Genomic DNA, 57280 nt, shown 5'->3' on the forward strand with positions numbered 1-57280 from the left:
TAAATGAAACGTTTTTCATTCACGTCTTGCTTGTTCAGTTTTCAAGGTTCATTTTCATTCGTTATTGCATCACCTCTTGGCGACTCATTTATAGTATCATCTTTCATTCATGAAAGTCAACACCTTTTCATAACTTTTTTATAGAAAACTATTTTTCATGTTAGATCACTGTAAATAAAGGAGGTTAAAAAGTGCGACGGATATTGCTATTACTAGCTTCTCTATTTTTAATTCTACTATTTTATCAAAAAGAAATTTCTACTGTTTTACCGACATTTAATGCGACAAATGAGCCTGCAATTATTTCAAAAGGACATTATGGGCAAACTTTAATGCTCGAAGTTACTTTTTCTCACGAAGGTTTTGAAACATGGCTTAAAAACCTAAAAGCGCCTTATCCTATCTTGTTACTTGATAAAGCTTGGATTGAACGCTCATCTTCAATGATTGAAATAATTAAAGACAAACGTATACCAACCGCGCTCCTTGGTCACAATAGTACAGATTATACAAATAGCAAAGTTTTAGAAGAAGAAATCACCATTTATAAGAAGTATTTTGACAAAGAGCCACTTTGGTTTATGACAAGGGATTATATATTCCCTGATGATTTGCAACAAATGATATTTAATCAGCGAATCAATATGCTTATACCAACAGCCCTTTGGCACCAAGAACTTCCGCTTGAAGAAGGCATGATTATTTCTGTTCCTCTCCATGCACACTCAACAATCGACTTTGAACAGCTCACTTTATTCATGCAACAAAACCCTATTGTTTCAATAGAAGAAAATTTATTTGGCTACCAAATAAAAACGAAAAAATTTCCCCAATAAAAAAAACGATGGTTACCCATCGTTTTTTAATTTTGCGTAGCTTGTTTACGTGCTTTGCGACGCTCTTCTAATTTTTTACGATCTTCCTCAGACTTAGCATTATACTTAGGTAACATTAACAATTGATATGCATTAACCGCAACTAATGGGAATAATAATAAGGCCACATATGTGTTGATATTATCTTGACGACCCATTAATGCAATAATCCATTCTAATGATGTAATTACAACCATAAAAAAGATAGAAGGAATTAATACATGTCTTTTGCCTGTCATATTCACTTTCTTAACAGCTGTTGCAATTGCACCAAATACTAAAACGAGCAGCAAACCAATATAAAATAGCCAATCTTTTGCCGTTTCTGCACCTGGTGCAAAACGGAAAATAACTAAATCAACCAGTACAACAACTATTAATAGCATTTGTACCCAATTCCATAATGTTAGTGTACGGAAAATATTCACACCGACTTGATGCAATGTTAAATAGGCAAAATAACCTGCTTGTGCAATTACGCTCATTGTAAAACCTAATAAAATCATCCAAGCAAATGCAGCAATAAACTCACCAAATTCTCCATTTACTATGTATGGCTTGAAGAAATCCCAACGTATAATAAGACTTGCAATGGCTGTTACACCACCACCTATTAACAACGACATAAGGAAAAACTTAATCCAATTTCGTATTGTCACGACATAATGTCCCCCATTTTATATTCTCCATTCTCATTTTAACAATGACAACTAAAAAAAGCTAATACGCAAATAAATACGATACATATTATTCGTAAAAATGTGAACAATAAATGAAAGAGCTTTAGGATTGATTACATGGCACAAAGCCATTTTACTCTCACAAACAACCTCTACTGCAGGTCGATTTTGATTTAGATGGTATTGAAATAAATTTTTTCTCAGCACCTACGATAATGGGATTATTATACTGAACTAAAATGAAAGGACGGATAAATAATGTATCGAATCGGAATTATTATTTTTTCTTTACTCCTGCTCACTGGATGTACTGAATCGAAAACAGCGACAATGTCATATGATGAAGTGAAAAAAATTATGGTTGATTCCATTCAAACAGAGGATGGAAAAAAAGCCATTCGCCAAGTGCTAGAAGATCCAAAATTTCGCGAGCTACTCATACTGGATAGTGACGAAGTAAAGCAAGCTACAGAAAAAACTTTATTATCTAAAGAAGCAGAGGATTTTTGGAAAAAGACATTTCAAGACCCGAAATTTAAAGAGGCGTTAGCGAAAAGCATGCAGGAGCAGCAGGAGGCCATTATGAAAGGGTTAATGAAGGACGCATCTTATCAAGAGGATTTACAGTCATTTTTTGGACAAGCTGATATGCAAAAGCAGCTTGAATCGATTTTAAAAAGCGCTCCACTACGCAAGCAAATGGAACAAATTGTAATGGACACAATTGAAAACCCGCTTCTACAAGCAAAATGGCAGCAATTAATTATTCAAAATGGTGGAGGGGGCAGCTCAGAGGAATCTGGGTCTGATTCCGAAAATCAAAAAGACGGTAGCCAAAAAGAAGATGAGGAAAAGAAGTAATAATTTTGAATCGCATTGGATTTAAAAAGAACAATAGCTGTATGGAAAGTAGCACGTCCACCCGCTTTCCATACAGCTTCATTTTTATTTCTTTAATTTCTCTACAATTTGACGAGCAATTTCTAAATAGATCTGCCCTGTCGGATGGCTCTCTGCATAAATAGACGGGGCGAAATCATCCTCTGTCCAGTCAGGCTGTCCTAGTGGAATTTGGCCCAGTAACTCTGTACGTAGCTCATCAGCTAATTTAGGACCGCCGCCGCGACCAAAGACATACTCTCTCTCACCTGATTTTGATTCATACCATGCCATATTTTCAATAACACCTAAAATATCATGATTCGTTTGAAGTGCCATTGCACCTGCTCTTGCTGCTACGAACGCTGCCGTTGGATGCGGTGTCGTAACAACGATTTCTTTTGAAGTTGGTAACATTTGGTGAATGTCTAACGCTACATCTCCTGTACCTGGTGGTAAATCTAATAATAAGTAATCGATATCTCCCCACTCTACATCACGGAAAAATTGATCTAATACTTTACCAAGCATTGGGCCACGCCATACGATTGGTGCATTATTTTCAACGAAGAAGCCCATTGAAATCACCTTTACGCCTCTGCGCTCTACAGGATAAATGCGATTATCCTTCACAACAGGCATTTCACCTATGCCCATCATATCCGGCACACTAAAGCCATAAATATCAGCATCGATTAGCCCAACTTTTTTTCCAAGGCGTGTTAGTGCTACAGCCATATTTACCGATACTGTCGATTTACCTACGCCACCTTTACCTGAGGCAATGGAAATAAATTGTACAGTTGATAATGGCGATAAAATATCTTGCGCCTGTGATTCTGTTGCTTGCCCACGAAATGCTTCTAAAGCCTCTGCAGCTAGCTCCTCGAATCGAATGCCTACAGACTGTGCACCATTTTCCTTTAACACTTCCACAACTTTCATTTGAAGCGTCATTTGTTCTGGTGTATTTGTTTTCGCAATGGCGATTTTCACACTCACATGTCCTTTTTCTTCTTTAATGCTAACATTTATAATACCGTTTGTTTCCGCTAATGTTTTATGTAAAAAAGGATCTTGTAGTTGTCCCAACAGTTCTCTGACTTGTTGTTCGTTCATTTCCTAAAACACTCCTCTATTTTTATATCCACTTAGTAGTATAGCATACCTATCATTGTAATATAGCTATTGGAGTTCCATGAAATAATAGTTCTCAATGCCGCGCGCAATAGCCAAAGCCATCTTTTCTTGATAGCCCTCATCTGCCAATAACGCTCGCTCTTCATCATTGCTTAAAAAACCTGTCTCCACTAACACCGCTGGTACTTGCACTTTTTTTAATAAATAAACTTCCTTAATCGACAATGCTTCACGGTCTGTATTTTGTAGATGTTCTCGAATCGAATCTTGAATGGTTTTGGCTAACAGTTCGCCTCGCGCATCGCCTTCTTTGTGATAAAACACTTGTGCTCCACGCCATTTGCTATTTGGAATGGCATTCGCATGAATCGTAATGAACAAATCAGGGTTATGCTTTTGAACAAGTGATTCGCGTAAAAAAATATCTTGTTTTTTACGTTCACGCAATGTTGGAAATTGCTCATTTGGTGCATGCTCTGCTAATACATCCTCTGTTGTCGTACGAGTCATAATGACTTCAGCACCCAATCGCTTTAACTGGCGAGCCACTTTTTCAGTAATTGCAAGCGTAATATCTTTTTCAATTACATCTCCTTTAGAAGCACCCCCATCAATGCCACCGTGCCCTGCATCCAACACGATTTTCACCCCACCTAATGGCTCAGGCAAGAAAAAGCGTTTATCGGAGGCACTTGTTTCATAAACAACAATCATCATACAACTAAACATAATTACAATTAGCGCTAACCAACGCTTCATATGCACACCACCTTTGACTTACTATACGCAAAAGTGGACGTGCGTATGCAAAAAGCTGTCTGGAAAGTGCTTTTCCAAACAGCCTTTAAGGTTCTCATTACTTCTCTTCTATGTCATTGCTCACCATTTCAAGCAGCTTCCTCGGGATATTAAAATGATTTTTTTCAAGGTGAAGCTCCATCATCTTATCTTCATCATGTGATTTTAACTCTCGCACCTCTTGATGCAGCGCCTCCATCTTTCTATCTAATTCACTAGCAGCTAAAGCAGCTTCTTTTAATTCCACCGTTAGCCTTTCTGGAACAGCATTGTCGTATTTATAGTAAATTTTATGCTCCAAGCTTGCCCAAAAATCCATTGCAATCGTTCGAATTTGAATTTCAACATACACTTTCTCTACTCGATCCGACATAAACACCGGTACTTTCACAATTAAATGCAGGCTTTGATAGCCATTTTTTTTCGGATTTTCGATATAGTCCTTACATTCCACTAGTTCAATATCTTGTTGATTGCACAGCATTTCCTTAATACGATAAATATCTGACCTAAATGAACATGTAATACGAATACCTGCAATATCCCGCATACTCTCTTTAATCGCTGGTAAGGATGGCTCCATATTTTTTCTCACGATTTTTCCTAAAATACTTTCAGGCGACTTTAGACGTGAGGAAGTATGCTCGATTGGATTATAATCGTGAATCATTTGAAATTCTTCTTTTAAAATACCAATTTTCGTGTTCATTTCGTCTAATCCAAATTTATAAATGAGCATAAATTTTTTCAGTTCATCTGCCATTGCTTTTAGTTTGTTTAATTGGATATTTGTATTCATCGTTTCACCTTCTACTCCGTAATCTCATCTATTATTTATTTTACTAGATGCTTGGTGAAATAAGCGAATGAAAAATACCATGCATTGTCATTGCCATCAGCTTAAATGCTGTAGTGCTGCTCATGCATGTGCTTGTAGTTTTTGCTCAATCATGTTATCGCCTCTTTCTGTAAATATATGACGATTTATTTATCATGATTGCCTCCTTTGTTAAACATCATTTCATTGTATTCGTTCGATTGCCCTTTTGGGATGCTTAAACTTTCCCATTCATCCTTTTTTATCTGCTTGCCAATAAAAAGAATTTGTCCTACATGCATCGCATAGTGAGCAACCTGTCTTTCAATTGCTTCAACTGCCATGTGCGCTTCCCCACGAATATATACCGTTGATTGAAGTTGCTCTGCAGAAAGTTTCTCAAGGGCTTGAAATAAAGCACACCACCCTTTTTCCCAAATCGCTAATAGCTCCTCCTTCGTAGTCATTGTATTCATAAACTCTTCCTCTCGATTTCGAGAAGATTTTTCACCATCGCTCGTCAAAAAATCAGTCCATCTCGAAATCATATTTCCACTCATATGTCGAATAATTATGGATATACTGTTGGATGACTCATGAATCGCCCAATGTAGCTCTTCTTCAGATAATCTAGCAATCGTCTTATCCCCTAAATCCTTTAAACCTTTAAATCGCTCATGAATAACTGTTAAATAAACTTTACCAAATTCCAACATTATCACTCCCTCTGATTCTATTCCTTTTCTGGCATTCATCCCGCCACTTATGGAAGTTGGGGGCTTCTGTATCTGTCACTCCGTTGCTGCCGCTTCGCTTTCGCACAGAAAACATTTGCTTCCGATACAAAAAGAATTTGCCACTGACGTTACACTTTCGCGACAGGAGAAGATTTGCTGAATCAAGTTAAATCTATATTCAGAATAAAACAAAAAGATTGTTTTGAATAGCTAGATAAAAAGATAGAGAACCTTTTACCAGAGGAAATATGTCCGTTTTAGCTGACAAATGGATTCATAAAAATAGGCTACCGAGTCTTCCCCGATAGCCACTTCCTACTCTTTAAGCGCTTCAACAATTTTTCGCTTCCATTGCAAAAATTCTTCACTCAAATATAATTGCTCGTCACGTGGTCGCTTAAAGGGCACTTTAATTGATGCTTTTACAGTCGCTGGATTTGTAGATAGTAGAATGACATGGTCCGATAAGAAAAGAGCTTCTTCAATATCGTGCGTGATAAATAAAATGGATTTATCATACGCCTCCCATGTCTTCAGTAACCATTGCTGCATTTCCTTTTTCGTAAAAGAATCGAGCGCAGAAAATGGTTCATCTAAACAGATGAGTGACTGCGGACTAAGTAACGCTCGAACAAATGCTACTCGTTGCTTCATTCCACCAGATAATTGATTCGGGTAAGCATGAATCATCTCTCCTAAATTAGCTTTTTGCAATAATTCAATTGCCTTTGTTTCATCCGCTTTTCCTGCTAATTCACTGCCGAGCATCGCATTTTGTAAAACCGTTCTCCAAGGAAAAAGTGAAGGATTTTGGGGCATATAGCTCAGATGACCATTTTCATTCGTAATATCCCAATCATTTAATCGTATTTTTCCTTGCTCCGGCTTTAAAATTCCGCCGATGAGATGGAACAATGTGCTTTTCCCACTACCTGAAGGTCCTAGTATAGAAACAAACTCCCCATTCTCGATTGTAAAAGAAATATTAGAAAGAATCTTCTTCTTTCCAAACGAATGATGAAGCTGCTCGATCTGTAAAGTCATTGTATCCCCTCATTTCGTTGCCAGCGTGTAAACCATTTTTCAAGCGCTAAAAATAGAGCGAAAAAGATTAAGCTTAAAATAATTGTAATGACAATCGCAACGAAAACGCGCGGTGTTCGATAGGAAGACGCTGCTAATGTCATAAATACGCCGATGCCTTTTTGTGCACCTAGCCACTCCGCTACAACAGCTGTCATCACGCTATATGTTGCTGCAATTTTTATGCCAGAGAAAATACTCGGAATCGCATTAGGTAATTGCAACTTAAAAAAAGTTTGTTTTCTCGTTGCACCCATCATTTGCATATAATGCATATACTCACGATTTGTTTGGCTAAATCCATCAAGCGTCGCAATCGCTATTGGGAAAAAGGCTGTCGTTGCAATAATTAAGTATTTTGGGAAATCCCCTAAGCCAAACCAAATCATTAAAAGCGGTGCTAATACAATGGTCGGGATATTTTGAGAAATAACGAGAAACGGCATAACGATTTCCCGCGCAGTCGAAAAAATATGTAGCATTGTCGCAACGATAATACCTAGCACGATAGCTGAGGTGAAACCAACTAATACAAGCTTTATCGTCGCCAGTATATGTGGTAAAAAGGCTGGGAAAACAACAAACATTTCCTTTGCAATAATAGAAGGCGCAGGTAGTACCCATATTTCAATTTGAAATAACTTCGTTGCCATTTCCCACAGAACCATTGCGAGAAGAAGAACAAGCGCAGGCTTCCATATATTTTTTATTTTCATAACTACTTCCTCACTTCATTGCATTTGCGATAAATTCATTTGTAAATGCTTGTTGAATTTCTACTTCATCAATAATCTGATGCTTAATCATGAAGTTCGCAAAGTTCTCCCAACGACTTGCTTCTTGAACACCCCAAGCGGTTGCTCCTTCTTTATAACGAGGTGATAGCCATTCTTGACTGCGCTTCACAAGCTCAGGACTCAAGTCAGGCTCTGCTGCAATTAAAATAGCGGCTGCTTCTTGTGGATTGTTAATCGCAAATTCATAGCCTTTAAATACAGCATTAACGAATGCTTGTACCGTTTCAGGGTTTTTGTCAATCATTTCATCGTTCGTAATAATAAGCGGTGAGTAGGTGTTTAGCTCTGGTGCAAAATCAGTCGTTTTAATAAAATTCATATCCGTACCACGAATTTCACCTTCAATGCCTGTCCATGCATAAAAAATACTGACAAAATCAATATCTCGACCCATTGCCACAAAATAATCTGTATTGCCAACCTGCACCATATCTATTTTTGAGGCATCTCCTCCCTCTTTGTTCATAATTGCTTGTAGAGAGGCTTTTTCTAATTCTGAACCATGCGCACCATATATGCGCCCTTCAAAGTCCTTCGGTGTTTCAATCCCTTTTGCTTTTGGTGTGTAGTAGCCACCAGTGTGTGTCTGGATAATTGCAGCGATTGAAACAATTGGGATACCTTCTGAACGCGCTTGTGTTACTTGATTTTGAAAGCTAATGCCAAATTCTCCTTTTCCCGAGCCTACAATTTGCTCAGCGCGCACCTCACCAGGCAACATAATTTCAACATCTAAACCTTCCTCTTCAAAAAAGCCTTTTTCTTTTGCTACATAAATCCCTGTATGATTCGTATTGGGTGTCCAATCTAAGAAGAGCTGAACTTTTTCGTTACCTTCTCCCGTCTGACAGCCAGCTAAAAGAAAGGCTAACGTGAAAACTAACAAATATTTTACGATCGCTTTCATTGAAATGTATCCTCCATTTATAGTTTCACTTTCTCATCATATTGTGATAACCATTTTTCAAATGTGTAGGACATTTCCCAAAACGCTAATTCATATTCCTTCGCGATAATAAACTGCTCTTTCACTTTTTCTTTTTCCTTCTCACTCATATCCTCCACAAGTGAATTTAATAAATCAATTTGCTTTTGTGTCGCCTCTTGGAACCAGTCGCTTGCATATGTAGCAAGCCAATTGCGATAAATTTCGGTTTCTGGATTTGCATGCTCATATGTTTTACCAATGTCAGCATATAACCAATAGCATGGCAACATAGCAGAAATGACATATGCTAAATTTCCGTACATTGTCGAACGATACAAATGTGATGTATAACCGTAAGCCGTTGGTGCTGGCTTGAAATTTTCCATATCCTCCTCAGTAATATTTAAAATTTCTGCATGCTGCTGATGGACACCTAACTCCGCTTGAGCCGTTCTGCTTGCTTTTTCTGCAAGGAAAGAGGTGATCGCAAAATCCTCCGCTTGCGCTGCTGCTAATGCGTGCACCTTTGCATAATGATTTAAATAATAGATATCTTGTAAAATATAGTTTTTAAATATTTCAAGCGGTAGATCCCCTTTCACAATCCCTTGCACGAATGGGTGGTGTAAACTTTTCTCCCAACTCTCTTTTGTTGCTAAACGTAATTCATCAGTAAACTTCATAAAAAAACCCTCCTAATTTGTTCTTTTTCTAAAAGGAACACATAGGAGGGTTTCGTTTTTGAATGAAATAGGCATAAACATGCCAAAATACATTGCCATTAAACGAATTCATTTCCCATCTACTTCCCTCCGCTCGTCCTAACGAGATCAGGTTCTAAGAGTAATTCTCAGCCAACATTTGGCACCCCTAGTAGAAAAAGATTTATATTTTAATTTCAACTAAAATCATAACGTATAAAATTTAATTGTCAAATATTTTTTTCTTTTAAATTATAATTAATCACACAATATCGCACTATCTCAAGGTTTTTTTACAGAAAAAAACCTTTCCCACAAAAGTGAGAAAGGGTCGGAAACGTAAATATAGGATATTAACGTTTTGGGAATTGTTATATGGATAAAAATGTATGAAAGAGAATTGGAATTGATATTAATTGAACCAAAGTAATTCCTCTTTTTTTAAAGTATTATTTAATTAGGTTTGTCCACATTTGTTTTGCTTAATAGCCCTTTTAATGCCAAATACGAGTGCTATGATAACTTCTTTAACGTCCATCGGCTAACAATGCCTAAAATAGTTTTTCCATCCAATCACCTCTCAAGAGAAGTAACCAAGGGGATCAAACAGTCGTTTAGCAATGTCTAAAAATACAAAAGCCACAAAGTTATATAAAATAACCGTGTCTAACTTTTAGGGGTCACTTTATACAATACCCGTTTTTCAACGAAAGGTGTTTTGATTTGTCTCATTTTTTTAGATCAGTGCAATATTTTATCGAGGAATTAGGCTTTTGACCTTCAACAATCACGCCCGATTATAGAAATGGGTTCCATTTTCATATGCTCAGACACATTTTTCTGGCATGTACAACCGCATATAAAGATAACCATCCTCCATATCGTCTGTTATTTCAAAGCCTATATTGCTCCAAAATTTTTGTGCGGTTATATTTTCTTGATTAACTGGTAAGGAAATCCTACTTGCATTGTATTCTTTCCACAAATATTCAACACAAAGCCTAGCCGCTGCTGATCCATAGCCTCTTTTTTGAAAACGGCTATCTATCATAAAATTTATGATTTGGGGGTTATTTTCGCCAATATACATTAAAACATAGCCCACCATCACATTATCGGCATAAATTGCAAATGGGCGTGAATCATCATAAAACACCCATGCTTCGGCTAAAGACCACGCTACAGGGTCTACAAAGTCCACATTGGTATCAGTTGTATGCAAGTTTAAACATTCTTCATAATTGTCCCGATTAATTTTTCTTAACTCCACCAAAGAAATACCTCCTTCCAAACATAGTTAAGAATGTTCAACTTTTGAAAAGTGGAATTAGCAAATAAATCTTAATACAACCTGGAAATCCTAGAACTTAGATTTTGAATCAGTTCTCCTTGACAATAGTCATTCATATAGTCGCATTGCACCACTTTATTATTATAGCTCTATGCCACATAATGGCCCGATTGTTGAAAATCGATTTCGTAAATTATACTTCATAAGTTTATTTTAACACATACCCACCGCGAAAATTCACACTAATCTGAACGCCATATTAGTTCTGAAATATACAATAACGCTAAAATAGCTTGCCATTTAATATGTATAATGGATATGACTTTTCCTCAACAACTACTTTTTAAACTTTCATTTCTTCACCACCTTTAAATACTTTAACTACTATAAATAATACCTATATATTCATTAGTTAAAGTACTGAATTTAAAAAATCCTATACTTAGAGTACTCTAGTTTAGGATACTATATTTAATATGTAACCAATTGGATGGAAAAGGATATGTTTGATTAAGAGAGGGTCGGTGATATCTAAAAGACGCCCGTATCAGTTGTTGAGATGTTAAAGAACAATAAAATCTATAAAATTAAAGGATTGTTCAACAATCGCTCCCTTTTTGGAAGAATCATTAAGCTTTTGGATATGTATCAATCAATTTACCGAAATTAGCTTTATACAACTTTTCAAATATCTCAATCCCTTGATAAAAGTTTTTATCATAGGTTCCATCACCTTCAACTGTCCACGAGGTTGCTAACACCGTGTGACAATATCCCCAGAGCAGAAGCCGCTCTTTATTTAGATTAAGTTCTTTAGTGAAAATCTCTACTCGCTTTTGGATAACTTCAAAAACTTTCTGATCCGGTAGCTTATTTAACATGTATTGTATTAAATCATACTCAATCTCTCCGATTAAGCCCTTAGGATCAATTGCCGTCCAATTCCCTTCCCCAGATGCGAGCACGTTATAATGGTGAAAATCCCCATGAAGAAGAAAATATTGTTCTGTTGTTTGATTTAAGAATGTGAAAATTCTCAATGCCCTTTCTAGTGTTTGTTGGGGGATAGGTCCAACTCCATTTGAATGTTCATCCAAAATTTTTCGAAGCCCTTCTTCCCTTTCCTTGGTAGTAGGAATTCTGGTATGAACTGGCGCGTGAATGGTTAGATTTTTTATCACATTAGCTGCGAGTCGACAAGCCTCCTCATCGTCTGTTACTTCAGCTAAAGTATACCCAGGTGAAAGTTTTTTAAGAATGATGATTCCATTTTCCTTATCTGAGTCGATCAGTTGAACAATTCCTTTATCCCTAAACAGATGTAAGGCCTCTAGCTCATCTAAAAAGCCCTTTCCCGGGATACAGATCTTTACTACTACTTCTGTCGTATCTTCCATTGTAGCAGGTGCAACGTAATTGACGGAAAGAGTATAAGGCTCTTTTAACTTCATGGACCATTTTTGTTCGCAGTAATGAATTAAATTCGGTAAATTTTGTAACCAGGATTCCCCTTGTTCTTTAAAATATAAACGCACTGACTGAACAAATTGTTTTTGTAGCTTCATAATGTACTCCCTTTTTAACATTTCTGCTTATATTTTAGTTCAAAAAACACTTCATTCCATACTACATCAACTATTGAATTTACTTCTCAAATATTAAAGACAGGCGACCTATTCTTTAATTTATAAACCTGTGATAAATCTTACTAATGGTACACCAGTATGTTGTTGCGGTAACTTCTTCAAAAAGCTTTTGTCAGTTTTAAAAAACTTTGTACTAATTGTAAAATTCCAGATGTTTTTTTATCCTGTCTATAATAATCTAATCTATCTTGTAATGTACCTGTATGAAATTCAAACTTATAACCATCTGGATCAGTGAAGTAAATAGATTTTTTATCTCTTTGATACCTAAAAGAATATTGGTTCGCGTGTCTCCGCATTCGCAATGATTAGCTGATACGTACCTGCACCTGTCTCACCTTTATACTCATCCACCGTAATCGCTTTTGGTAAACGTACACCCTCCACCAATTGTTTATTCGCTACCTTTTGAAAACGGCGAATAACCGTTGTGACTGATGTCCCTAGTACTTCTGCCGCTTCTTTAAATGTTTTGGCTTGAATCGCACGTATACTCACCACTTGATTCCATTTTTTTGAGTAGCATTGATATTTATCTACGAAAGAGGCATTTTCAGAGAATCACTTTCCGCAATCACAAACATAAAGACGACGTTTATAAAAAAGAATTGTTAAACGTTCAAACCACTTTAAATGATTGATCTTCTATATACGATAATCGTGAACCTTCGATATTTCTTTTTGACAAACAGGACATGGATGCGTATATTTTGGTAATTGTACATACAATACGATTCGATCGCCTACTTTTTCTATTTTCGTAATCTCTACATCTTTTAATCCAGGGATTTGCACAGTTCACCTTTCTATTACTTCTTTATCGACAATTCAAGTATATAGAAATCGGTGAATCTGTGCTTTTTTTATGCGTGTAATTGTGTGAACACCCCAACAAATATTATAGAGCCCAAAAATAAAAAAAATCCCCTCTCGACAACCGAGAGAGGATTTTGAAAAACGCTGATATAACAACGATATTAACGTTTTGAGAACTGTGGTGAACGACGAGCGCCGCGTAAACCTGGTTTTTTACGCTCTTTTGCACGTGCATCACGAGTTAATAAACCAGCAGATTTTAATGCTGGACGGAAATCTGGATCAACTTGTAATAAAGCGCGTGCGATACCATGACGGATTGCACCAGCTTGACCAGTGAAACCACCACCGTTTACGTTTACGTGAACGTCATAGCTACCTTTTGTTTCAGTTGCTTCAAGTGGTTGGTTGATGATTAAAAGTAAAGTTTCATATGGTAAGTAATCAGAAACATCACGGTTGTTGATTACGATTGTGCCTTCACCCGGTACTAAACGTACACGTGCTACTGAGCTTTTACGGCGACCTGTGCCGATGTATTGAACTTGTGCCAAGGTTATATCCTCCTATTAATGTAGTATATTATCCACGAAGCTCATAGGCTTCTGGTTTTTGTGCTGCGTGTGGGTGTTCTGCTCCAACATAAACATTAAGTTTACCGAACATTTGGCGACCTAAAGAGTTTTTAGGAAGCATCCCTTTAATTGCTAACTCGATCATTTGAGTTGGGTATTTCGCTTTCATTTCGCCTGCTGTGCGTTGTTTTAAACCACCAGTATATTGAGTATGGCGGTAGTAAATTTTACCTTCTAATTTGTTACCTGTTAACTCAATTTTGTCAGCGTTGATGATGATTACGTGATCACCTGTGTCAACGTGTGGTGTGAAAGTTGGTTTATGTTTACCGCGTAAGATAGCAGCTACTTCAGAAGCTAAACGTCCAAGAGTTTGGCCTTCTGCGTCAACTACTAACCATTTACGCTCTACTTCGTGACCTTTAGCCATGAATGTTGTACGCATGTATATGTCCTCCTAATTAATTCGATTACCGTTATTTTTCATTATTAAACACTATAAGTTTCGGGGCTTATTTGTGGTGGTAATGAAAATACCATACATCATCATATAATGAATTACGTCATAAGTCAAGAATTTTTATTGCACACCTGGAGAGGTTGTTAAAGCTTGAAATCAGTAAAAAACTTCCTCCAAATAAAGCCCATGTGCAGGGGCTGTTTTTCCTGCTTTACTGCGGTCCTGTGCCTCGATTGCCTCTGCCACTGTCTGTACTTCACGTCGAGCGACACCGACCTCCCACAGCGTCCCTGCGATGATGCGCACCATATTATATAAAAATCCATTGCCCGCAATCGTCATATGTAGCTCATCCCCTATCCATTCTAAATTTAACGAATGAACAGTGCGCACTTTATCAACCACGCTCGTATTCGCTGCACAAAAGCACGTAAAATTATGCGTGCCTATAATCAATTGTGCTGCTTCACGCATTGCTTCAGCATTCGGCCTTACCCCTCTTGTTTCCACCGTATAGAAGCGTCGGAACGGGCTTTGAATTTTGCTACAATCCCAAATATAGCGATAACGCTTGCCCACCACACTATAGCGCGCATGAAAATCATCTGTGACTTGCTCAACAGACAAAACACGAATATCACTCGGTAGTTGAACATTCAATGCTTTTTGATAGCTATCTGTTGGTATGACTAACGATGTATCAAAATGAATGACTTGTCCGCTCGCATGAACACGCGCATCTGTGCGTCCACTTGCCGTCACATGTACGCGCTCTCCTTTATGCATTTTCCTTAATACCTTTTCTAGCTCCAGCTGCACTGTGCGTTCACCTGGCTGCACTTGATAGCCAGAAAATTGTGTTCCATCATAGCTAATTGTTGCTTTTAGTCTCATACGCCACCTCTAGTTTCGATAAAATACAAGCACTGCTGCCAGTACAACAAGCGATCCTAAACAAATCATATCGCGGTAATCCCATTTTAATTGGCGATAGCGAGTTCTACCTTCCCCACCACGATAACCACGCACTTCCATCGCTGTCGCTAAATCTTCCGCACGCTTAAAGGCACTGACGAAAAGCGGGACTAGCAGTGGCACAACCGCCTTTAAGCGATCCTTGATTGGTCCTGCACTTAAATCAGAGCCACGTGCCATTTGTGCCTTCATAATTTTATCTGTTTCATCCATTAGCGTCGGAATAAAGCGTAGCGAGATAGACATCATCAAAGCTAATTCATGTACAGGTATTTTAATTTTCTTTAATGGATTAAGCAATACTTCAAGCCCATCTGTAATGGAAATAGGCGATGTCGTTAATGTTAAAATGGATGTCATAAATACAAGCACTAAAAAACGAATCGAAATAAAAATACCTTGCCTTAAACCTTGTTCATAAATTTTCAAGAAGCCTAAGTCTAAAACGACCGCTCCTTCTCGCGTAAATAGCGTATGCAGTAAAAACGTAAAAATCATTAAAAAGATAATAGGCTTTAAGCCATTAATTAAAAAATATAGGCGAATGCGCGATATAACTATAATAAACAACGTAAACGCAAGCAGCACCCCATATGTTATTACATTATTCGCTAAGAAGACTATGACGATAAAAACAAAGACAAAAATTAGCTTCGCGCGTGGGTCAAGCTTATGTACGAAGGAATCTCCTGGAATATAGCGCCCAAAAATCATTTTCTCCATCATTTTCGGTCACGCTCCTCGTTCACAACTTGTGCTAATTCAATCGCTAACTCTTCCTCTGTTAAGCATACTTTCGGTAATGTTGTACCGATTAGCTTTTCTACACGGTGCTGGAAGCGGACAATGCGCGGTGGCTCCAAACGATATTTCTTTAATGTCTCCACATCTGCAAAAATCTCTCTTGGCTCCCCTGTTAACACACAGCGCCCTTCATGCATAATCGCAATACGATCAGCGTAACGTGCCGCATCCTCCATGCTGTGCGTAACGAGAATCGTTGTTAACCCTCGCTTCTTGTGTAACTCATAAAACATGTCCATAATTTCCTTTTGTCCACGCGGATCTAAACCCGCTGTTGGCTCATCCAACACAATCACTTCCGGTTGCATCGCCAAAACACCTGCGATAGCTACGCGGCGCATTTGTCCTCCAGATAAGTCAAACGGTGATTTTTCTAACACTTCTTCAGGTAGACCCACAAGCGTAATCAACTCCCGTGCACGACGTTCGGCTTCCTCCTCAGAAACGCCGAAATTCATCGGTCCAAACATAATATCCTTCAATACCGTTTCTTCAAATAGCTGATGCTCTGGAAACTGAAAGACGATACCTACTTTTTGACGCACAGGCTTTAGCTCCTTAGCTTTCTTTCCTGCTTCAATAATGCGATTACCGATATGCACCTCACCTGTAGAAGGCTTTAAAAGCCCATTAAAATGCTGTAAAATAGTTGATTTCCCCGAGCCCGTATGTCCAATAATAGCTTGATACGATTGATGAGGAATCGTTAAATCTACATCGAATAGCGCATATTTTTCAAATGGTGTGTCTTTTCCATAAGCATAGCTTACTTGTTGAAGTTTGATGTCCATAAATCATTCACCAGCTCTTCTTCTGTCATATGTTGTCCTACTAGCTTTACTCCTTGCTGTTGCAGGAGCTTTGTCATTTTCATTGAAAAAGGTAAATCTAGACCAAACTCAATTAATTGCTCACCTAATGCAAAAATCTCACTTGGTGTACCTTCTGCATATTTTTTCCCATCATTCATAAAAATGATACGGTCTGCTAACATTGCTTCTTCTAAATCGTGCGTAATGGAAATCACGGTTAGTCCTATTTTTTCCCGCAATGCTTGCACAGTGCTTAACACTTCGTCGCGCCCTTGTGGATCTAACATCGATGTAGCCTCGTCTAATATTAGTAACTGTGGATATATCGCTAACGCGCCTGCAATGGCAACACGCTGCTTTTGTCCTCCAGATAAATGATGTGGTTCATGATTTAAAAATTGCTCCATCTTTACTTGCTTTAATGCATCTTGCACACGTACGACCATTTCTTCATATGGAACACCGTTATTTTCTAATGAAAATGCAACATCATCTTGCACAGTTGCCCCAACGAACTGATTATCAGGATTTTGAAACACCATCCCAACTTGTGAACGTACATCCCAAAGATTCTCCTCCGTTAAAGGATTACGTAATACGCGTACTTCACCTTCCGCAGGGAATAATAAGCCATTCATCAGCTTCGCAATTGTGGATTTACCTGAACCATTATGACCGACAATCGCAATCCATTCTCCTTGCTGCACATTAAATGAAATATTTTGCACAGCTTTACGTGCTGTTTCATCCTCTGGTGTATAAGAAAATGTGACGTTGTGAAAAGATAGAATTTCTGTCATTGCTCTGCTCCTTCCTCTCTCTGCTCCACTATTAAAATTACACTGTTTTCTAACTGATTTCCACATATATAAAAATAAAGCACGTTAACAAGCAGCAAATGCCTAAACGTACTTTATGTTTATGTATGTAGTTTACACACTTATTTCCTGGGTAATCCTCTATGAATCTAGGGATATTAAGTTGAATCAAAATAAAAAAGCGCGCACCTCATTCAGAGAAATGCGCTTATCACTACATTAAGGAGAATACGGCTGCTCATTTCCGTACTCTGAATGAATGAGGTGCGGAGAGCTAGACGAGACGCCAACATGATGTTTCGCTCATCGTAACGCTCAGCTTAATTATTTGTCGTATAAATCTTCATTATATTGACTCAGCGGATGTTACGGATTTTGAAGAGGAGCTTTTCGAGCGCACTCGAAAAAATCCGAACACAATTACGCTGAGGCGTAATTGATTTAAAGAGAGGGCGTGCCGCTGTTCATAGGTGAACTAGGCACCCCCTCAAAATCAACTGTCGTTAATGGATTAAACTAATTCAATCACAACTACAGGTGCGCCGTCTCCACGACGAGGACCTACTTTAAGAATACGAGTGTAACCACCTTGACGTTCTGCGTAACGTGGTGCAACATCATCGAACAATTTTTGTAGTGCGAATGAAGTTGTTTCGTTGCCTTCTTCGTCAGTTTTCGTTACTAACTCACGACGGATAAATGCAGCCGCTTGACGACGAGCATGTAAATCACCGCGTTTACCTAAAGTAATCATTTTTTCAACAGCTTTACGAACTTCCTTAGCGCGAGCTTCAGTTGTTTCGATGCGCTCGTTGATGATTAAGTCAGTAGCTAAGTCACGTAACATCGCTTTACGTTGAGAACTTGTACGACCAAGTTTTCTGTAACCCATGGATGTTTCCCTCCTTTTAAAAAATATCTATTTCAAATTCGCTTAGTCTTCTTTACGTAATCCTAAACCAAGCTCTTCTAACTTCGCTTTAACCTCTTCTAAAGACTTGCGACCAAGGTTACGCACTTTCATCATGTCATCTTCTGATTTATTCGCTAATTCAAGCACCGTATTGATACCTGCACGCTTTAAACAGTTGTAAGAACGAACAGAAAGATCTAGCTCTTCGATAGTCATCTCTAAAACTTTTTCTTTTTGGTCTTCTTCTTTTTCTACCATGATTTCAGCAGTTTGCGCTTCATTTGTCATGCCTACGAAAATGTTTAAATGCTCTGTTAAAATTTTCGCTCCAAGCGAAATCGCCTCTTTCGGACCGATGCTTCCATCTGTCCATACATCAAGTGATAACTTATCGTAATCAGAGTTTTGCCCAACACGAGTGTTTTCCACTTGGAAATTGACGCGTGAAACTGGAGTGTAAATAGAGTCGATCGGGATCACGCCGATAGGAAGATCCTCACGTTTGTTTTGATCAGCAGGAGTATAGCCACGACCACGTTGCGCATACATACGCATACGTAAATGACCGTTTTTAGCGATTGTTGCAATATATAGCTCTGGATTTAAAATTTCAACGTCACTGTCATGTGTAATGTCAGCAGCCGTAACTGTTCCATCACCCTTTACATCAATCTCAATGACTTTTTCTTCGTCAGAGTAGATTTTTAAAGCTAGCTTTTTCACGTTTAAGATAATTGAAGCAACATCTTCTACAACGCCTTCTACAGTAGAGAATTCGTGTAATACGCCGTCAATTTGAATTGACGTTACAGCAGCTCCTGGTAATGAAGACAGAAGGATACGACGTAAAGAATTTCCCAAAGTGTTTCCATATCCGCGTTCTAGCGGTTCTACAACAAACTTGCCGTACTTGGCATCTTCGCTGATTTCCACTGTCTCAATCTTTGGTTTTTCAATTTCGATCATTCAATTTACCCTCCTTCAAAACATCAATGTATAGGTTCATACCATCATAGTTGTTATTCTTGATTGACTTTACTAATAAGTTGCACAAGACATTTGCACAAAGAAATGATGTACTTAAAGATATATGCTCTTTAAGCTGCACCCACTACACGCGACGACGTTTTGGCGGACGGCAACCGTTATGTGGAACTGGAGTAACGTCTTTGATAGCAGTTACTTCTAAACCAGCAGCTTGAAGTGCACGAATTGCAGCTTCACGACCAGCACCAGGACCTTTAACAGTTACTTCCAACGTTTTCAGACCATGTTCAAGGGATGTTTTTGCAGCCGTTTCTGCAGCCATTTGAGCAGCAAATGGTGTAGATTTACGTGAACCACGGAAACCAAGGGCACCTGCGCTTGACCATGATACAGCATTACCTTGCATATCTGTAATCGTTACGATTGTATTGTTGAATGTAGAACGAATGTGTGCAATACCAGATTCGATATTCTTTTTCACACGACGTTTACGAGTTTGTTGTTTACGAGCCATGTTAAGAAGGAACCTCCTTTACTTAATTATTTTTTCTTATTCGCTACAGTTTTACGAGGACCTTTACGCGTACGTGCGTTGTTCTTCGTATTTTGACCACGAACAGGTAAACCACGACGGTGACGGATACCACGGTTACAACCGATTTCCATCAGACGTTTAATATTAAGTGAAACTTCGCGACGTAAGTCACCTTCCACTTTATATGTGTCTAATTGTTCACGGATTTGGTTTAATTGATCTTCAGTTAAGTCGCGAACGCGGATATTTTCATCAATACCTGCAGCTGCTAATACTTTTTGTGAAGTTGTTTTACCAATACCGAAAATGTAAGTTAATGAAATTACAACGCGTTTGTCGCGAGGAATATCAACACCAGCAATACGTGCCATTTACGTGTGCACCTCCTTATTAATTATCCTTGTTTTTGTTTGTGTTTAGGATTTTCACAGATTACCATTACTTTACCGCGTCGGCGAATTACTTTACACTTTTCGCAGATCGGTTTCACAGATGGTCTCACTTTCATCTAACCTAACCTCCTTAATAGTCCGGAGTGCAAAAGATTATTTAAAACGGTATGTGATACGACCGCGAGTTAAATCATATGGAGATAACTCAATAGTAACCTTATCTCCTGGTAGAATACGGATAAAGTGCATACGAATCTTTCCAGAAACATGTGCAAGCACTACATGCCCATTTTCTAATTCTACCTTAAACATCGCGTTTGGCAAAGTCTCAACAACTGTCCCTTCGACTTCGATTACATCATCTTTCGCCATTAACTCTCGTCTCCCTTCTATATGCAATTTCAGATTATCCAATATCGATAATCATTATAACTGTTTTCTTCCGTTATTTAGAAGCAACTCGTCTCAACATATGCCTGGATTGTATGAGAGATGTTCGAAAGACGCTCGTCTGGTTTCGCTTCACACAATCCATGGAATGAACAGATCCCGGTTTAGAAAGCTGTATTCCTTATGTTAACACGATAGCCGGAATGTCTTGGATGAGAGATTCATACCCGTTACACAGATGCTTCCACGAAACCCGATATACAATAAGTGGATCATCACACGGACCGTGCTCCCCTCTCTCGTATTAAAATGGGTACAATATGCTTTTGCAACTCTCAAAAATTATGTTTCGTTGTTGCCTCCGCATGCCTCCCGCGAAAGCAGAACTTGCGCCTGAGTCGGGTATCAGCTGCGGCCGCTCTGTAACAGAGCATCAAGATCAGCAAATACTTTATTAATATCCTGCTGTCCGTTAATATTCGTTAAAACACCTTTAGCTTGGTAAAAATCAAGTAAAGGCTGCGCTTGGTTCATATTTACTTCCAAACGATTTGTTACCGTTTCTGGATTATCATCCGCACGTGTATAAAGCTCGCCACCATCTTTATCACATTTTCCTTCAACCGTTGGAGGGTTGAAAACTAAGTGATAAGAAGCACCACAAGTTTTACAAATGCGACGTCCACTTAAACGTGCTACTAATTCATCTTTATCAACTTGAATATTAATCGTATGTTCAATTGCACGGCCTAGGCTTTCAAGAATGCCATCTAATGCCTCTGCTTGTGGAACTGTACGAGGAAATCCATCTAATAAAAATCCTTTTTCACAGTCAGCTTGTGATAATCGCTCACGCACGATACCGATTGTTACTTCATCAGGTACTAATGCACCTTGATCCATAAACGATTTAGCTTGTAAACCAAGCTCAGTACCGTCCTTAATTGCCGCACGGAACATATCGCCTGTCGAAATATGAGGGATTGCGTACTTCTCAACAATTTTGTCTGCCTGAGTGCCTTTACCAGCACCTGGCAAGCCCATTAAAACGATATTCATACGAAGTTTCCCCCTATAAAGCTACTGTGTCTAGCTGGTTAAGGAAACGAAATCGTTCCCTAAAACCAACATTATTTCATAAAGCCTTTATAATGACGTTTCACCAATTGTGACTCTAGCTGCTTCATTGTTTCAAGTGCTACACCGACTACGATAATCATACCCGTTCCACCGATTTGAGCAGAAGCTGGTAAATTCATAAATGTAGTGAATAAGATAGGCATAACAGAGATAACACATAGGAAGATAGCGCCAACGAAAGTTAAACGATAAAGAACTTTAGTTAAATAAGTTTGCGTATCATTACCTGGACGGATGCCCGGAATGTATGCACCTTGTTTCTTTAAATTGTCTGCCACATTTTCAGGGTTCACTTGAACGAACGCATAGAAGTATGTGAAGGCAATAATTAAAACGATATAAAGCGTAAGTCCGATTAAGCCAGTCATTTGCTTATAATCGAACATACTTTCAATAAATATTGTTACACTATTTTTACCGAAGAACGTCGCTAGCGTTTGTGGTGTCATAATAAACGCCATAGCGAAGATTACTGGAATAACCCCTGCTGCGTTTACCTTTAACGGTAAGTGCGTTTGTTGACCACCTGTTTGTTGCGCGCGACCAGTTACTCGTTTTGCGTATTGAATAGGGATTTTACGCAACGCTTGGTTAACATAAATTATACCCACAATAACAGCAAGAAGTACTAATACTAACAATGCAAGAATCACAATTCGAATGAACAGTTGATCACCTGCACCTTGAATTTGTTGTGCATATACTTGGTTAACTGCAGTTGGAAATGCTGCTACGATACCAGCAAAGATAATAATGGAAATACCATTACCTACACCGTTTGCTGTAATTTGCTCAGACAACCATAGTAGGAAGGCAGTACCTGCTGTAAGCACAATTGCGATAGTTAAATAAGAACCAATACTCGTATCTGTAATCAATGAACCACCATAAAGCTGGTTAAAGCCAAATGACATAGCAAATGACTGGATAAGCGCAAGTCCTATTGTAAAGTATCTTGTAAATTGTGCTAACTTACGGCGACCAACCTCACCCTGTTTAGCCCATTCAGCAAATTTAGGAACAACGTCCATTTGCAATAATTGCACAATAATTGAAGCAGTAATGTATGGCATAATCCCCATCGCAAAGATAGAGAAGTTTGCCAATGCACCACCACCAAAAGTATTTAAGAAGCCAATAATATTGAACTCATCAGCCGCTTTCAATACATTTGCGTCAACGTTTGGTACGGGAATAAACGTTCCAATACGAAAGACGATTAACATTAATAAAGTAAAGATGATTTTATTTCGTATATCTCGAACGCGCATAAAGTTAGAGATCGTCTGAAACATTAAATCACCTCAGTTGTTCCGCCAGCATTCTCAATTGCTTCTTTTGCAGAAGCAGAGAATTTATGAGCTTTTACTGTAAGCTTTTTCGTTAAAGTTCCATTACCTAAAACTTTAATACCAGCTTTTTCATTACTCACAACACCAGTTTCTACTAATAATGCAGCAGTTACTTCTGCACCATCTTCAAAACGGTTTAATGCATCAAGGTTAACGATAGCGTATTCTTTACGGTTAATATTTGTAAAGCCTCGTTTAGGTAAACGACGGAATAGTGGGTTTTGACCACCCTCAAAGCCTGGGCGAACGCCGCCGCCAGAACGTGCGTTTTGACCTTTATGACCTTTACCTGCAGTTTTACCGTTACCAGAACCGATACCACGACCAACTCGGTTACGTACTTTACGTGATCCTTCTGCTGGTTTCAACTCATGAAGTTTCATTATGAGTGGCACCTCCTTGTTCAATGATATGAAATTAAATTTCTTTTACAGTAACTAAATGAGCTACTTTTGTAAGCATACCGCGAACAGCAGCATTATCAGCATGTTCAACAGTTTGATTAGTTTTACGTAAGCCAAGAGCCTCGATTGTTTTACGCTGTGCTGGTTTTGTACCAATCACAGATTTAGAAAGGGTAATTTGTAATTTAGCCATTATAATTCCCCCCCTTATCCTAATAATTCTTCCACTGATTTACCGCGAAGTTTTGCAACATCCTCAGCTTGCTTTAATTCAGTTAAACCTGCAATAGTTGCACGCACCATGTTGATTGGTGTGTTTGAACCTAGAGATTTTGAAAGAATATCAGTAATACCAGCTAACTCTAATACAGCACGTACTGGACCACCAGCGATAACCCCTGTACCTGGAGCAGCAGGCTTAATTAACACTTTACCTGCACCGAAGCGACCTTGCACTAAGTGTGGAGTAGTTCCACCTACGCGTGGTACTTCGATTAAGTTTTTCTTCGCGTCTTCAACAGCTTTACGGATAGCATCTGGCACCTCTTGTGCTTTACCAGTACCGAATCCTACATGGCCGTTCTTGTCTCCAACAACAACTAATGCTGTGAAGCGGAAGCGACGTCCACCTTTAACAACTTTCGCTACGCGGTTAATTGTAACTACGCGCTCTTCAAGTTGCTCTAATTTGTTTGCGTCAATGCGACTCATGAAGTATGTCCCTCCTTCTTATTAAAATTCTAAGCCGTTTTCACGTGCTGCTTCTGCTAAAGCTTGCACACGTCCATGATATAAGTAACCACCACGGTCAAATACAATAGTAGTAATATTTTTTTCCGCAGCGCGTTTTGCGATTGTTTCACCGATTTTAGCAGCTGCTTCAACGTTAGATCCGCTACCTTCAAAAGCTTTTTCTTGCGTGTTAGCAGATACTAAAGTTACACCAGCTACGTCATCAATTAGTTGTGCGTAAATGTTCTTGTTTGAACGGAATACATTTAAGCGTGGACGCTCAGCTGTACCCGTAATTTTTGAACGTACACGTGCATGACGTTTTTTACGAACTTGATTTTTATCTTGTTTCGTAATCACAGAGGTCACTCCTTTCTAATGCTTAGTTTTAGCATTATTTACCTGTTTTACCTTCTTTACGACGAACGTATTCGCCTTCATAACGAATTCCTTTGCCTTTATATGGCTCTGGAGGACGAACGCCACGGATGTTAGATGCTAATGCACCAACGCGTTCTTTATTAATACCTTTAACAATGATTTTAGTGTTTGAAGGAACTTCAACCTCTAAACCTTGTTCAGGTGTAAACTCTACTGGATGAGAGTAACCTACGTTAAGTACAAGTTTGCTACCTTGCATTTGAGCACGGTAACCTACCCCGATAAGTTCTAGAGTACGAGAGAAACCTTCAGAAACACCCGTTACCATGTTAGCTAATAACGCACGAGTTGTACCGTGGTTTGTACGGTGTTCTTTCGAATCAGATGGGCGAACAACAGTGATGATGTTGCCTTCTTGCTCGATTTTCATATCTTGATTAAATTGGCGAACTAATTCACCTTTTGGACCTTTAACAGTTACTGTGTTGTCAGTATCGACAGTTACAGTTACGTTAGCAGGTACCTCGATAAGCTTTTTACCTACGCGAGACATGTAAGTTGCACCTCCATTCTTTTATTACTAATTACCAAATGTATGCTAAGATTTCGCCGCCAACTTGTTTAGCGCGAGCTTCTTTATCAGTTAATAAACCTTGTGAAGTTGATACTAAAGCGATACCAAGACCGTTTAATACTTTAGGCACTTCGTTTGTTTTAGCGTATACGCGTAGACCAGGTTTAGAAATACGTTTTAAACCAGTGATTACACGCTCGTTCTCTTTACCGTATTTTAAGAAAATACGGATGATTCCTTGCTTGTTATCTTCGACATACTCAACGTCACGTACGAAACCTTCACGCTTTAAAATTTCAGCGATGTCTTTCTTTAAGTTAGAAGCAGGAACTTCTAATTTCTCGTGACGAACCATGTTCGCGTTACGAATACGAGTAAGCATATCTGCAATCGGATCAGTCATTGTCATGAAAATTTACCTCCTTCCCAAATTAGGGGATTACCAGCTGGCTTTTTTAACGCCAGGAATTTGTCCCTTATATGCAAGTTCACGGAAACAAATACGGCAAAGTTTAAATTTACGATATACAGAATGTGGACGGCCACAGCGTTCACAACGTGTATATTCTTGTACTTTGAACTTTTGCTTACGTTGTTGTTTAACGATCATTGATTTTTTAGCCACGTTTTCGCCCTCCTTGTTTTATTACTTTTGGAACGGCATACCGAATTGTGTCAATAACTCGCGAGCTTCTTCATCAGAATTCGCAGTCGTTACGATCACGATGTCCATACCGCGTACTTTCGAAACTTTATCGTAATCGATTTCTGGGAAAATCAATTGTTCTTTCACACCTAATGTGTAGTTACCGCGTCCGTCGAATGCTTTTTTAGAAACACCACGGAAGTCACGTACACGTGGTAATGCGATAGAGATTAATTTGTCCAAGAATTCATACATACGCTCACCGCGTAATGTAACTTTAGCACCGATAGGCATACCTTCACGTAAACGGAAACCGGCAATCGATTTTTTCGCTTTTGTTACAACTGGTTTTTGACCAGTAATAGTTGCTAATTCTTCTACAGCAGCATCTAGTACTTTAGAGTTTTGTACAGCGTCACCAACACCCATGTTAATAACGATTTTGTCTACTTTAGGCACTTGCATAACTGATTTATATTCAAACTTGCTCACTAGAGCAGGCGAAACTTCATTTACAAATTTTTCTTTTAGGCGGCTCATGTTCGTACCTCCTTTCTTGTTTTACTTATTAGTCGATTACTGCACCTGATTTTTTTGCAACACGAACTTTTTTGCCGTTTTCGATTTTGTAACCTATACGAGTCGGCTCGCCAGATTTTGGATCGATTAGCATTACGTTCGATACGTGGATTGCAGCTTCTTGAGATACAATACCACCTTGTGGGTTTAACTGGTTAGGTTTGATATGCTTTTTAACGATATTAACGCCTTCAACAAGAACGCGGTCTTGTTTTGGGAAAGCAGCTAAGATAACGCCTTCTTTGCCTTTATCTTTACCAGTAATAACTTTTACCTTGTCGCCCTTTTTAACATGCATTGTGTGTCGCACCTCCTTGATTGGTACTGTCATGAAAATTAAAGAACTTCTGGAGCAAGAGAAACGATTTTCATGAAGTTGCTATCACGTAATTCACGTGCAACAGGTCCGAAAATACGAGTTCCGCGTGGTGACTTATCATCTCTGATAATAACGCAAGCATTTTCATCAAATTTAATGTAAGTACCATCTTTACGACGAACGCCAGATTTTGTGCGAACGATAACAGCCTTAACAACGTCACCTTTCTTGACAACGCCACCTGGTGTTGCTTTCTTAACTGTACATACGACGATATCGCCGATGTTAGCAGTTTTACGTCCAGAACCACCAAGTACTTTAATAGTTAAAACTTCACGTGCACCTGAGTTGTCAGCAACTTTCATACGACTTTCTTGTTGGATCACTTAGGTTACCTCCCTTCGGAACTTTATATTTTCCGAAATAGTTATTAGATAATAACCGCTTTTTCTACAACTTCCACTAGACGGAAATGTTTAGTAGCTGATAGCGGGCGAGTTTCCATGATACGTACGATATCACCGATTTTCGCAGTGTTTAGCTCATCATGAGCTTTGAACTTTTTAGAATATTTTACACGCTTACCGTAAAGCTTGTGCTTTTTGTGTGTTTCAACTAAAACAGTAACAGTTTTGTCCATTTTATCTGAAACTACACGGCCTGTGTAAACTTTGCGTTGGTTACGCTCAGTCATGCCAGAAAACCTCCTTTATTCGTATTATTGTGCACTGATTTCTCTTTCACGAATCACAGTTTTCATGCGCGCAATCGCTTTACGAACTTCGCGGATGCGAGCTGTGTTTTCTAATTGACCAGTCGCCAATTGGAAGCGAAGGTTGAAAAGCTCTTCTTTCAGTGATTTCACTTTTAATTCGATTTCAGAAGTGGCAAGGTCACGGATTTCATTAGCTTTCATTAGATTCACCACCAGTTTCTTGACGTTTTACGATCTTACATTTAACAGGAAGTTTATGTGATGCTAAGCGAAGTGCTTCACGTGCGATCTCTTCAGATACACCAGCGATTTCGAACATAATTTTTCCTGGTTTTACTACTGCTACCCAACCCTCAGGAGAACCTTTACCAGAACCCATGCGGACTTCTAGAGGCTTTTTCGTATAAGGTTTATGTGGGAAGATTTTAATCCAAACTTTACCGCCACGTTTCATGTAACGAGTCATTGCAATACGGGCAGATTCGATTTGACGGTTTGTAATCCATGATGCTGTAGTAGCTTGTAAGCCCCACTCACCAAATGTTACTTCTTTACCGCCTTTCGCTTCACCACGCATGTTGCCACGGTGTTCACGACGATATTTTACGCGTTTTGGTAATAACATAATTATTTGCCTCCTTCCACAGAGTTCTTTTTAGTAGGAAGGACTTCACCACGGTAGATCCAAACTTTAACGCCTAATTTACCGTATGTTGTATCAGCTTCAGCATGTGCATAATCAATGTCAGCACGTAATGTATGAAGCGGAACAGTTCCTTCGCTATAGTGTTCAGCACGCGCGATATCAGCGCCACCTAAACGACCAGATACTTGTGTTTTGATACCTTTTGCACCAGCGCGAATTGTGCGTTGGATTGCTTGTTTTTGAGCACGACGGAATGATACGCGGTTCTCAAGTTGACGAGCGATATTTTCTGCTACTAAGCGAGCATCAAGATCAGCACGTTTAATTTCTACGATATTAATGTGAACACGCTTGCCAGTAGATTCGCTTAAGTATTTACGTAAGTTTTCAACTTCCGTACCGCCTTTACCGATTACCATACCTGGCTTCGCAGTGTGAATTGTAATGTTTACGCGATTTGCAGCGCGCTCGATTTCCACTTTAGATACAGATGCATCTTTTAATGTAGATTCGATATGTTTACGAACTTTGATATCTTCGTGTAAAAGAGTAGCATAGTCTTTCTCAGCGAACCATTTTGATTCCCAATCACGAATAATACCAACTCGTAGTCCTATTGGATGTACTTTTTGACCCACGGATTAACCCTCCTTCTTCTCTGATACCACAACAGTAATGTGGCTCGTGCGTTTGTTAATTGCGCTTGCACGTCCTTGAGCACGTGGACGGAAACGTTTTAGTGTTGGACCTTCATCAACAAAGATTTCAGATACAACTAAGTTATTTACATCTAACTCATAGTTGTGTTCAGCGTTAGCAACTGCAGATTTTAATACTTTTTCAACGACTGGAGACGCCGCTTTTGGAGTATGACGTAAAATTGCAACTGCTTCACCGATTTGCTTGCCTCGAATTAAGTCTACTACTAGACGTACTTTACGAGGAGCGATACGAACTGTACGAGCGATAGCTTTAGCTTGTGTCATTAGGATTTACCTCCTCTCAAAATTAGCGTCTTGTTTTCTTATCGTCTGCACCGTGACCTTTGTAAGTACGTGTTGGTGCGAACTCGCCTAACTTGTGACCTACCATATCTTCTGTCACATATACAGGAACGTGTTTACGTCCATCATATACAGCGATTGTTAAACCGATGAAGTTCGGGAAGATAGTAGAACGGCGAGACCAAGTTTTAATTACTTGTTTTTTCTCAGAAGCCTCTTGTACTTCCACCTTTTTCATAAGGTGAGTGTCAACAAAAGGTCCTTTTTTCAAGCTGCGACCCATTTAGGAACCTCCCTCCGTGATCCCACCACGGCTCTTCTAACGAACCGTAGTACAATCACTTTATTTTTTGCGTCCACGAATGATAAATTTAGAAGATTTGTTTTTCTTCTTACGTGTTTTATAACCAAGAGCTGGTTTACCCCATGGTGTCATTGGAGATTTACGTCCGATTGGAGAACGTCCTTCACCACCACCGTGTGGGTGATCATTAGGGTTCATTACAGAACCACGTACAGTTGGGCGTTTACCTAACCAACGAGAACGACCTGCTTTACCAATGTGGATAAGTTCATGTTGCTCGTTACCAACTTGACCAACTGTTGCACGGCAAGTAGCTAATACTAAGCGAACTTCACCAGATTGAAGACGGATAATTACGTATTTATCTTCACGTCCAAGTACTTGTGCTGATGTACCAGCAGAACGTACTAATTGTCCACCTTTACCAGGTTTTAACTCGATGTTATGGATTGTTGTACCCATTGGAATGTTTGCTAATGGTAATGCGTTACCTACTTTAATATCTGCGTCTGGACCAGAAACGATCGTTTGACCTACTTCAAGACCTTTCGGAGCTAAGATATAACGTTTTTCACCGTCAGCGTAGTTAATTAATGCGATATTCGCAGAGCGGTTTGGATCATACTCAATTGTAGCAACGCGTCCTGGAATGCCGTCTTTAATACGTTTAAAGTCGATTACGCGGTATTGCTTCTTATGACCACCACCGTGATGACGAACAGTAATTTTACCTTGGTTGTTACGACCAGCTTTGCGCTTTTTCGGAGCTAATAAAGACTTTTCAGGCTTATTAGTAGTGATTTCCGCAAAGTCAGATGACGTCATGTTACGACGGCCATTTGAGGTTGGTTTGTACTTTTTAATCGCCATTTGTGTTCCCTCCTTCTATAATTGCTCAGGTTACCCTGTTTATTAGAATAATTCGATTTCTTTTGAATCAGCAGTTAATTTAATGATTGCCTTACGACGTTTGTTTGTATAACCGCTGTATTTACCAACGCGTTTGAATTTACCTTTGTAGTTCATGATGTTTACTTTATCAACTTCAACACCAAAGATTTCTTCTACCGCGTCTTTAACTTGTGTTTTATTAGCGCGAGTGTCTACTTCAAAAGTATACTTTTTCTCTGCCATTAATTCAGAAGAACGCTCAGTAATGACCGGACGTTTAATGATATCACGTGCTTCCATTATCCAAGCACCTCCTCAACTTTTTCTACTGCAGCTTTTGTGAATACAACTTTATCGTGACCTAAAAGATCAAGAACGTTGATTCCGCTAGCTGTTAAAACAGTTACGCCAGGGATGTTACGAGCAGATAATGCTACGTTTTCATCTAAGTCAGCAGTAACGAATAATGCTTTTGAATTGATTTCTAATGCTTTTAAAATAGCAGCGAAATCTTTTGTTTTTGGTGCATTTAAAGTTAATGCATCAAGTACTAAGAAGTTTTGTTCTACAACTTTAGCTGATAAAGCTGATTTAAGAGCTAAGCGACGAACTTTCTTCGGTAATTTATATGAATAGCTTCGTGGAGTTGGGCCGAATACGACACCACCGCCGCGCCATTGTGGAGAGCGGATCGAACCTTGACGAGCACGACCAGTTCCTTTTTGACGCCATGGCTTACGACCACCACCAGCAACTTCAGAACGGTTTTTTACTTTGTGATTACCTTGACGTAGAGAAGCACGTTGTGCGATTACTGCGTCGAATAATACCGCTTCGTTTGGCTCGATTCCGAAAATCGCATCGTTTAATTCGATTTCACCAACTGAAGCGCCTGTTTGACTAAGTACAGATACCTTTGCCATTCCTGTTTCCTCCTTTCTTTGGGAAATTATTTAGATTTAATAGCAGTCTTCACTGTTACTAATGCTTTTTTAGAACCAGGAACATTACCTTTAACTAATAATAGGTTACGTTCAGCATCCACCTTAACGATTTCAAGGTTTTGGATTGTTACAACGTGACCACCCATTTGACCAGGTAATTTCTTTTGTTTGAATACGCGGTTCGGAGCAACTGGACCCATTGAACCAGGACGACGGTGGTAACGAGAGCCGTGGGCCATAGGACCACGAGATTGTCCGTGGCGTTTAATTACACCTTGGAAACCTTTACCTTTTGAAACACCTGTTACATCAATTACATCGCCTTCTGCGAAAATTTCTACTTTGACTTCTTGACCAACTTCGTATTCTGCTACGTTTGTGTTGCGGAATTCACGAATGAAGCGCTTAGGAGCCGTATTTGCTTTTGCTACGTGACCTTGTTCTGGTTTGTTTGAAAGCTTAACGCGCTTATCTTCGAAACCAACTTGAATTGCTTCGTAGCCGTCAGTTTCAACTGTTTTCTTTTGAAGCACTACGTTTGGTGTAGCTTCGATTACTGTTACTGGGATTAAATCTCCGTTCTCAGCGAAAACTTGAGTCATACCGATTTTTCTACCTAAGATTCCTTTAGCCATTTGTCACACCTCCTGTAAATTTTAAAAGTTCTATTTCGTTTTACCATTAAAGTTTGATTTCAATATCAACGCCAGATGGTAAATCAAGCTTCATTAACGCATCAACAGTTTGTGGTGTTGGGTTAACGATATCGATTAGACGTTTATGCGTACGCATTTCGAATTGCTCACGAGAATCTTTGTACTTGTGAACCGCACGAAGAATTGTATACACAGAACGTTCTGTCGGTAACGGGATTGGACCCGATACGCTTGCACCTGAACGTTTAGCAGTTTCAACAATTTTCTCAGCAGACTGATCAAGAATACGGTGATCATACGCTTTTAAACGAATACGAATTTTTTGTTTTGCCATTACTTTCCCTCCTTCTCGCCTATTTTCTAGACATTCTCCACGAAAATTCTCCTACACACCGCCATGGCAAAGCGGCCGGGTGTGTCGGCAACCTCTCGCTTCATCGCAGTCAAAGACCAACATTCAATATTATATACAATCCTATTGCAATAAGCAAGTAGTTTTATAAAAAAAAATGAATGCCTTTGTCATGCTCTATTTCGTTAATTACATTTCGCTATATTTATAAGCCGTTGTCTAGTATATAAAATATTTCCCGCCATTGCAAGCGATAATTGTAGCTTGTTGTATTGCAGTTGCTGCTTTTATGTAAGACACTTTATAATCAAACACTTTTCGGGCAATAAATACTTCTTTCTGCTAGTCAATTTGCATATTCATTCAAAAAAATAAGTAGTGACCCACAAAGAATCACTACTCTCTTCCTATTTAATTGTTGTTTATAAACTACCCTTGACTACCTTTTTATAATAGTGAACCGACAATAGCATAAATACGAGATACATGAAAATATATAAAGCCATCATGATCAACATCGGTGCCACTAACTCTGCCCCAAAAAAGAACCAGCCTGACTTGACTGCAAAATAGCTATGCAATAGCCCAATTAGTAACGGTACACCAAAGTTAAAGATTTGTTTCCATATGATACCTTTTAAAATATCCTGCTCAGAAAAACCTATCTTCCTCAATGTCGTGTAGCTTGCCTGCTCCTCATCAGCCTCTGCAACTTGTTTAAAGTACAAAATGCTGCCTGTTGTCAGTAAGAACGCTAATCCTAAGAAAGCCGCAATAAATATAGTCATACCGAAAATGCTCATATACTCTTGCCATTCCTGCTGGTATGAATTTTGTTTAACAATAATTTGTTTTCCATCTAACTCGAAAATATCCCGAATATCCGCTCCCGATTGTATATACAGCTCCTCCGCTTGCAATATATCATTTCTATCTTCTAAAAATACAAGCGTTTGAGGTACACGCTGGCGTTCACCATAAAATTCTTTATATTGCTCGTATTTGGCATCCGATACAACAAGCACTGCATAAATCACACCGTTGCTACCGTTTTGCGTAAGCGTGCTTTCTCGGCGTACATCTACAATTTTCAATTTATCTTGTAGACGATTACCTAATGTTTCTAGCATTACGTCAATTTCTCCTTGCTTTTTCACCTCATACACCTTTGTCACACTATCAACCATATTCGTTAAAATGGCCTCATCTTCTGCTAGCTCAATTTTTCCTTGCAATTGTTCATAAGTAGATTGGGAAATCAGCCTTTTACTCGCATTCTCTCCATAAAAAATTTGATTAACATCATCAGGATCCTTTAATAAATTAGCCACATCAAATTTCACATAAATATCTTCGTATGTTACCGCCTGATAATCAATGTGATGCTCATCTAGCAAAGCTAAGAACGCTGGTCCTTTCTCCGTCACAAGCGCATAATCAGCCGGTACTACATTTTTCACTGCCTTCTCTGCTGAATAATAAGAAATATATGCAAGTGTTGAAATAGCTAATGACACCGCTGTTAGTACAGTAATCAAGGTTAAAGACTTCGCATTGCCTTTCATACGATGCATAATTGGTGTCACTGCCAGTACATCCGTTGTTGTTAAATGACCATTTTTAGATAGTCGACGTAAATTAAAGATAAACGCAACAGAATAACGAAAGACTAAAAATGCACCACCAATCGTTGAGGCTAAAATCAGCAACATATTCCTCAATAGCGCATCAACCTTATTATCTGCAAACAACTGTGTTGATTCATAATAACCGTATACAATTAATAGAATACCGAGCACACCCACAGACATTTGCCATACGCTAAAGCGCTTTACACGCTCTTCAGTTTGATGAGAGGCCGTAAATAAAGATAACAATGAAACACGTCGAATCAGCCAATAGAGCTGTGCTAAAATAACAAGCAACAACAAACCAAATAATCCAAGCGTTTGCATAATTGCCTTTGAACTAAAGGTTAAACGCACCAATACATCCTGTTCTAATATTTTCATCAAAATAAGTGTAAAAAATCGTGAGCTTAAAAGACCTGTAACAACGCCAATGAGCACAGCCCCACTAAATAACACGAAATTTTCAAATGCGATTAGACGAAAAATCAGTCCCTTTGTCATACCGATTAACTGATACATGCCTATTTCCTTACTACGCCTCTTCGTAAATAGATGATTGGCATACAACACAAAAAATAAGACAATGAAATATAACAAATAGGAAGCTGCTTTAAAACCAGCTGCTGCCATTGAGCTATTCGACACTTGTTCTAATACCTCATCATTAAATTGGAGCGTCACAAAGGAAAAATAAAGAGTCACACTGAAAATGAGTGAAAAGAAATACAAAAAGTAATGACGCATATTTTTCAGCATAGAGCGTGTAATTAAGCGCCTAATCGTCATAGCCATCACCACCTAAAACGCTTTGTGTGCTTAAAATTTGCTGAAAGAACTCTTGGCGTGTCTTATCGCCTTTATAAAGTTCTGTGTAAAGTGCCCCATCCTTCAAAAATAGCACGCGGGAGCAAAAGCTCGCTGCTACCGCATCATGTGTCACCATCATAATCGTTACATGATGCTCTCTGTTGATTTGCTCCATATTTTTCAACAGTGCTGCCGCTGACTTCGAATCAAGCGCTCCCGTTGGCTCATCTGCAAAAACTATGGACGGATTAGTAATCAATGCACGTGCTGCAGAAGTGCGCTGCTTTTGTCCTCCTGAGATTTCATTCGGATATTTTGCAATAATATCTTCAATACGTAAAATTTTCACAAGCGCTTGAAAGCGTTGTTCAGCCGCTTTATGTGGGATTTTTTTAATTGCTAAAGGAAGCAAAATATTCTCTTTTACCGTCAATGTATCGAGCAAATTATAATCTTGAAAAATAAATCCTAACGCATCACGTCTAAAAGCCGCCAACTGGCGCTCCTTCATTTCCTGCAATATTTGCCCATTAATCTCTACAATCCCTTCGGTTACATGGTCAATAGAGCATAGCACATTTAATAATGTTGTTTTCCCAGAGCCTGAAGGCCCCATAATGCCAACAAACTCACCTTTACTTACTTCTAAATCTATACCTTTTAACACTTCAACTGCTGTAAATCGTTTGCCATATGTTTTACGGACTTTGCGGGCCGTTAAAATATTCATTATTTATTCCTCCTGCTTTCTTATGTATCTTCATTTTACAGCTGCCGCAAGTAGAAATCGTTCGTTTTACGTTACAATAATAAACGGTATGTGACAATGTCGTCACATACCGAATGTTCGCACATATTCATTTTGCACAGGGAATTTAAATACAACGGTTGTACCTTTCCGATAAATCGAATCAACATATAACAGTATACCTAAAGATGTCGCAGCTCGCTTTGCTAAATAAAGCCCCATTCCCGTTGCCACATTTGTTTCTCTGCCTATTGTGCCAGTATAAGATTTTTTAAAAATACGCGGTAAATCCTCTGGACGAATGCCTGGTCCCACATCGGTTATCTTCAACAAAATATGCTCTTGTACATCACGCGTGACATTAACAATAATTTCACTATTATGCGGACTATATTTAATCGCATTTGACAGCACTTGGCGCACAATAAACCCAAGCCATTTTGCATCTGTTAACACAACTTCCTCTATCTCATCTATTTGGAAGCCAATCCCTTTCTCCATACACCATGTTTGAAATTGTCGTATTTCTTTAAAGATAACTGTTCGCAGTTGCACTTGTTCGAGTCGATTATCTTCCGCAATCGTTTGCAATCTCGTTTGGTGTAATTGTTGATCAACCAATAAATGCAGACGTATCCATTCCTGTTCTAGCCGATTGCGCGCTTTGTTATCCTCTAATTGCTCTATCATTAGTTTCATCGCTGTTAACGGTGCTTTAATTTCATGCACCCACGCTAGAAGCTCATCTTGCTCTTCACTTTTCTCAAATTTAATTTTTTGTACAATTTTCACTTGCTGCTGCCTTTGTTCTTCATACAATTCAATGATCTTACGTGTATACAAGTCCCAACGATAGCTTTCAACATCCTGTAGCGACTTTTGATAGAGGATATTTTTCAAGCTAGCTCTTTCCCAAAAATAACGAGCAGTTAAAAATAATAAAAATAGCAAAATAGCCACACTATTTAAATAGCCTATAGACACCGCCGCAAATCCAGTATCAAGCATACAAATTATATTCCACACTAGAAGTAGCCCAATAAAGAAACTAATCCACATCATATGTTGTCGGATAAATAATAGAATCATGTAGACACCGCCATATAGCCTAGCCCTTTTTTCGTCACGATAACATCTATCAACCCCACTTCTTCAAGCTTTTGACGAAGGCGATTGATGTTCACTGTTAGCGTGTTATCATTTACAAAACGTTCATCATCCCATAGCTTGCGCATTAACTCATCGCGCGACACAATTTTATCTACTCGCTCTACTAGTAGCTTCAAAATAAATAGCTCATTTTTCGTAAAGTCGATTTGTTGATTATTATATGTAAGAATCCCTCGCTCATAATCAATCAGCGCCTCTTGCCAGCTAATAATTTGCTGTGCTTGCTGCTGATAATCATATGTACGTCTTAATAAGGCCTGTATTTTTGCTACAAGCACATCCATATGGAAAGGTTTTTGCACAAAATCATCCGCACCAAGCTGCATCGCCATTACCATATCCATCGGGTGATCTCTGGATGATAAAAATAAAATTGGCACATTGGATATTGCCCGAATTTCCCGACACCAATGAAAGCCATCATAGGCAGGTAGCTGAATATCTATAATGACAAGCTGAGGATTTTCCTTTGTGAAATCATCCATCACTTTATGGAAACTCTTTGGTCCTTCTACGGTCAAAGACCATTGTTGCAAGCGTTCCTCTATTAAACGAGATATCGACATATCATCCTCTATTAAAAAAATTTTCACTATTAGTCACCTCTCTTATTGTAAGTTTACAATAAATACAAAAAAAACCTCAAGAGCGTCCCCTTGAGGTTTAAGAAAAGATTAATTATTTTTGGATAGAAGCAACTACACCAGCGCCTACAGTACGGCCACCCTCACGGATAGAGAATTTAGTACCTTCTTCAAGAGCGATTGGAGCGATAAGTTCTACTGTCATTTCGATGTTATCGCCAGGCATAACCATTTCTACGCCTTCTGGTAAGTTACAAATACCTGTTACGTCAGTTGTACGGAAGTAGAACTGAGGACGGTAGTTAGAGAAGAATGGAGTATGACGGCCACCCTCTTCTTTTGATAAAACATAAACTTCAGCTTTGAAGTTTGTGTGTGGAGTAATTGAACCTGGTTTAGCTAATACTTGACCACGTTGGATATCTTCACGAGCTACACCACGAAGTAAAGCACCGATGTTGTCACCAGCTTCAGCGTAGTCTAATAATTTACGGAACATTTCAACGCCTGTTACAGTTGTTGATTTAGCTTCTTCAGCGATACCAACGATCTCAACTACGTCACCAACTTTAACTTGACCACGTTCAACACGGCCAGTTGCTACTGTACCACGACCAGTGATAGAGAATACATCCTCTACTGGCATCATGAATGGTTTGTCAGTTTGACGTTCTGGAGTTGGGATGTAGCTATCTACAGCATCCATTAATTCAACGATTTTTTCTTCCCATTCTGCTTCGCCTTCAAGAGCTTTAAGAGCAGAACCTTTGATTACAGGTAGATCATCACCTGGGAAGTCATATTCAGAAAGTAGGTCACGGATTTCCATTTCTACTAATTCTAATAATTCTTCGTCGTCTACCATATCACATTTGTTCATGAATACTACTAAGTAAGGTACACCTACTTGACGTGATAAAAGGATGTGCTCACGAGTTTGTGGCATTGGGCCATCAGCAGCAGATACTACTAAGATACCGCCGTCCATTTGTGCAGCACCAGTGATCATGTTTTTAACATAGTCAGCGTGTCCTGGGCAGTCAACGTGTGCATAGTGACGTGATTCAGTTTCATACTCAACGTGTGAAGTATTGATTGTAATACCACGCTCTTTTTCTTCTGGAGCGTTATCAATATCAGCGTAAGATTTAGCTTCGCCACCCATTTTTTTAGAAAGAACTGTTGCAATAGCAGCAGTTAAAGTAGTTTTACCATGGTCAACGTGACCAATTGTACCAATGTTAGCATGCGTTTTCGAACGGTCAAATTTTTCTTTAGCCATTAGAGAAAGCCTCCTATAATCTATGTTTTAGTTTTTTATGTTATGAGTGCTGGCTTAAACCGGGCCCAGCTAAGCCAGACAATCATAGCTTACAAATTAGTTATACTTTATGCAAGATGAAATTTCAATTATTCACCTTTATTTTTTTTGATGATTTCTTCTGCAATTGATTTTGGCACTTCTTCATAGTGGTCAAACACCATTGAGAATACACCGCGACCTTGTGTTGCAGAACGTAAAGTTGTTGCATATCCGAACATTTCAGATAGTGGCACCATTGCGCGTACTACTTGAGAGTTACCACGAGCTTCCATACCTTCTACACGTCCACGACGAGCAGTTACGTTACCCATGATATCACCAAGATACTCTTCTGGAATTACAACTTCAACTTTCATCATTGGCTCTAAAATAACTGGGCTACATTTAGAAGCAGCCGCTTTTAAAGCCATCGAAGCAGCGATTTTGAACGCCATTTCGTTTGAGTCAACATCATGGTAAGAACCATCGTATAATTTCGCTTTGATGTCGATTAATGGGTAACCAGCAACAACCCCACGGTCAAGCGAGTCACGAAGACCTGCTTCAACTGCCGGAATGTATTCACGTGGTACTACACCACCAACAACAGCGTTTTCGAATTCGAAGCCTTTACCTTCTTCGTTTGGAGAAAACTCGATCCAAACGTCACCATATTGACCACGACCACCCGATTGACGAGTGAATTTACCTTGAACTTGAGCTGAACCACGGAACGTTTCACGGTAAGATACCATTGGCGCACCAACGTTACATTCAACTTTGAATTCACGTTTCATACGGTCAACTAAAATGTCTAAGTGTAACTCACCCATACCCGAGATAATTGTTTGACCAGTTTCTTGGTCAGTGTGGGCACGGAATGTTGGATCTTCTTCTTGTAATTTTTGTAAAGCTTGACCCATTTTATCTTGGTCAGCTTTTGATTTAGGCTCTACAGATAAAGAGATTACTGGCTCTGGGAATTCCATAGACTCTAAAATAACAAGGTTTTTCTCGTCACATAGAGTGTCACCAGTAGTAGTATCTTTAAGACCTACAGCAGCAGCGATGTCACCAGCGAATACTTTTGAAATTTCTTCACGGCTGTTCGCGTGCATTTGAAGGATACGACCTACACGTTCACGTTTACCTTTTGTAGAGTTTTGCACGTATGAACCAGAATCTAAGATACCAGAGTACACACGGAAGAATGTTAATTTACCAACGAATGGATCCGTCATAACTTTAAATGCTAAAGCTGAGAATGGCTCTTCGTCAGAAGATTTACGTTCTAACTCTTCATCTCCATCAACTGAAGTACCTTTAATTGATGGTACATCAACTGGTGATGGTAAGTAATCAATAACTGCATCTAGCATTTTACGAACACCTTTGTGTTTGAACGCTGTACCACAGATTACTGGATAGAACTCTACCGCGATTGTTGCCTTACGGATAGCTGCTTTTAATTCAGCAACAGTGATTTCTTCACCTTCTAAGTACTTCTCCATAAGATTTTCATCAACACTTGCAATAGCATCGATTAATTTTTCACGGTACTCTTCTGCTTGTGCTTGATATTCTTCAGGAATTGCTTCACCTTCACGAAGTGCTGTACCTTCTTCGTTATCGTAGTAAGTTACAGTCATTTCGATTAAGTCAATAATCGCTTTAAATTCATCTTCCGCACCAATTGGTAATTGGATTGGATGTGCATTTGCTTGTAAACGATCATGTAAAGTACCTACAGAGTATAAGAAGTCCGCACCCATTTTATCCATTTTGTTAATGAATACAATACGTGGTACACCATAAGTAGTTGCTTGACGCCATACTGTTTCAGTTTGTGGCTCAACACCTGATTGAGCATCAAGTACTGTTACTGCGCCGTCAAGTACACGTAAAGAACGTTCTACTTCTACAGTGAAGTCTACGTGACCTGGTGTATCGATAATGTTTACGCGGTTGCCTTTCCATTGAGCTGTTGTCGCAGCAGACGTGATTGTAATACCACGCTCTTGCTCTTGCTCCATCCAGTCCATTTGAGAAGCACCTTCGTGCGTTTCACCGATTTTGTGGATTTTACCAGTGTAATAAAGGATACGCTCAGTTGTCGTTGTTTTACCAGCGTCAATATGAGCCATGATTCCGATATTACGTGTATTCTCTAATGAGAATTCGCGTTTCATAGGAAATTTCTCCTTCCATATTCGGTTGAGGCTATATTAATAGTTAATTAACTAGCGTATAAAATATTACCAACGGTAGTGAGCAAATGCTTTATTTGCTTCTGCCATTTTGTGCATATCTTCACGTTTCTTAACTGAAGCACCAGTGTTGTTTGATGCATCTAAGATTTCGTTTGCTAAACGCTCTTCCATTGTTTTTTCACCACGAAGACGAGCGTAGTTTACTAAATAGCGAAGACCTAAAGTTGTACGACGTTCTGGACGTACTTCTACTGGTACTTGGTAGTTAGAACCACCTACACGACGAGCGCGTACTTCTAAAACTGGCATTACGTTGTTTAATGCAGCTTCGAATACTTCAATCGGATCATTACCAGAGCGTTCTTTTACTAATTCAAACGCACCGTATAAAATCTTTTGAGAAGTACCTCTTTTACCATCAATCATCATTTTATTGATTAAACGAGTTACTAGCTTTGAATTATAAAGCGGATCTGGTAACACGTCACGTTTGGAAACAGGACCTTTACGAGGCATGTGTTTTCCTCCTTTCAAGTAATAAATAATTTATTCTTTTATTATTTCTTTTCTTTAGGGCGTTTTGCACCGTATAAAGAACGTGATTGCATACGACCGTTTACACCAGCAGTATCAAGAGCACCACGTACGATATGGTAACGAACACCCGGTAAGTCTTTTACACGACCGCCACGGATAAGAACAACACTGTGCTCTTGTAAGTTGTGACCTTCACCTGGGATATACGCAGTAACCTCGATTAGGTTGCTTAAACGTACACGAGCGTATTTACGTAACGCTGAGTTAGGTTTTTTAGGCGTCATAGTACCTACACGAGTACAAACACCACGTTTTTGTGGAGATTTAACGTCAGTTAAAGATTTTTTAAATGAGTTATATCCTTTGTTTAACGCTGGTGAGTTTGATTTCGTGCTTTTAGATTTACGAGGCTTACGGACCAATTGGTTAATTGTAGGCATCGATTTTTCCTCCCTTCATTCATTCCTTGTAATACCACACATCCAGGTGGTTCATTTTTAGGGTAAAAACAAAGTCTTTGTGTATACTACACAAAAACTACATCGCAGTAATCGCAATAACCGCAGCTCCAACATGAATGCCGCAAGCTTTTCCAAGTTCTTTTTTTGACTCGACCAAAGTAATTGGTATACCGATTTCTTTCGCGAGAAGAATGGCCGGATCGGTTACCCAACTGTCTGCATCGAGTGCGACAAAAAGCTCTGTAACTTGACCAGCATGCATTGCTTTCACTGCTTGCTTTGTACCTATGATTGTTTGACTAGCCTTTACTTTATTATAAGACATTTGCATATCCTCCAAAGCATAGACAGTTAACTATCAACCTTAAACATATTATCATTCTCTACTTGCACCTGTCAACTATTTATTTTTAAAAGGAGTTCTGCGCCATGCAGATTAGTTAGCCGTTCACGTGCGGCGTGACGTCTTAGGTTAATCACTTCCAAAAAGTAAAAAGCGAGCATAGTTAATATCAATTACGCTGAGGCGTAATTGCGTCCAGATTTTTTGAGCTTGCTCAAAAACTCCCCTTCAAAATCTGTGACATCCGCCGGAGGCTTTAACTTCTTGCAGTCGGTGTTTGAACACCCGCTGAAGCAAGTCTCATGCTGCCATTCATCTCCCCCCTATAGAAGTGGAAGACTTCTGTATCTGCCGCTTCGCTTTCGATACAAAAACATTGCTGAAAGAAGTTAAAAATTCCGGCAGAGAATTGCTCTCTACCGGAATTGACATTACTCAGCTGAAGTTAACTCTTCTTCCGTTTCAGCATCTTGCTCGATACGGATTTGACGATAACGTTGCATACCAGTACCTGCTGGCACAAGTTTACCGATAATTACATTTTCCTTCAGACCAAGAAGTTCGTCACGCTTACCTTTAATCGCTGCATCTGTTAACACACGAGTTGTTTCTTGGAATGATGCCGCAGATAAGAATGATTCTGTTTCCAGTGAAGCCTTTGTAATACCAAGAATAACAGGGCGACATGTCGCTGGATTTTTACCATTTAAAATAATGTCTGCATTCGCTTCAGCAAATTGATGTATGTCTAATAATGAACCTGGTAATAAATCTGTGTCACCAGCTTCAATTACACGTACTTTACGTAGCATTTGGCGAACCATTACTTCAATATGTTTATCTCCAATTTCTACACCTTGCATACGGTATACTTTTTGTACTTCTTTTAATAAATATTCTTGTACTGTAGATACGTCTTTTACTTTCAATAATTGCTTCGGATCAATTGAACCTTCAGTTAATAACTGCCCTGGTTCAATTGTATCGTTCAATTGCACTTTTAAGCGAGCATTGTAAGGCGCTTGATACTTACGTGTTTCCACTTCACCCTGTACAGTAATTTCTTTTAAGCCTTCACGGATTTCTTCGATTTCTGATACTACTCCACCAACTTCAGAAATAACCGCTTGCCCTTTCGGATTACGCGATTCAAAAATTTCTTGAATACGTGGAAGACCCATCGTAATATCGTTTCCGGCTACCCCACCTGTATGGAATGTACGCATCGTTAACTGTGTACCAGGTTCACCGATTGATTGTGCCGCAATAATACCTACTGCCTCACCAACTTCAACCTCTTCACCTGTAGCTAAGTTCATGCCATAACATTTTTTACATACACCATGTTTTGTATTACATGTAAATGCTGAGCGGATTGTCACTTGCTCAATGCCTACTTCATCAATTGTACGTGCTATATCTTGCGTAATTAATCCATCACGCTCTAAAATAACTTCCCCAGTTTCCGGATGGAAGATCGTTTTCTTTGCATAACGACCTACCACACGCTCATCTAACGCTTCGATTAGCTCATTGCCTTCCATTAATGCACCAATTAATAAACCGCGGTCAGTACCACAGTCATCTTCACGTACAATAACATCTTGCGCAACGTCTACTAAACGTCTTGTTAAGTAACCTGAATCGGCTGTTTTCAGAGCTGTATCGGCAAGACCTTTACGCGCACCATGTGTAGAAATGAAGTACTCTAATACCGTTAAACCTTCACGGAATGAAGATTTGATTGGTAATTCGATAATTCGACCAGCCGGGTTGGCCATCAGACCACGCATACCTGCTAACTGTGTAAAGTTCGATGCGTTACCACGAGCTCCAGAGTCAGACATCATAAAGATTGGGTTTGTTTTTTGTAAAGATTTCATTAGCTTGCCTTGGATTTCATCTTTGGCAGCAGTCCATACGCTAATAACGCGGCTATAACGCTCCTCTTCCGTAATTAAACCACGACGGAATTGAATCATTACTTTATCTACTTTTGATTGTGCTTCGTCTAAGATAACACCTTTATCTGGTAATACGACGATATCCGATACCCCTACCGTAATACCTGCACGAGTAGAGTGTTTGAAGCCTAAATCCTTCATACGGTCTAACATTTTTGATGTTTCTGTAATGTGGAATCGTTTAAATACTTCTGCGATAACATTACCTAAAAACTTTTTACGGAATGGTGGTACAACTGGCACAGATGCAAAGTATTTTTGTAAAACAGCTTTACGTTGTGCATCAATCTTCTCAGCTTCTGATAAATCAACATAGCCTTCAGTTGCCTCTACTTCCGCTAATAGTTCTGCATCAATTGTTAATTTTGCAAAGTATTTTTCTGGCGTTTTCTGCTCTAAGTTCGTATCTGTCGGCTCGTTAATATACGGGAATGTTTCCGGTAAAATCTCGTTGAAAATTACTTTACCAACAGTTGTTAATAAGAACATTTGGTTTTGCTCTTCTGTAAATGTTTGGTTATTTACAGAGCTTCCATGGATCGCAATACGTGTGTGTAAATGTACATGACCAGTTTGGTATGCGATTAACACTTCGTCTGGACCGTAGAAAATAGAACCTTCACCACGAGCATTTTCACGCTCAAGCGTTAAGTAATAGTTACCTAATACCATATCTTGAGATGGTGTAACTACTGGTTTACCATCTTTCGGATTTAGGATATTTTGTGCTGCTAACATTAATAGACGAGCTTCTGCCTGTGCTTCTGCTGAAAGTGGAACGTGTACGGCCATTTGGTCACCATCAAAGTCAGCGTTATAAGCTGTACATACTAATGGATGTAGACGAATTGCACGACCTTCTACTAATGTTGGCTCAAACGCTTGAATACCAAGTCGGTGAAGCGTCGGTGCACGGTTTAGAAGTACAGGATGCTCACGAATCACATCTTCTAATACGTCCCAAACCTCATTGTGTAAACGTTCAATTTTACGTTTTGCACTCTTAATATTATGAGCTAGACCACGCTCTACTAATTCCTTCATAACAAAAGGCTTAAATAGCTCAATAGCCATTTCTTTTGGAAGACCACATTGGTACATTTTTAAATTTGGACCTACTACGATAACCGAACGACCAGAATAGTCTACACGTTTACCTAGTAAGTTTTGACGGAAACGACCTTGCTTCCCTTTCAACATGTGTGAAAGTGATTTTAAAGGACGGTTACCTGGCCCCGTTACTGGGCGACCACGACGACCGTTGTCAATTAAAGCATCTACCGCTTCTTGCAACATACGTTTTTCGTTTTGAACGATAATGCTTGGTGCACCAAGGTCTAATAAACGTTTTAAACGATTGTTACGATTAATTACACGACGGTAAAGATCGTTTAAGTCTGAAGTGGCGAAACGTCCACCATCTAATTGCACCATTGGGCGAAGTTCTGGTGGAATAACAGGTAGTACATCTAAAATCATCCACTCTGGTTTATTGCCAGAATTACGGAAAGATTCCACTACTTCAAGGCGCTTAATTGCACGTGTACGGCGTTGTCCTTGAGCTGTTTTTAATTCTTCCTTTAATGTTACCGTTTCGCTTTCAAGGTCGATTTTTTCAAGTAACTTTTTAATTGCTTCTGCACCCATCGCTGCTTCAAATGTTGCACCGAATTTTTCACGGTAAGCACGATATTCTTTTTCAGAAAGCAGTTGCTTGCTTTCCAAATTTGTATCCGCAGGTTCAATTACAACATAAGATGCAAAGTAAATAACTTCCTCAAGCGCCCGTGGAGACATATCTAAAATAAGACCCATGCGGCTAGGGATACCTTTAAAATACCAAATATGAGAAACTGGAGCTGCTAACTCAATATGTCCCATACGCTCACGACGTACTTTAGCACGTGTTACTTCTACGCCACAACGGTCACAAACTACGCCTTTATAGCGAACGCGTTTATATTTACCGCAATGACATTCCCAGTCCTTTGTAGGTCCGAAAATACGCTCACAGAAAAGACCATCCTTTTCTGGCTTTAATGTACGATAGTTGATTGTTTCTGGCTTCTTCACTTCGCCATATGACCAAGATCGAATCTTATCTGGAGAAGCTAAGCCGATTTTCATATATTCAAATTCATTAACGTCTATCAAGGAGCCTACCTCCCTTTAGTCTAAGTCTTTATAAAGACCTTTCCGTAGCTCGACATTTCTCATCGTTTTCATTTATTACAAAAGAACGGGCAGGGCTAAATCCTGCCCGATTAAAAATCTGCACTATCTTCCTGAGGCTCTAGTTTGATTCAGCGAGAGTTACACCACTTATTGAATCAAGATAGATTACTCAGCAGTTTCTACTGCATCGGCTTCTTCATCAGTTGGTATAATGTTTAATGCATCCGCTGGCTGAAGATCTTCTTCTTCATCAAGATCACGCAGTTCGACTTCTTCATCGTTGATTGTTAACATTTTTACATCCATACCTAAAGATTGAAGCTCTTTAATTAATACTTTGAATGACTCAGGAACACCTGGCTCTGGTACACTTTCACCTTTAACGATTGCTTCGTATGTTTTCACACGACCTACAACATCATCCGATTTTACAGTTAAAATCTCTTGTAATGTGTAAGCAGCACCATATGCTTCAAGTGCCCAAACCTCCATCTCACCAAAGCGCTGACCACCGAATTGTGCTTTACCACCAAGCGGTTGTTGCGTTACAAGTGAATATGGTCCCGTTGAACGAGCATGTAGCTTATCGTCAACCATGTGGGCAAGTTTAATCATGTACATAATACCTACTGATACACGGTTATCGAACGGCTCACCTGAACGTCCATCATATAAAATTGTTTTACCGTCGCGGTCCATCCCTGCTTCTTCCATCGTTTCCCAAACGTCTTCTTCATTGGCACCATCAAATACTGGTGTCGCCATATGAATACCTAAGTAACGCGAAGCCATACCTAAGTGTAGCTCTAGCACTTGTCCGATATTCATACGTGAAGGTACGCCAAGTGGGTTTAACATGATGTCAACAGGTGTACCGTCTGGCATAAACGGCATATCTTCTTCTGGTAAGATACGTGAAATTACCCCTTTGTTACCGTGACGTCCGGCCATTTTGTCCCCAACGCGGATTTTACGTTTTTGAACAATATAAGCACGAACTAACTGGTTAACACCTGGTGGCAACTCGTCACCATCTTCGCGATTGAACACTTTCACATCAAGTATGATACCGCCAGCTCCGTGTGGTACACGTAGAGACGTATCACGAACTTCACGTGCTTTTTCACCAAAGATTGCATGTAATAAGCGCTCTTCTGCAGTTAATTCAGTAACCCCTTTAGGTGTTACTTTACCTACAAGAATATCACCATCGCGCACTTCCGCACCGATGCGGATAATACCACGCTCATCTAAATTGCGTAGTGCATCTTCCCCGACGTTTGGAATATCACGTGTAATTTCTTCAGGTCCAAGTTTTGTATCACGAGACTCTGATTCATACTCTTCAATATGAACAGATGTATAAACATCGTCTTTTACAAGGCGTTCACTCATAATAACAGCATCTTCATAGTTGAAGCCGTCCCATGTCATGAAGGCTACTAATACGTTGCGCCCAAGCGCTAACTCGCCTCGTTCCATCGATGGACCATCAGCTAAAATATCTTTTGGCTGCACGCGGTCACCAACTTTAACGATTGGACGCTGGTTATATGATGTACCTTGGTTAGAACGAACAAATTTTTGAACTTTATATTTCGTTAAATCGCCTTTAACTTCTTTACCATCAACCATTTCAATACGACGTACACGAATTGAACGTGCTTCAACATGTTCAACAATACCTTCGTATTTAGCTACAACAGCAGCTCCTGAGTCACGCGCATCAACATGCTCCATACCTGTACCTACGAAAGGTGATTCAGGATTTAACAATGGAACAGCTTGACGTTGCATGTTCGCACCCATTAACGCACGGTTTGAGTCATCGTTTTCTAAGAATGGAATACATGCTGTCGCTACAGATACTACCTGTCTCGGAGATACATCCATGTAGTCAATTTTCTCTCTTTTGAATACAGTATTATCACCTCGGAAGCGTCCTACAACTTCTTCCATCGTAAATGTACCGTCTTCATTTAAAATCGAGTTAGCCTGTGCTACTACATAGTTATCCTCTTCATCAGCTGTTAAGTAATCGATTTGCTCAGTTACTTGACCTGTATCAGGATCTACGCGACGATATGGTGTTTCAATAAAGCCGAATTTATTAATTTTCGCAAATGACGAAAGCGAGTTAATTAAACCGATGTTCGGACCCTCTGGCGTTTCAATTGGACACATACGACCATAGTGAGAATAGTGAACGTCACGCACTTCCATACCAGCGCGCTCACGTGTTAAACCACCCGGCCCTAATGCTGATAAACGACGTTTGTTCGTTAATTCTGCAAGCGGGTTTGTTTGGTCCATGAATTGCGATAATTGAGAGCTACCAAAGAATTCTTTAATAGACGCAATTACAGGGCGAATATTGATTAATTGCTGTGGTACGATTGACGCTGTGTCATTGATTGACATACGCTCACGCACTACACGCTCCATACGAGATAAACCAATGCGGAATTGGTTTTGCAATAGCTCACCAACAGAACGAATACGACGGTTTCCTAAATGGTCGATATCGTCTGTATTTCCAACACCGTAAAGTAAATTAAAGAAATAAGAAACAGAAGCTAAAATATCAGCTGGAACAATATTTTTCACTTCTTCTTCAACATACGCATTGGAAATCACATTGATTTCTTTTTGCGCTTCATCGTTCGGTGCATAAATTTTAATTGTTTGAATTGTAATATCGTCCTCTAAGACACCACCCATTTGTGATAGCTTACGGAAGCCGATACCATTTTCTAAATAAGGAATTATCTTATCTAACGTACGTCGATCAAGAACAGTACCTTTCTCAACTAAAATTTCACCTGTTTCTGGGTCAGCCAATGTTTCTGCAATCGTTTGGTTGAATAAACGGTTTTTAATATGCAGCTTTTTATTCATTTTATAGCGACCTACATTCGCTAAATCATAACGTTTTGCATCGAAGAAGCGAGAGTATAGTAAGCTTTTTGCACTTTCTACTGTAGGTGGCTCACCTGGACGTAAACGCTCATAAATTTCAAGAAGCGCTTTTTCCGTGCTTTCTGTATTATCTTTTTCAAGCGTATTGCGTAAATATTCATTATCACCGATAATATCGATAATTTCTTGATCTGAACCGAAGCCTAATGCACGCAGTAAAACTGTAACCGGTAATTTACGTGTACGGTCGATACGAACATAGACAACATCTTTTGCGTCTGTTTCATACTCAAGCCACGCACCACGGTTTGGAATAACTGTTGCACCAAAGCCCTTTTTACCATTTTTGTCCGTTTTATCATGGAAGTAAACACTTGGAGAACGGACTAACTGTGAAACGATAACACGCTCGGCACCATTAATAATAAATGTGCCTGTTTCCGTCATTAAAGGGAAATCCCCCATAAAGACATCTTGCTCTTTTACTTCATCTGTTTCCTTGTTGTGCAAACGTACTTTTACACGCAATGGTGCAGCATACGTTACGTCACGTTCTTTACACTCATCCACTTCATACTTTGGTTCCCCTAAAGCATAATCGACGAATTCAAGTGCAAGATTACCTGTAAAATCTTCGATTGGCGAAATGTCGTGGAACATTTCACGCAATCCTTCTGCAAAGAACCACTCATAAGATGCTGTTTGAATCTCGATTAAATTCGGAAGCTCAAGCACCTCTTTAATACGCGCAAAACTTCTACGCTGGCGGTGTCGTCCGTACTGAACTAGTTGACCTGTCAACTCATTCACCCCTCAATAAAGCGATAATAGGTCTTTCCAAAACCACATAAATGATGTATGATTTCGAAAGACAAAAAGAAAACGAGTCTTTATAAAAAGCTCATTTTCGGTTAAAATAAACTGAATTCTTGCAAAACATGCCCTACTGAGAAATTCAACTCAAATAAAAGGGCATACTTCCTCAAAATAATAATTTTGCATTTTATTATATTATCACAGTCAATTTGTCAAGTCAATATTTTAGCGTAGATTGACTTGACAAAAATACAATTTATTTGCTAAGTATGATTGTACTCTATTTTTTTGCGCGCACAATCCAATAGCCTTTTTTCTTCTCAACAACTTCCACTTCAGTAAACTTCTCTTCTAAATGACTAACTGTCGACGGAGCGCCTTGCTTCTTTTGGATAACAACCCATAACTCCCCATCCATTGCCAGCATACTATATGCTTCATCATAAAATTTAAAAATCGTTTCCTTCCCAGCACGAATAGGAGGGTTTGTTAAAATAGCCGCAACTTTTGTTTGAGGCGTTACATTCGCTAGTCCATCACTCTCGATAACTTGCACATTTTGAATCCCGTTCATTTCCGCATTTTTTTGTGCTAATGCTACAGCACGGGAATTAATATCCATCATATAAATAAAGCGATCTTGGTGTGCCTTCGCTAACGCCAAACCAATCGGCCCATAGCCACACCCTATATCCATAACTACCCCTTGAATTGCAGGTATTTTGAATGTATCAATCAATACACGGGAGCCAAAATCTACTTCACTTTTACTAAAAACACCCGCATCTGTTTCAAATACAAACTCCGAGCCAAGCAATGTAAACTTCCATTTACGCGGCTTACTTTCAACTTGCGGCTTATTAGAATAATAGTGCTCTGACACTTAGTAACGCCTCCTTAATCAATTACGCCTCGGCTAACTTCTCGTTTGGATTTCTTCGAGCTCACTCTTTGCAGAAGTTAACCAAGATACTGCACGCACCAACGGTTAACTAACCTGCATCATGCAGATTTCTCTTTAAAATCCACCAAAGCTTTTATCTTAGTTCAATACTGCACTAAGATAAAAAGAATTAGGTAAAAAAACAAGCTCGTCATACGACGAGCTTGTTTTTTTATTTGTTTAAGAAGAAATTATTTAACTTCTACAGAAGCGCCAACTTCTTCAAGTTTGCCTTTGATTTCTTCAGCTTCTTCTTTAGAAATGCCTTCTTTAAGAGCTTTAGGAGCGTTGTCAACAACCTCTTTAGCTTCTTTTAAGCCTAAACCAGTGATTTCACGAACCACTTTGATTACTTTAATTTTTTCAGCACCAGCGCTAGCTAATACTACATCAAATTCAGTTTTTTCTTCAGCAGCGCCTGCAGCACCACCAGCAACTACAGCTACAGGAGCAGCCGCTGTTACACCGAATTCTTCTTCGATTGCTTTTACTAAATCGTTTAATTCAAGAACTGTCATAGCTTTGATAGCTTCTAAAATTTGCTCTTTGTTCATTTTAATTTCCTCCTACATTAGGTTATATTTTAAGTTTTAGGCGATTAAGCCGATAGTTTGTGAAGCTCGGTAGCAATTAAGCCCCTTGTTCTTCTTTTTGTTCTGCAACTGCTTTCGTTGCAAGTGCGAAGTTGCGCACTGGTGCTTGAAGTACAGATAAAAGCATAGAAAGTAGACCTTCGCGTGATGGAAGTTCTGCAAGTGCTTTAACATCTTCAAGTGATGCAATAGTGCCTTCGATAATACCTGCTTTAATTTCTAACGCTTCGTTCTTTTTAGCGAACTCGTTAATAATTTTAGCTGGAGCTACAACATCTTCATTTGAGAATGCGATAGCGTTTGGACCTGTTAAATGTTCATTAATACCTTCAACGTTTGCAATTTCAGCAGCACGACGAGTTAAAGTATTTTTGTATACTTTGAATTCTACGCCAGCTTCACGAAGTTGTTTACGAAGCTCTGTTACTTGGCCAACAGTAAGACCGCGGTAGTCAACAACTACTACAGATGCAGCAGCTTGGAACTTTTCAGCGATTTCTTGTACTTGAACTTTTTTAACTTCAACAGCTTTGCTCATTGGATGACACCTCCTATAAGAATGAGTCATTTATACCGACAAAAGAAAGCCTCTATATCTAAATAGACATAGAGGCAGAAAGTCATCATCTTAAAAAGATTCCGAATTCCGTTGTCCTCGGCAGGATGATTAAGTGCCTGATGCACACCTACTGTCTACGGTACAAATGGATGATTCACAACAGAAACCATAATAACAAATAGTCAAGCTGTTGTCAATACTTTAAATTGATTATTTAATCACTACATTAGAAGCATCAACTTTAACAGCTGGGCCCATTGTAGTAGTTACGTTTACAGATTTCATGTAAGTACCTTTAGCGGCAGCAGGTTTTGCTTTTTGAACTACATCAAATACAGTTAAGAAGTTTTCTACTAACTTACCTGTTTCGAAAGAAGATTTACCGATAGGAGCGTGGATGATACCATCTTTCGCTGCGCGGTATTCTACTTTACCAGCTTTGATTTCTTCAATAGCTTTTGTTACATCAAAAGTAACTGTACCTGTTTTTGGGTTTGGCATTAAGCCTTTTGGACCTAACACACGACCTAGTTTACCAACTTCACCCATCATGTCTGGAGTAGCTACGATTACATCGAAGTCGAACCAGCCTTGTTGGATTTTTTGGATGTACTCAGCATCGCCTACATAATCTGCACCAGCAGCTTCTGCTTCTTTAAGTTTTTCACCTTTAGCGAAAACTAATACGCGTTGAGTTTTACCAGTACCGTGTGGAAGTACTACTGCACCACGGATTTGTTGATCGTTTTTACGAGTATCAATTCCTAGACGGAATGCTACTTCTACTGTTGCATCGAAGTTTACAGTGCTAGCTTTTTTCGCTAGCTCAATTGCTTCTTCTACAGAATATAATTGTGTACGGTCAATTAATTTAGCTGCATCTTGCAGTTTTTTACCTTTTTTAGCCATTATAATTTCCTCCTTGATTGTGGTTATAGCGGAATTTTACCTCCCACGAATAAAGGTTGCGCACTACTCGAGTGCCGCAACCTTCCAAAAACAAATGCATCATCAAGTAAATGGGAATTAGTCTTCGATCACAATACCCATGCTACGTGCAGTACCTTCAACCATTAACATAGCCGCTTCAACTGATGCAGCGTTAAGGTCTGGCATTTTTTGTTCAGCGATTTCGCGAACTTTATCACGTTTAACCGTTGCTACTTTTTTACGGTTTGGTTCACCAGATCCAGATTGGATACCAGCTGCTACTTTAAGTAGAACTGCTGCTGGTGGAGTTTTCGTAATGAAAGTAAATGAACGATCTTCGAATACTGAAATCTCAACAGGAATGATTAAACCTGCTTGATCAGCAGTACGAGCATTGAACTCCTTACAGAATCCCATGATATTCACACCTGCTTGACCTAATGCAGGACCAACTGGCGGAGCTGGGTTAGCTTTACCAGCAGGGATTTGAAGTTTTACAACTTTAATAACTTTTTTAGCCACGAGACACACCTCCTTAAGTCCGTGATGTGGTAATTGGGTTACCCCTCCCACTCAAATATCTGTCTGTCAGCTAATTTGCCGATAACATTAAAAATCTATCAATTGCCAGCCGAAAATGGTTTACAGTCTGACCTATGAAATGATATCACTTTTATAGCATATACGCAAGTACAAATAATAATCAAATTCAAATTCATTACTTTTTAGCGTATTCTTACGCGATTTTGATTAGATTTTGCGAATTTGCTCGAAGCTTAACTCCATTATTGTCTCGCGTCCAAACATATCAACGCTAACTTTCACTTTCGATTTCTCTACATCTACTTCTTCCACTTTTCCTTGGAAGTGAGCAAACGGTCCTTCTAATACTTCTACCAATTCGCCTATCTCTAGAGCAATATCACCAAGAGTCGTCTCCTTCATGCCCATTTGAGCAAGTAGACGCTCCGCCTCTTCTGGCAATAACGGTGTTGGTTTTGCGCCGCCGCCCGAAGAACCAATAAAGCCTGTTACTCCAGGTGTATTACGAACTACATACCAAGAATCATCCGTCATAATAATTTCCACCAACACATAGCCAGGGAAAACTTTTCGCATAACCGTACGCTTCTTACCATCTTCTTTTACATCCACTTCTTCTTGCTCTGGAACGATAACACGGAAAATTTTATCTTGCATCCCCATCGTTTCAACGCGCTTTTCCAAATTTGCTTTTACGCGATTTTCATAACCTGAATATGTGTGAACTACATACCAATTCTTTTCCATAGCTACAAGGACTTTTCGTCCGTCCCCTCCTTTTTTATTTTAATTCAGCCGAAGTATCCTCCATCTATAGGGAGACGGCGAGATACACGCTAAATTAGCATTTAATTCAACGCATGTCCAAAACGCCCACCGAGAAAGAAAAACTCATTCTAAGAACCCCCATGTGCGCTTAACGACTAAGCAACCAACAATGGCATGGTCCAATGTCACAAATTTCGAAGCGATGTGTTGTATCGATTTTAGGTTAACTTCCACTCGCTAGAAAAAATCTGTAGATAATTACGTCAAAGCGTAATTGATTTTTTCGCCAAATGAAAAAACCCGTTATGACTACGGACGGGCTATTTCATCAATATCAATATTATTTTACAAACTTAAGAACCAGCGGAATAACTCAGAAATACCTAAATCAATTACCGAAAAATATAAAGCCATCAGTATAACTGTTACAATAACAACAACTGTATACTTCGTTAGCTCTTTACTTTTTGGCCAGCTTGTTTTTCGCATTTCTGTGCCTACTTCTTGCAGAAAAGTTGTTACTTTACTCATTCCAGCTTAACCTCCAAAATCAATGATATCCTCTATATCGTTTGTTTATGCACCGTATGTTCATTGCAATGCGCGCAAAATTTCTTGAGCTCTAGTCGCTTTGTTGCGCCCTCTTTAGCAGGCATCGTATAGTTTCTTGAGCCACATTTTTCACAGCTTATAATGACTTTCTTTGCCATTTGTATCACCTTTTCGGCATTTTGTCTTTTCAAGACTAACACCTAACAATGATGCTGTCAACAAGCTTCTTACCGTTAACGAATACCTTCAGCTTCTAAATGGCGCTCCAATTTCCGCTTCACTCGTTGCAATGCATTATCAATTGATTTGACATGACGATTCAACAATTCAGAGATCTCATAATAAGATCTACCCTCTAAGTACAACGCAAGTACTTGTTGCTCTAGCTCGCTCAATACTTCGCTTACCTTTGCCTCTAAAAAGTTGAATTCTTCTTGATTAATCATCGCATACATAGGATCATCCGATAAGGGACTTGTAATAATATCCATTAGTGTCCGTTCCGATTCCTCGTCATAGATTGGCTTATCTAGTGACACATAGGAGTTGAGCGGTATATGCTTTTGTCTTGTAGCCGTTTTAATGGCTGTAATAATTTGTCTTGTAATACATAGCTCAGCGAACGCTCTGAACGAAGCAAGCTTGTCCCCATTATAATCACGTATCGCTTTGTATAGGCCAATCATGCCTTCTTGTACAATATCTTCTTTGTCAGCTCCAACAAGAAAATAAGACCTTGCCTTCGCTTTCACAAATAAACGATATTTTGTTATTAAAAAATCTAGCGCATCTGTATTACCTAGACGAACTTGCTCTACAAGCTCATCATCAGAAAGCTCTTCAAATTGCTGTACGGTTGGCATCTTACTACTTTTAAGCAATCGCTTCACCTCAGTCACTTAAGAATCGTTAGCAACAGTATAATTGAACTGGGGAGAAAAGAAAATAAAATGCAAATGAAGTATTTATTTCATCATCCCTATAAGGTAACTGTCTGAAAAGACATTTTAAGACAGTCCCTTCATTTGCGACAGATAGTATTTATAAAGGTTTTGCCTTTACCAACACCCCATCACGCTATTTCAAACCTCGTCGCCATTTTTCAAAGGCGAGCTCCACATCTTTTGATAAATGAATGCGCGAAACAGGTTTCTCTACTTGCGTTTTTTTCACTTTTGACGAAATTTTTTTTTGAATAATTTGCATTTCAATTTCTAATTCACGGGCAGATTTACGCAGTGCCCCTTGTCCAAATACTACATTTTGCTCTGTCATGTCGGAAGTTGCAACATGAATTTGTACTTTCCTAGCCTTTAGCTCATTCGTTAATTTCTCTATACGCTCGTCAGCCGTTTCATTTTTTCTTGTGAAAATCACTTCAACATCGTGCTTCATATACAATCGTTCAGTGCCTGGAACAAGATAAGCATCGAATACAATAATAACTCGCCACCCCATCGTCGCTTTATATTCAGCAAGTAATTCCACTAAACGGTCACGAGCATCTTCTAAGCTTTTATCGCGCAATGGTCGTAGTTCCGTCCAAGCACCAATCATATTATAGCCATCTACTAGCAAAATATTTTGCATATTACAATGTTTGACGGTTACGGTAAACTTCGTACATTAGCAAAGCCGCTGCAACAGATGCATTTAACGACGTGACATGACCAACCATCGGCAAATGGTATAGAAAATCACATTTCTCTTTGAGTAGACGGCTCATGCCTTTGCCTTCACTGCCAATAATAATTGCCAGTGGTAAAGTAGCATCCATTTTGCGATAATCAGCCGAGCCCTTTGCATCGGTACCAGCAATCCATACACCGCGCTCCTTAAGCTCCTCTACCGTTTGTGCTAGATTCGTCACACGCACAACAGGCACATGCTCAATCGCTCCAGTAGAAGCTTTCGCCACAACAGCCGTTAAACCTACCGCACGACGCTTAGGAATAATAATACCATGTGCACCAACCGCATCCGCTGTACGCATAATGGATCCTAAATTATGTGGATCTTCCAACTCATCTAAAATTAAAAAGAATGGGTCTTCCTGCTTCGCTACTGCCGCTGCAAATAAATCTTCCAGATCTGCGTAATCATAAGCTGCAACAGATGCAACGATTCCCTGATGGTTCGCATCTGTTAGCTGATCCACCTTCTTCTTTGGTACAAATTGTACAAGTACGCCACGCTCACGTGCTAAATCTACTAGCTCTTGAACGCCCGTTTTTTT

The 57280-nt window shown here is 39.2% G+C and carries 70 protein-coding genes, 2 pseudogenes, 1 riboswitch and 1 other annotated feature (1 of these 74 cut by a window edge); of the genes and pseudogenes, 2 read left to right on the forward strand and 70 right to left on the reverse strand.

What is annotated here, in order from left to right:
* Window positions 1-203: 203 nt before the first annotated feature.
* Complete coding sequence (locus tag C9J34_RS06290) at window positions 204-836, forward strand: hypothetical protein (protein ID WP_153062614.1); 633 nt, start codon at window positions 204-206, stop codon at window positions 834-836.
* A 26-nt stretch (window positions 837-862) separates the two neighbouring features.
* On the opposite strand, the gene C9J34_RS06295 is transcribed toward C9J34_RS06290, so the two are convergent.
* A complete protein-coding gene (locus tag C9J34_RS06295) occupies window positions 863-1534 on the reverse strand; it encodes a KinB-signaling pathway activation protein (protein WP_107839019.1) in 672 nt (223 codons plus the stop codon).
* 279 nt (window positions 1535-1813) lie between these two features.
* Between C9J34_RS06295 and gerD the strand changes: the two genes are divergently transcribed.
* Window positions 1814-2416 (forward strand): spore germination lipoprotein GerD, encoded by a 603-nt coding sequence (gene gerD, locus C9J34_RS06300; protein WP_107839020.1) that lies wholly within the window; start codon window positions 1814-1816, stop codon window positions 2414-2416.
* 84 nt (window positions 2417-2500) lie between these two features.
* Here gerD and C9J34_RS06305 read toward each other — a convergent pair whose 3' ends face one another.
* From C9J34_RS06305 to rlmB, 69 genes and pseudogenes are all read right to left on the reverse strand, one after another.
* Window positions 2501-3553: an Mrp/NBP35 family ATP-binding protein gene (locus tag C9J34_RS06305; protein WP_107839021.1), complete on the reverse strand. Its 1053-nt coding sequence runs from the start codon at window positions 3551-3553 to the stop codon at window positions 2501-2503.
* Window positions 3554-3619: 66 nt separating this feature from the next.
* A complete protein-coding gene (locus tag C9J34_RS06310; RefSeq protein WP_107839022.1) occupies window positions 3620-4333 on the reverse strand; it encodes an N-acetylmuramoyl-L-alanine amidase in 714 nt (237 codons plus the stop codon).
* 97 nt (window positions 4334-4430) lie between these two features.
* A complete protein-coding gene (locus tag C9J34_RS06315; RefSeq protein WP_153062615.1) occupies window positions 4431-5171 on the reverse strand; it encodes a GTP pyrophosphokinase in 741 nt (246 codons plus the stop codon).
* A gap of 185 nt (window positions 5172-5356) precedes the next feature.
* On the reverse strand, window positions 5357-5905 hold the full coding sequence (locus C9J34_RS06320; protein ID WP_107839023.1) for a DUF1572 family protein: 549 nt from the start codon (window positions 5903-5905) through the stop codon (window positions 5357-5359).
* A gap of 336 nt (window positions 5906-6241) precedes the next feature.
* Complete coding sequence (locus C9J34_RS06325) at window positions 6242-6970, reverse strand: ABC transporter ATP-binding protein (RefSeq protein WP_107839024.1); 729 nt, start codon at window positions 6968-6970, stop codon at window positions 6242-6244.
* Entirely contained in the window at window positions 6967-7725 is a 759-nt protein-coding gene (locus tag C9J34_RS06330) for an ABC transporter permease (RefSeq protein WP_107839025.1), read from the reverse strand. The genes C9J34_RS06325 and C9J34_RS06330 overlap by 4 nt, the downstream gene beginning before the upstream one ends.
* Before the next feature lie 10 nt (window positions 7726-7735).
* Window positions 7736-8713 carry an ABC transporter substrate-binding protein gene (locus tag C9J34_RS06335; RefSeq protein WP_238600585.1) on the reverse strand — a complete coding sequence of 326 codons (978 nt, stop codon included), beginning with the start codon at window positions 8711-8713 and terminating at the stop codon, window positions 7736-7738.
* A gap of 17 nt (window positions 8714-8730) precedes the next feature.
* Complete coding sequence (tenA, locus tag C9J34_RS06340) at window positions 8731-9417, reverse strand: thiaminase II (protein WP_107839026.1); 687 nt, start codon at window positions 9415-9417, stop codon at window positions 8731-8733.
* Between the two features lie 107 nt (window positions 9418-9524).
* A riboswitch (TPP riboswitch) is annotated at window positions 9525-9616 on the reverse strand.
* A 645-nt stretch (window positions 9617-10261) separates the two neighbouring features.
* Window positions 10262-10705 carry a GNAT family N-acetyltransferase gene (locus C9J34_RS06345; RefSeq protein WP_238600588.1) on the reverse strand — a complete coding sequence of 148 codons (444 nt, stop codon included), beginning with the start codon at window positions 10703-10705 and terminating at the stop codon, window positions 10262-10264.
* A gap of 650 nt (window positions 10706-11355) precedes the next feature.
* The gene (locus C9J34_RS06350; protein ID WP_193768916.1) at window positions 11356-12291 is read right to left on the reverse strand and encodes an aminoglycoside phosphotransferase family protein; all 936 of its coding nucleotides are present in this window, start codon (window positions 12289-12291) and stop codon (window positions 11356-11358) included.
* A 214-nt stretch (window positions 12292-12505) separates the two neighbouring features.
* Window positions 12506-12641 (reverse strand): annotated as a pseudogene (locus tag C9J34_RS22815) (metallothiol transferase FosB); the annotation flags it as partial.
* Window positions 12640-13167: pseudogene (locus C9J34_RS22820) on the reverse strand (transposase family protein). The pseudogenes C9J34_RS22815 and C9J34_RS22820, both read right to left, overlap by 2 nt.
* 182 nt (window positions 13168-13349) lie before the next feature.
* Window positions 13350-13742, reverse strand: a complete 393-nt coding sequence (rpsI, locus tag C9J34_RS06365; RefSeq protein WP_107839031.1) for a 30S ribosomal protein S9 — start codon at window positions 13740-13742, stop codon at window positions 13350-13352.
* A 28-nt stretch (window positions 13743-13770) separates the two neighbouring features.
* The gene (gene rplM, locus C9J34_RS06370; RefSeq protein ID WP_107839032.1) at window positions 13771-14208 is read right to left on the reverse strand and encodes a 50S ribosomal protein L13; all 438 of its coding nucleotides are present in this window, start codon (window positions 14206-14208) and stop codon (window positions 13771-13773) included.
* A 171-nt stretch (window positions 14209-14379) separates the two neighbouring features.
* On the reverse strand, window positions 14380-15117 hold the full coding sequence (gene truA, locus C9J34_RS06375) for a tRNA pseudouridine(38-40) synthase TruA (RefSeq protein ID WP_107839033.1): 738 nt from the start codon (window positions 15115-15117) through the stop codon (window positions 14380-14382).
* A gap of 9 nt (window positions 15118-15126) precedes the next feature.
* Window positions 15127-15924, reverse strand: a complete 798-nt coding sequence (locus C9J34_RS06380) for an energy-coupling factor transporter transmembrane component T family protein (protein WP_107839034.1) — start codon at window positions 15922-15924, stop codon at window positions 15127-15129.
* Window positions 15921-16793 carry an energy-coupling factor ABC transporter ATP-binding protein gene (locus C9J34_RS06385; RefSeq protein WP_107839035.1) on the reverse strand — a complete coding sequence of 291 codons (873 nt, stop codon included), beginning with the start codon at window positions 16791-16793 and terminating at the stop codon, window positions 15921-15923. The genes C9J34_RS06380 and C9J34_RS06385 overlap by 4 nt, the downstream gene beginning before the upstream one ends.
* A complete protein-coding gene (locus tag C9J34_RS06390) occupies window positions 16769-17614 on the reverse strand; it encodes an energy-coupling factor ABC transporter ATP-binding protein (RefSeq protein WP_107839036.1) in 846 nt (281 codons plus the stop codon). Before C9J34_RS06390 ends, C9J34_RS06385 begins: the two co-directional genes overlap by 25 nt.
* Before the next feature lie 529 nt (window positions 17615-18143).
* Complete coding sequence (gene rplQ, locus C9J34_RS06395; protein WP_042478668.1) at window positions 18144-18524, reverse strand: 50S ribosomal protein L17; 381 nt, start codon at window positions 18522-18524, stop codon at window positions 18144-18146.
* A gap of 42 nt (window positions 18525-18566) precedes the next feature.
* Complete coding sequence (locus C9J34_RS06400) at window positions 18567-19511, reverse strand: DNA-directed RNA polymerase subunit alpha (RefSeq protein ID WP_107839037.1); 945 nt, start codon at window positions 19509-19511, stop codon at window positions 18567-18569.
* A gap of 145 nt (window positions 19512-19656) precedes the next feature.
* Entirely contained in the window at window positions 19657-20046 is a 390-nt protein-coding gene (gene rpsK / locus C9J34_RS06405) for a 30S ribosomal protein S11 (protein ID WP_004233731.1), read from the reverse strand.
* Window positions 20047-20072: 26 nt separating this feature from the next.
* Window positions 20073-20438, reverse strand: coding sequence for a 30S ribosomal protein S13 (gene rpsM, locus C9J34_RS06410; protein WP_107839038.1), 366 nt, complete (start codon window positions 20436-20438; stop codon window positions 20073-20075).
* Between the two features lie 23 nt (window positions 20439-20461).
* Entirely contained in the window at window positions 20462-20575 is a 114-nt protein-coding gene (gene rpmJ, locus C9J34_RS06415; RefSeq protein WP_000868344.1) for a 50S ribosomal protein L36, read from the reverse strand.
* Window positions 20576-20612: 37 nt separating this feature from the next.
* The gene (gene infA, locus C9J34_RS06420) at window positions 20613-20831 is read right to left on the reverse strand and encodes a translation initiation factor IF-1 (protein WP_042478660.1); all 219 of its coding nucleotides are present in this window, start codon (window positions 20829-20831) and stop codon (window positions 20613-20615) included.
* 423 nt (window positions 20832-21254) lie between these two features.
* Window positions 21255-21908, reverse strand: coding sequence for an adenylate kinase (locus C9J34_RS06430; protein ID WP_107839039.1), 654 nt, complete (start codon window positions 21906-21908; stop codon window positions 21255-21257).
* 71 nt (window positions 21909-21979) lie between these two features.
* Entirely contained in the window at window positions 21980-23284 is a 1305-nt protein-coding gene (gene secY / locus C9J34_RS06435) for a preprotein translocase subunit SecY (RefSeq protein ID WP_107839040.1), read from the reverse strand.
* The gene (gene rplO / locus C9J34_RS06440) at window positions 23284-23724 is read right to left on the reverse strand and encodes a 50S ribosomal protein L15 (RefSeq protein WP_107839041.1); all 441 of its coding nucleotides are present in this window, start codon (window positions 23722-23724) and stop codon (window positions 23284-23286) included. The genes secY and rplO overlap by 1 nt, the downstream gene beginning before the upstream one ends.
* A 34-nt stretch (window positions 23725-23758) precedes the next feature.
* Window positions 23759-23941, reverse strand: a complete 183-nt coding sequence (gene rpmD, locus C9J34_RS06445) for a 50S ribosomal protein L30 (protein WP_193768921.1) — start codon at window positions 23939-23941, stop codon at window positions 23759-23761.
* An 11-nt stretch (window positions 23942-23952) separates the two neighbouring features.
* Window positions 23953-24456, reverse strand: coding sequence for a 30S ribosomal protein S5 (gene rpsE / locus C9J34_RS06450; protein ID WP_107839043.1), 504 nt, complete (start codon window positions 24454-24456; stop codon window positions 23953-23955).
* Window positions 24457-24477: 21 nt separating this feature from the next.
* On the reverse strand, window positions 24478-24837 hold the full coding sequence (gene rplR / locus C9J34_RS06455; RefSeq protein WP_107839044.1) for a 50S ribosomal protein L18: 360 nt from the start codon (window positions 24835-24837) through the stop codon (window positions 24478-24480).
* A 34-nt stretch (window positions 24838-24871) separates the two neighbouring features.
* The gene (gene rplF / locus C9J34_RS06460; RefSeq protein ID WP_107839045.1) at window positions 24872-25411 is read right to left on the reverse strand and encodes a 50S ribosomal protein L6; all 540 of its coding nucleotides are present in this window, start codon (window positions 25409-25411) and stop codon (window positions 24872-24874) included.
* Between the two features lie 31 nt (window positions 25412-25442).
* Window positions 25443-25841 (reverse strand): 30S ribosomal protein S8, encoded by a 399-nt coding sequence (gene rpsH / locus C9J34_RS06465; protein WP_107839046.1) that lies wholly within the window; start codon window positions 25839-25841, stop codon window positions 25443-25445.
* Between the two features lie 30 nt (window positions 25842-25871).
* Window positions 25872-26057: a type Z 30S ribosomal protein S14 gene (locus C9J34_RS06470; RefSeq protein WP_004233656.1), complete on the reverse strand. Its 186-nt coding sequence runs from the start codon at window positions 26055-26057 to the stop codon at window positions 25872-25874.
* 21 nt (window positions 26058-26078) lie between these two features.
* Window positions 26079-26618 carry a 50S ribosomal protein L5 gene (rplE, locus tag C9J34_RS06475; RefSeq protein WP_107839047.1) on the reverse strand — a complete coding sequence of 180 codons (540 nt, stop codon included), beginning with the start codon at window positions 26616-26618 and terminating at the stop codon, window positions 26079-26081.
* Window positions 26619-26646: 28 nt separating this feature from the next.
* Window positions 26647-26955, reverse strand: coding sequence for a 50S ribosomal protein L24 (gene rplX, locus C9J34_RS06480; protein ID WP_107839048.1), 309 nt, complete (start codon window positions 26953-26955; stop codon window positions 26647-26649).
* 38 nt (window positions 26956-26993) lie between these two features.
* On the reverse strand, window positions 26994-27362 hold the full coding sequence (gene rplN / locus C9J34_RS06485) for a 50S ribosomal protein L14 (protein ID WP_004233650.1): 369 nt from the start codon (window positions 27360-27362) through the stop codon (window positions 26994-26996).
* Between the two features lie 44 nt (window positions 27363-27406).
* Window positions 27407-27670 carry a 30S ribosomal protein S17 gene (gene rpsQ / locus C9J34_RS06490; protein ID WP_107839049.1) on the reverse strand — a complete coding sequence of 88 codons (264 nt, stop codon included), beginning with the start codon at window positions 27668-27670 and terminating at the stop codon, window positions 27407-27409.
* A gap of 24 nt (window positions 27671-27694) precedes the next feature.
* Window positions 27695-27892 (reverse strand): 50S ribosomal protein L29, encoded by a 198-nt coding sequence (gene rpmC, locus C9J34_RS06495; protein ID WP_042478642.1) that lies wholly within the window; start codon window positions 27890-27892, stop codon window positions 27695-27697.
* Window positions 27882-28316, reverse strand: coding sequence for a 50S ribosomal protein L16 (gene rplP / locus C9J34_RS06500; RefSeq protein ID WP_042478640.1), 435 nt, complete (start codon window positions 28314-28316; stop codon window positions 27882-27884). Before rplP ends, rpmC begins: the two co-directional genes overlap by 11 nt.
* A 2-nt stretch (window positions 28317-28318) precedes the next feature.
* Entirely contained in the window at window positions 28319-28975 is a 657-nt protein-coding gene (gene rpsC / locus C9J34_RS06505; protein ID WP_107839050.1) for a 30S ribosomal protein S3, read from the reverse strand.
* Window positions 28976-28978: 3 nt separating this feature from the next.
* Window positions 28979-29323 (reverse strand): 50S ribosomal protein L22, encoded by a 345-nt coding sequence (gene rplV / locus C9J34_RS06510; RefSeq protein WP_042478638.1) that lies wholly within the window; start codon window positions 29321-29323, stop codon window positions 28979-28981.
* A 22-nt stretch (window positions 29324-29345) separates the two neighbouring features.
* A complete protein-coding gene (rpsS, locus tag C9J34_RS06515; RefSeq protein WP_066542807.1) occupies window positions 29346-29624 on the reverse strand; it encodes a 30S ribosomal protein S19 in 279 nt (92 codons plus the stop codon).
* A gap of 60 nt (window positions 29625-29684) precedes the next feature.
* A complete protein-coding gene (gene rplB / locus C9J34_RS06520) occupies window positions 29685-30515 on the reverse strand; it encodes a 50S ribosomal protein L2 (protein ID WP_107839051.1) in 831 nt (276 codons plus the stop codon).
* Between the two features lie 42 nt (window positions 30516-30557).
* Entirely contained in the window at window positions 30558-30836 is a 279-nt protein-coding gene (gene rplW, locus C9J34_RS06525) for a 50S ribosomal protein L23 (RefSeq protein ID WP_107839052.1), read from the reverse strand.
* The gene (gene rplD, locus C9J34_RS06530) at window positions 30836-31459 is read right to left on the reverse strand and encodes a 50S ribosomal protein L4 (protein ID WP_107839053.1); all 624 of its coding nucleotides are present in this window, start codon (window positions 31457-31459) and stop codon (window positions 30836-30838) included. Before rplD ends, rplW begins: the two co-directional genes overlap by 1 nt.
* Window positions 31460-31485: 26 nt before the next feature.
* On the reverse strand, window positions 31486-32115 hold the full coding sequence (rplC, locus tag C9J34_RS06535) for a 50S ribosomal protein L3 (RefSeq protein WP_107839054.1): 630 nt from the start codon (window positions 32113-32115) through the stop codon (window positions 31486-31488).
* A gap of 46 nt (window positions 32116-32161) precedes the next feature.
* Window positions 32162-32470, reverse strand: coding sequence for a 30S ribosomal protein S10 (rpsJ, locus tag C9J34_RS06540; RefSeq protein ID WP_042478628.1), 309 nt, complete (start codon window positions 32468-32470; stop codon window positions 32162-32164).
* A gap of 440 nt (window positions 32471-32910) precedes the next feature.
* Entirely contained in the window at window positions 32911-34905 is a 1995-nt protein-coding gene (locus C9J34_RS06545; RefSeq protein ID WP_107839055.1) for an FtsX-like permease family protein, read from the reverse strand.
* Entirely contained in the window at window positions 34895-35656 is a 762-nt protein-coding gene (locus C9J34_RS06550) for an ABC transporter ATP-binding protein (RefSeq protein WP_107839056.1), read from the reverse strand. Before C9J34_RS06550 ends, C9J34_RS06545 begins: the two co-directional genes overlap by 11 nt.
* 102 nt (window positions 35657-35758) lie before the next feature.
* Complete coding sequence (locus tag C9J34_RS06555; protein ID WP_107839057.1) at window positions 35759-36763, reverse strand: sensor histidine kinase; 1005 nt, start codon at window positions 36761-36763, stop codon at window positions 35759-35761.
* Window positions 36760-37437 (reverse strand): response regulator transcription factor, encoded by a 678-nt coding sequence (locus C9J34_RS06560; protein WP_107839058.1) that lies wholly within the window; start codon window positions 37435-37437, stop codon window positions 36760-36762. Before C9J34_RS06560 ends, C9J34_RS06555 begins: the two co-directional genes overlap by 4 nt.
* An 85-nt stretch (window positions 37438-37522) precedes the next feature.
* Window positions 37523-38710, reverse strand: a complete 1188-nt coding sequence (gene tuf / locus C9J34_RS06565; protein ID WP_107839059.1) for an elongation factor Tu — start codon at window positions 38708-38710, stop codon at window positions 37523-37525.
* Between the two features lie 128 nt (window positions 38711-38838).
* Complete coding sequence (gene fusA, locus C9J34_RS06570) at window positions 38839-40920, reverse strand: elongation factor G (protein ID WP_107839060.1); 2082 nt, start codon at window positions 40918-40920, stop codon at window positions 38839-38841.
* A 66-nt stretch (window positions 40921-40986) separates the two neighbouring features.
* Complete coding sequence (gene rpsG, locus C9J34_RS06575) at window positions 40987-41457, reverse strand: 30S ribosomal protein S7 (protein ID WP_066168849.1); 471 nt, start codon at window positions 41455-41457, stop codon at window positions 40987-40989.
* Window positions 41458-41498: 41 nt separating this feature from the next.
* The gene (rpsL, locus tag C9J34_RS06580; protein ID WP_042478613.1) at window positions 41499-41918 is read right to left on the reverse strand and encodes a 30S ribosomal protein S12; all 420 of its coding nucleotides are present in this window, start codon (window positions 41916-41918) and stop codon (window positions 41499-41501) included.
* Window positions 41919-42015: 97 nt separating this feature from the next.
* A complete protein-coding gene (locus C9J34_RS06585; RefSeq protein ID WP_107839061.1) occupies window positions 42016-42264 on the reverse strand; it encodes a ribosomal L7Ae/L30e/S12e/Gadd45 family protein in 249 nt (82 codons plus the stop codon).
* 449 nt (window positions 42265-42713) lie between these two features.
* The gene (rpoC, locus tag C9J34_RS06590; RefSeq protein WP_107839062.1) at window positions 42714-46400 is read right to left on the reverse strand and encodes a DNA-directed RNA polymerase subunit beta'; all 3687 of its coding nucleotides are present in this window, start codon (window positions 46398-46400) and stop codon (window positions 42714-42716) included.
* Window positions 46401-46586: 186 nt separating this feature from the next.
* Entirely contained in the window at window positions 46587-50150 is a 3564-nt protein-coding gene (gene rpoB / locus C9J34_RS06595; RefSeq protein WP_193768917.1) for a DNA-directed RNA polymerase subunit beta, read from the reverse strand.
* Between the two features lie 286 nt (window positions 50151-50436).
* Complete coding sequence (locus C9J34_RS06600) at window positions 50437-51039, reverse strand: class I SAM-dependent methyltransferase (protein WP_107839064.1); 603 nt, start codon at window positions 51037-51039, stop codon at window positions 50437-50439.
* Between the two features lie 251 nt (window positions 51040-51290).
* Complete coding sequence (gene rplL, locus C9J34_RS06605) at window positions 51291-51653, reverse strand: 50S ribosomal protein L7/L12 (protein WP_107839065.1); 363 nt, start codon at window positions 51651-51653, stop codon at window positions 51291-51293.
* A gap of 76 nt (window positions 51654-51729) precedes the next feature.
* Window positions 51730-52230 carry a 50S ribosomal protein L10 gene (rplJ, locus tag C9J34_RS06610; RefSeq protein ID WP_107839066.1) on the reverse strand — a complete coding sequence of 167 codons (501 nt, stop codon included), beginning with the start codon at window positions 52228-52230 and terminating at the stop codon, window positions 51730-51732.
* 34 nt (window positions 52231-52264) lie between these two features.
* Window positions 52265-52409 (reverse strand) — a sequence feature (ribosomal protein L10 leader region).
* Between the two features lie 52 nt (window positions 52410-52461).
* Window positions 52462-53160 carry a 50S ribosomal protein L1 gene (rplA, locus tag C9J34_RS06615; RefSeq protein ID WP_107839067.1) on the reverse strand — a complete coding sequence of 233 codons (699 nt, stop codon included), beginning with the start codon at window positions 53158-53160 and terminating at the stop codon, window positions 52462-52464.
* A 117-nt stretch (window positions 53161-53277) separates the two neighbouring features.
* Window positions 53278-53703, reverse strand: a complete 426-nt coding sequence (rplK, locus tag C9J34_RS06620) for a 50S ribosomal protein L11 (RefSeq protein ID WP_042478596.1) — start codon at window positions 53701-53703, stop codon at window positions 53278-53280.
* Between the two features lie 228 nt (window positions 53704-53931).
* Entirely contained in the window at window positions 53932-54471 is a 540-nt protein-coding gene (gene nusG, locus C9J34_RS06625; RefSeq protein WP_107839069.1) for a transcription termination/antitermination protein NusG, read from the reverse strand.
* 366 nt (window positions 54472-54837) lie between these two features.
* Complete coding sequence (gene secE / locus C9J34_RS06630) at window positions 54838-55023, reverse strand: preprotein translocase subunit SecE (RefSeq protein WP_107839070.1); 186 nt, start codon at window positions 55021-55023, stop codon at window positions 54838-54840.
* A gap of 32 nt (window positions 55024-55055) precedes the next feature.
* On the reverse strand, window positions 55056-55202 hold the full coding sequence (gene rpmG / locus C9J34_RS06635; protein WP_107839113.1) for a 50S ribosomal protein L33: 147 nt from the start codon (window positions 55200-55202) through the stop codon (window positions 55056-55058).
* Window positions 55203-55277: 75 nt separating this feature from the next.
* Entirely contained in the window at window positions 55278-55907 is a 630-nt protein-coding gene (sigH, locus tag C9J34_RS06640) for an RNA polymerase sporulation sigma factor SigH (RefSeq protein ID WP_107839071.1), read from the reverse strand.
* A 214-nt stretch (window positions 55908-56121) separates the two neighbouring features.
* Window positions 56122-56634, reverse strand: coding sequence for an NYN domain-containing protein (locus tag C9J34_RS06645; RefSeq protein ID WP_107839072.1), 513 nt, complete (start codon window positions 56632-56634; stop codon window positions 56122-56124).
* Window position 56635: 1 nt separating this feature from the next.
* Window positions 56636-57280: the 3' portion of a 23S rRNA (guanosine(2251)-2'-O)-methyltransferase RlmB gene (gene rlmB, locus C9J34_RS06650; RefSeq protein WP_107839073.1), read on the reverse strand. The gene runs 102 nt beyond the window's last position; only the last 645 of its 747 coding nucleotides appear in the window; its start codon lies beyond the right edge, outside the window — the gene reads right to left on this strand; the stop codon is at window positions 56636-56638.

The organism is Metasolibacillus meyeri (assembly GCF_003049505.1).
GTDB classification, from domain to species: Bacteria; Bacillota; Bacilli; order Bacillales_A; family Planococcaceae; genus Metasolibacillus; species Metasolibacillus meyeri.

Excerpts from the sequence above, each read along its gene's own strand:
- gerD (WP_107839020.1), top strand. The coding sequence starts at position 1,814 with ATGTATCGAATCGGAATTATTATTTTTTCTTTACTCCTGCTCACTGGA.
- C9J34_RS06305 (WP_107839021.1), bottom strand. The coding sequence starts at position 3,553 with ATGAACGAACAACAAGTCAGAGAACTGTTGGGACAACTACAAGATCCT.
- C9J34_RS06310 (WP_107839022.1), bottom strand. The coding sequence starts at position 4,333 with ATGAAGCGTTGGTTAGCGCTAATTGTAATTATGTTTAGTTGTATGATG.
- C9J34_RS06315 (WP_153062615.1), bottom strand. The coding sequence starts at position 5,171 with ATGAATACAAATATCCAATTAAACAAACTAAAAGCAATGGCAGATGAA.
- C9J34_RS06320 (WP_107839023.1), bottom strand. The coding sequence starts at position 5,905 with ATGTTGGAATTTGGTAAAGTTTATTTAACAGTTATTCATGAGCGATTT.
- C9J34_RS06325 (WP_107839024.1), bottom strand. The coding sequence starts at position 6,970 with ATGACTTTACAGATCGAGCAGCTTCATCATTCGTTTGGAAAGAAGAAG.
- C9J34_RS06330 (WP_107839025.1), bottom strand. The coding sequence starts at position 7,725 with ATGAAAATAAAAAATATATGGAAGCCTGCGCTTGTTCTTCTTCTCGCA.
- C9J34_RS06335 (WP_238600585.1), bottom strand. The coding sequence starts at position 8,713 with ATGAAAGCGATCGTAAAATATTTGTTAGTTTTCACGTTAGCCTTTCTT.
- tenA (WP_107839026.1), bottom strand. The coding sequence starts at position 9,417 with ATGAAGTTTACTGATGAATTACGTTTAGCAACAAAAGAGAGTTGGGAG.
- C9J34_RS06350 (WP_193768916.1), bottom strand. The coding sequence starts at position 12,291 with ATGAAGCTACAAAAACAATTTGTTCAGTCAGTGCGTTTATATTTTAAA.
- rplM (WP_107839032.1), bottom strand. The coding sequence starts at position 14,208 with ATGCGTACAACATTCATGGCTAAAGGTCACGAAGTAGAGCGTAAATGG.
- truA (WP_107839033.1), bottom strand. The coding sequence starts at position 15,117 with ATGAGACTAAAAGCAACAATTAGCTATGATGGAACACAATTTTCTGGC.
- C9J34_RS06380 (WP_107839034.1), bottom strand. The coding sequence starts at position 15,924 with ATGATGGAGAAAATGATTTTTGGGCGCTATATTCCAGGAGATTCCTTC.
- C9J34_RS06385 (WP_107839035.1), bottom strand. The coding sequence starts at position 16,793 with ATGGACATCAAACTTCAACAAGTAAGCTATGCTTATGGAAAAGACACA.
- C9J34_RS06390 (WP_107839036.1), bottom strand. The coding sequence starts at position 17,614 with ATGACAGAAATTCTATCTTTTCACAACGTCACATTTTCTTATACACCA.
- rplQ (WP_042478668.1), bottom strand. The coding sequence starts at position 18,524 with ATGGGTTACAGAAAACTTGGTCGTACAAGTTCTCAACGTAAAGCGATG.
- C9J34_RS06400 (WP_107839037.1), bottom strand. The coding sequence starts at position 19,511 with ATGATCGAAATTGAAAAACCAAAGATTGAGACAGTGGAAATCAGCGAA.
- rpsK (WP_004233731.1), bottom strand. The coding sequence starts at position 20,046 with ATGGCTCGTAAACAACAAACTCGTAAACGTCGTGTGAAAAAGAATATC.
- rpsM (WP_107839038.1), bottom strand. The coding sequence starts at position 20,438 with ATGGCACGTATTGCTGGTGTTGATATTCCTCGCGACAAACGCGTTGTA.
- rpmJ (WP_000868344.1), bottom strand. The coding sequence starts at position 20,575 with ATGAAAGTGAGACCATCTGTGAAACCGATCTGCGAAAAGTGTAAAGTA.
- infA (WP_042478660.1), bottom strand. The coding sequence starts at position 20,831 with ATGGCGAAAGATGATGTAATCGAAGTCGAAGGGACAGTTGTTGAGACT.
- C9J34_RS06430 (WP_107839039.1), bottom strand. The coding sequence starts at position 21,908 with ATGAATATCGTTTTAATGGGCTTGCCAGGTGCTGGTAAAGGCACTCAG.
- secY (WP_107839040.1), bottom strand. The coding sequence starts at position 23,284 with ATGTTTCAGACGATCTCTAACTTTATGCGCGTTCGAGATATACGAAAT.
- rplO (WP_107839041.1), bottom strand. The coding sequence starts at position 23,724 with ATGAAACTTCATGAGTTGAAACCAGCAGAAGGATCACGTAAAGTACGT.
- rpsE (WP_107839043.1), bottom strand. The coding sequence starts at position 24,456 with ATGAGTCGCATTGACGCAAACAAATTAGAGCAACTTGAAGAGCGCGTA.
- rplF (WP_107839045.1), bottom strand. The coding sequence starts at position 25,411 with ATGTCTCGCGTAGGTAAAAAGCTTATCGAGGTACCTGCTAACGTAACT.
- rpsH (WP_107839046.1), bottom strand. The coding sequence starts at position 25,841 with ATGACAATGACTGATCCGATTGCAGATATGCTTACTCGTATTCGTAAC.
- rplE (WP_107839047.1), bottom strand. The coding sequence starts at position 26,618 with ATGAGCCGCCTAAAAGAAAAATTTGTAAATGAAGTTTCGCCTGCTCTA.
- rplX (WP_107839048.1), bottom strand. The coding sequence starts at position 26,955 with ATGCATGTTAAAAAGGGCGACAAGGTAAAAGTTATTACTGGTAAAGAT.
- rpsQ (WP_107839049.1), bottom strand. The coding sequence starts at position 27,670 with ATGACTGAGCGTAACCAACGCAAAGTTTACACAGGCCGTGTAGTTTCA.
- rpmC (WP_042478642.1), bottom strand. The coding sequence starts at position 27,892 with ATGAAAGCTAATGAAATCCGTGACCTTGCCACTTCTGAAATCGAATTA.
- rplP (WP_042478640.1), bottom strand. The coding sequence starts at position 28,316 with ATGTTATTACCAAAACGCGTAAAATATCGTCGTGAACACCGTGGCAAC.
- rplV (WP_042478638.1), bottom strand. The coding sequence starts at position 29,323 with ATGACACAAGCTAAAGCTATCGCTCGTACAGTTCGTATCGCTCCTCGT.
- rpsS (WP_066542807.1), bottom strand. The coding sequence starts at position 29,624 with ATGGGTCGCAGCTTGAAAAAAGGACCTTTTGTTGACACTCACCTTATG.
- rplB (WP_107839051.1), bottom strand. The coding sequence starts at position 30,515 with ATGGCGATTAAAAAGTACAAACCAACCTCAAATGGCCGTCGTAACATG.
- rplW (WP_107839052.1), bottom strand. The coding sequence starts at position 30,836 with ATGGAAGCACGTGATATCATTAAACGTCCGGTCATTACTGAGCGTTCT.
- rplD (WP_107839053.1), bottom strand. The coding sequence starts at position 31,459 with ATGGCAAAGGTATCTGTACTTAGTCAAACAGGCGCTTCAGTTGGTGAA.
- rplC (WP_107839054.1), bottom strand. The coding sequence starts at position 32,115 with ATGGCTAAAGGAATCTTAGGTAGAAAAATCGGTATGACTCAAGTTTTC.
- rpsJ (WP_042478628.1), bottom strand. The coding sequence starts at position 32,470 with ATGGCAAAACAAAAAATTCGTATTCGTTTAAAAGCGTATGATCACCGT.
- C9J34_RS06545 (WP_107839055.1), bottom strand. The coding sequence starts at position 34,905 with ATGACGATTAGGCGCTTAATTACACGCTCTATGCTGAAAAATATGCGT.
- C9J34_RS06550 (WP_107839056.1), bottom strand. The coding sequence starts at position 35,656 with ATGAATATTTTAACGGCCCGCAAAGTCCGTAAAACATATGGCAAACGA.
- C9J34_RS06555 (WP_107839057.1), bottom strand. The coding sequence starts at position 36,763 with ATGATTCTATTATTTATCCGACAACATATGATGTGGATTAGTTTCTTT.
- tuf (WP_107839059.1), bottom strand. The coding sequence starts at position 38,710 with ATGGCTAAAGAAAAATTTGACCGTTCGAAAACGCATGCTAACATTGGT.
- fusA (WP_107839060.1), bottom strand. The coding sequence starts at position 40,920 with ATGAAACGCGAATTCTCATTAGAGAATACACGTAATATCGGAATCATG.
- rpsG (WP_066168849.1), bottom strand. The coding sequence starts at position 41,457 with ATGCCTCGTAAAGGTCCTGTTTCCAAACGTGACGTGTTACCAGATCCG.
- rpsL (WP_042478613.1), bottom strand. The coding sequence starts at position 41,918 with ATGCCTACAATTAACCAATTGGTCCGTAAGCCTCGTAAATCTAAAAGC.
- C9J34_RS06585 (WP_107839061.1), bottom strand. The coding sequence starts at position 42,264 with ATGTCTTATAATAAAGTAAAGGCTAGTCAAACAATCATAGGTACAAAG.
- rplL (WP_107839065.1), bottom strand. The coding sequence starts at position 51,653 with ATGAACAAAGAGCAAATTTTAGAAGCTATCAAAGCTATGACAGTTCTT.
- rplJ (WP_107839066.1), bottom strand. The coding sequence starts at position 52,230 with ATGAGCAAAGCTGTTGAAGTTAAAAAAGTTCAAGTACAAGAAATCGCT.
- rplA (WP_107839067.1), bottom strand. The coding sequence starts at position 53,160 with ATGGCTAAAAAAGGTAAAAAACTGCAAGATGCAGCTAAATTAATTGAC.
- nusG (WP_107839069.1), bottom strand. The coding sequence starts at position 54,471 with ATGGAAAAGAATTGGTATGTAGTTCACACATATTCAGGTTATGAAAAT.
- secE (WP_107839070.1), bottom strand. The coding sequence starts at position 55,023 with ATGAGTAAAGTAACAACTTTTCTGCAAGAAGTAGGCACAGAAATGCGA.
- rpmG (WP_107839113.1), bottom strand. The coding sequence starts at position 55,202 with ATGGCAAAGAAAGTCATTATAAGCTGTGAAAAATGTGGCTCAAGAAAC.
- sigH (WP_107839071.1), bottom strand. The coding sequence starts at position 55,907 with ATGCCAACCGTACAGCAATTTGAAGAGCTTTCTGATGATGAGCTTGTA.
- C9J34_RS06645 (WP_107839072.1), bottom strand. The coding sequence starts at position 56,634 with ATGCAAAATATTTTGCTAGTAGATGGCTATAATATGATTGGTGCTTGG.